The sequence below is a fragment of the Streptomyces sp. NPDC007863 genome (assembly GCF_040633895.1).
Classification (GTDB): domain Bacteria; phylum Actinomycetota; class Actinomycetes; order Streptomycetales; family Streptomycetaceae; genus Streptomyces.
In genome coordinates, this window is the sequence record NZ_JBEYEI010000002.1 from 222,019 (window position 1) to 277,078 (window position 55,060).

At 73.7% G+C, this 55,060-nt stretch carries 54 protein-coding genes, 1 pseudogene and 1 riboswitch (2 of these 56 running past the window's edge); of the genes and pseudogenes, 28 read left to right on the plus strand and 27 right to left on the minus strand.

Annotated features, from left to right (window positions below; all coding sequences use genetic code 11):
- Positions 1 to 662: the 3' end of an aminotransferase class V-fold PLP-dependent enzyme gene (locus ABZ621_RS03620; protein WP_360600285.1), read on the plus strand. Its footprint begins 775 nt before the window's first position; 662 of the gene's 1,437 nt are visible here — the last part of the coding sequence; its start codon lies off the left edge, out of view; it ends in the stop codon at positions 660 to 662.
- Positions 663 to 675: 13 nt separating this feature from the next.
- On the opposite strand, the pseudogene ABZ621_RS03625 reads toward ABZ621_RS03620, so the two are convergent.
- The 7 genes and pseudogenes from ABZ621_RS03625 to ABZ621_RS03655 all read right to left on the minus strand — a co-directional run.
- Positions 676 to 1,824, minus strand: a pseudogene (locus ABZ621_RS03625) (glycerate kinase); the annotation flags it as partial.
- Positions 1,821 to 3,251 carry an SLC13 family permease gene (locus tag ABZ621_RS03630; protein WP_360600287.1) on the minus strand — a complete coding sequence of 477 codons (1,431 nt, stop codon included), beginning with the start codon at positions 3,249 to 3,251 and terminating at the stop codon, positions 1,821 to 1,823. The gene ABZ621_RS03630 and the pseudogene ABZ621_RS03625, both read right to left, overlap by 4 nt.
- An 80-nt stretch (positions 3,252 to 3,331) precedes the next feature.
- Positions 3,332 to 3,991, minus strand: a complete 660-nt coding sequence (locus ABZ621_RS03635) for a response regulator transcription factor (protein ID WP_360600289.1) — start codon at positions 3,989 to 3,991, stop codon at positions 3,332 to 3,334.
- 2 nt (positions 3,992 to 3,993) lie between these two features.
- The gene (locus ABZ621_RS03640; protein ID WP_360600809.1) at positions 3,994 to 5,346 is read right to left on the minus strand and encodes an ATP-binding protein; all 1,353 of its coding nucleotides are present in this window, start codon (positions 5,344 to 5,346) and stop codon (positions 3,994 to 3,996) included.
- Positions 5,347 to 5,405: 59 nt separating this feature from the next.
- Positions 5,406 to 5,702: a small hydrophilic protein gene (locus ABZ621_RS03645; protein WP_360600291.1), complete on the minus strand. Its 297-nt coding sequence runs from the start codon at positions 5,700 to 5,702 to the stop codon at positions 5,406 to 5,408.
- Between the two features lie 80 nt (positions 5,703 to 5,782).
- Positions 5,783 to 6,064: an Lrp/AsnC ligand binding domain-containing protein gene (locus tag ABZ621_RS03650; protein ID WP_030758121.1), complete on the minus strand. Its 282-nt coding sequence runs from the start codon at positions 6,062 to 6,064 to the stop codon at positions 5,783 to 5,785.
- Complete coding sequence (locus ABZ621_RS03655; RefSeq protein ID WP_360600293.1) at positions 6,061 to 6,795, minus strand: rhomboid family intramembrane serine protease; 735 nt, start codon at positions 6,793 to 6,795, stop codon at positions 6,061 to 6,063. The genes ABZ621_RS03650 and ABZ621_RS03655 overlap by 4 nt, the downstream gene beginning before the upstream one ends.
- Before the next feature lie 160 nt (positions 6,796 to 6,955).
- On the opposite strand from ABZ621_RS03655, the gene ABZ621_RS03660 reads away from it, so the two are divergent.
- The 5 genes from ABZ621_RS03660 to ABZ621_RS03680 all read left to right on the plus strand — a co-directional run bounded on the left by ABZ621_RS03660 (position 6,956) and on the right by ABZ621_RS03680 (position 12,408).
- The gene (locus tag ABZ621_RS03660) at positions 6,956 to 7,198 is read left to right on the plus strand and encodes a hypothetical protein (protein ID WP_360600295.1); all 243 of its coding nucleotides are present in this window, start codon (positions 6,956 to 6,958) and stop codon (positions 7,196 to 7,198) included.
- A 34-nt stretch (positions 7,199 to 7,232) separates the two neighbouring features.
- A complete protein-coding gene (locus tag ABZ621_RS03665) occupies positions 7,233 to 8,597 on the plus strand; it encodes an NYN domain-containing protein (protein ID WP_360600297.1) in 1,365 nt (454 codons plus the stop codon).
- A 265-nt stretch (positions 8,598 to 8,862) separates the two neighbouring features.
- A complete protein-coding gene (locus ABZ621_RS03670) occupies positions 8,863 to 9,909 on the plus strand; it encodes an NlpC/P60 family protein (RefSeq protein WP_360600299.1) in 1,047 nt (348 codons plus the stop codon).
- A 188-nt stretch (positions 9,910 to 10,097) separates the two neighbouring features.
- Complete coding sequence (locus ABZ621_RS03675) at positions 10,098 to 11,123, plus strand: NlpC/P60 family protein (protein ID WP_360600301.1); 1,026 nt, start codon at positions 10,098 to 10,100, stop codon at positions 11,121 to 11,123.
- 61 nt (positions 11,124 to 11,184) lie between these two features.
- Positions 11,185 to 12,408 (plus strand): hypothetical protein, encoded by a 1,224-nt coding sequence (locus ABZ621_RS03680; protein ID WP_360600303.1) that lies wholly within the window; start codon positions 11,185 to 11,187, stop codon positions 12,406 to 12,408.
- Here the strand turns inward: ABZ621_RS03680 and ABZ621_RS03685 are convergent.
- Positions 12,396 to 12,935, minus strand: coding sequence for a PadR family transcriptional regulator (locus ABZ621_RS03685; RefSeq protein WP_360600305.1), 540 nt, complete (start codon positions 12,933 to 12,935; stop codon positions 12,396 to 12,398). The genes ABZ621_RS03680 and ABZ621_RS03685 overlap by 13 nt on opposite strands.
- Positions 12,936 to 13,033: 98 nt before the next feature.
- Here ABZ621_RS03685 and ABZ621_RS03690 point away from each other — a divergent pair, with 98 nt between their 5' ends.
- Positions 13,034 to 14,371 carry an MATE family efflux transporter gene (locus ABZ621_RS03690; protein ID WP_360600307.1) on the plus strand — a complete coding sequence of 446 codons (1,338 nt, stop codon included), beginning with the start codon at positions 13,034 to 13,036 and terminating at the stop codon, positions 14,369 to 14,371.
- On the opposite strand, the gene ABZ621_RS03695 is transcribed toward ABZ621_RS03690, so the two are convergent.
- A complete protein-coding gene (locus ABZ621_RS03695; protein ID WP_360600309.1) occupies positions 14,332 to 15,609 on the minus strand; it encodes a glycosyltransferase family 87 protein in 1,278 nt (425 codons plus the stop codon). The two genes, ABZ621_RS03690 and ABZ621_RS03695, sit on opposite strands and share 40 nt — an antisense overlap.
- Before the next feature lie 96 nt (positions 15,610 to 15,705).
- On the opposite strand from ABZ621_RS03695, the gene ABZ621_RS03700 reads away from it, so the two are divergent.
- Positions 15,706 to 16,848, plus strand: a complete 1,143-nt coding sequence (locus ABZ621_RS03700) for a glycosyltransferase family 4 protein (RefSeq protein WP_360600311.1) — start codon at positions 15,706 to 15,708, stop codon at positions 16,846 to 16,848.
- A gap of 48 nt (positions 16,849 to 16,896) precedes the next feature.
- On the opposite strand, the gene ABZ621_RS03705 is transcribed toward ABZ621_RS03700, so the two are convergent.
- Complete coding sequence (locus ABZ621_RS03705; protein ID WP_360600313.1) at positions 16,897 to 18,696, minus strand: AMP-dependent synthetase/ligase; 1,800 nt, start codon at positions 18,694 to 18,696, stop codon at positions 16,897 to 16,899.
- A 259-nt stretch (positions 18,697 to 18,955) separates the two neighbouring features.
- On the opposite strand from ABZ621_RS03705, the gene ABZ621_RS03710 reads away from it, so the two are divergent.
- From ABZ621_RS03710 to ABZ621_RS03735, 6 genes are all read left to right on the plus strand, one after another.
- On the plus strand, positions 18,956 to 19,723 hold the full coding sequence (locus ABZ621_RS03710; RefSeq protein ID WP_360600315.1) for a metallophosphoesterase: 768 nt from the start codon (positions 18,956 to 18,958) through the stop codon (positions 19,721 to 19,723).
- Positions 19,724 to 19,814: 91 nt separating this feature from the next.
- Positions 19,815 to 20,255, plus strand: a complete 441-nt coding sequence (locus ABZ621_RS03715; protein WP_360600317.1) for an SRPBCC family protein — start codon at positions 19,815 to 19,817, stop codon at positions 20,253 to 20,255.
- 107 nt (positions 20,256 to 20,362) lie between these two features.
- A complete protein-coding gene (locus ABZ621_RS03720) occupies positions 20,363 to 21,511 on the plus strand; it encodes an ArsA-related P-loop ATPase (RefSeq protein WP_360600318.1) in 1,149 nt (382 codons plus the stop codon).
- Between the two features lie 55 nt (positions 21,512 to 21,566).
- Entirely contained in the window at positions 21,567 to 22,052 is a 486-nt protein-coding gene (locus tag ABZ621_RS03725; protein ID WP_360600320.1) for a DUF5304 domain-containing protein, read from the plus strand.
- A gap of 66 nt (positions 22,053 to 22,118) precedes the next feature.
- On the plus strand, positions 22,119 to 23,060 hold the full coding sequence (locus tag ABZ621_RS03730; protein WP_169085630.1) for an ROK family glucokinase: 942 nt from the start codon (positions 22,119 to 22,121) through the stop codon (positions 23,058 to 23,060).
- A gap of 75 nt (positions 23,061 to 23,135) precedes the next feature.
- Entirely contained in the window at positions 23,136 to 23,891 is a 756-nt protein-coding gene (locus tag ABZ621_RS03735) for an endonuclease/exonuclease/phosphatase family protein (protein WP_360600323.1), read from the plus strand.
- Between the two features lie 175 nt (positions 23,892 to 24,066).
- On the opposite strand, the gene ABZ621_RS03740 is transcribed toward ABZ621_RS03735, so the two are convergent.
- The gene (locus ABZ621_RS03740; protein WP_360600325.1) at positions 24,067 to 24,744 is read right to left on the minus strand and encodes a hypothetical protein; all 678 of its coding nucleotides are present in this window, start codon (positions 24,742 to 24,744) and stop codon (positions 24,067 to 24,069) included.
- The gene (locus ABZ621_RS03745; RefSeq protein ID WP_360600327.1) at positions 24,737 to 25,519 is read right to left on the minus strand and encodes an alpha/beta fold hydrolase; all 783 of its coding nucleotides are present in this window, start codon (positions 25,517 to 25,519) and stop codon (positions 24,737 to 24,739) included. The genes ABZ621_RS03740 and ABZ621_RS03745 overlap by 8 nt, the downstream gene beginning before the upstream one ends.
- Positions 25,520 to 25,710: 191 nt before the next feature.
- On the opposite strand from ABZ621_RS03745, the gene ABZ621_RS03750 reads away from it, so the two are divergent.
- The 4 genes from ABZ621_RS03750 (at position 25,711) to ABZ621_RS03765 (ending at position 29,482) form a co-directional block, all read left to right on the plus strand.
- A complete protein-coding gene (locus ABZ621_RS03750) occupies positions 25,711 to 26,442 on the plus strand; it encodes a lysophospholipid acyltransferase family protein (protein ID WP_360600329.1) in 732 nt (243 codons plus the stop codon).
- A 37-nt stretch (positions 26,443 to 26,479) separates the two neighbouring features.
- On the plus strand, positions 26,480 to 27,709 hold the full coding sequence (locus tag ABZ621_RS03755) for a DUF5931 domain-containing protein (protein WP_360600331.1): 1,230 nt from the start codon (positions 26,480 to 26,482) through the stop codon (positions 27,707 to 27,709).
- Positions 27,710 to 27,753: 44 nt separating this feature from the next.
- On the plus strand, positions 27,754 to 28,401 hold the full coding sequence (locus tag ABZ621_RS03760) for a response regulator transcription factor (protein WP_360600811.1): 648 nt from the start codon (positions 27,754 to 27,756) through the stop codon (positions 28,399 to 28,401).
- A gap of 79 nt (positions 28,402 to 28,480) precedes the next feature.
- Entirely contained in the window at positions 28,481 to 29,482 is a 1,002-nt protein-coding gene (locus ABZ621_RS03765; RefSeq protein WP_360600333.1) for a 2-hydroxyacid dehydrogenase, read from the plus strand.
- Here the strand turns inward: ABZ621_RS03765 and ABZ621_RS03770 are convergent.
- From ABZ621_RS03770 to ABZ621_RS03780, 3 genes are all read right to left on the minus strand, one after another.
- Positions 29,479 to 31,353 carry an anthranilate synthase family protein gene (locus tag ABZ621_RS03770; RefSeq protein WP_360600335.1) on the minus strand — a complete coding sequence of 625 codons (1,875 nt, stop codon included), beginning with the start codon at positions 31,351 to 31,353 and terminating at the stop codon, positions 29,479 to 29,481. The two genes, ABZ621_RS03765 and ABZ621_RS03770, sit on opposite strands and share 4 nt — an antisense overlap.
- 103 nt (positions 31,354 to 31,456) lie before the next feature.
- Positions 31,457 to 31,513, minus strand: a complete 57-nt coding sequence (locus ABZ621_RS03775; protein ID WP_360600813.1) for a trp operon leader peptide — start codon at positions 31,511 to 31,513, stop codon at positions 31,457 to 31,459.
- Positions 31,514 to 31,605: 92 nt separating this feature from the next.
- Positions 31,606 to 34,434 carry an N-acetylmuramoyl-L-alanine amidase gene (locus ABZ621_RS03780; RefSeq protein ID WP_360600337.1) on the minus strand — a complete coding sequence of 943 codons (2,829 nt, stop codon included), beginning with the start codon at positions 34,432 to 34,434 and terminating at the stop codon, positions 31,606 to 31,608.
- 180 nt (positions 34,435 to 34,614) lie between these two features.
- Here ABZ621_RS03780 and ABZ621_RS03785 point away from each other — a divergent pair, with 180 nt between their 5' ends.
- Both ABZ621_RS03785 and ABZ621_RS03790 read left to right on the plus strand, forming a co-directional pair.
- Entirely contained in the window at positions 34,615 to 35,961 is a 1,347-nt protein-coding gene (locus ABZ621_RS03785; RefSeq protein WP_360600815.1) for a class II 3-deoxy-7-phosphoheptulonate synthase, read from the plus strand.
- 122 nt (positions 35,962 to 36,083) lie between these two features.
- Positions 36,084 to 36,329, plus strand: coding sequence for a (2Fe-2S)-binding protein (locus ABZ621_RS03790; protein WP_360600339.1), 246 nt, complete (start codon positions 36,084 to 36,086; stop codon positions 36,327 to 36,329).
- Here the strand turns inward: ABZ621_RS03790 and bfr are convergent.
- Positions 36,326 to 36,802: a bacterioferritin gene (gene bfr / locus ABZ621_RS03795; RefSeq protein WP_030493020.1), complete on the minus strand. Its 477-nt coding sequence runs from the start codon at positions 36,800 to 36,802 to the stop codon at positions 36,326 to 36,328. The genes ABZ621_RS03790 and bfr overlap by 4 nt on opposite strands.
- Before the next feature lie 181 nt (positions 36,803 to 36,983).
- Between bfr and ABZ621_RS03800 the strand changes: the two genes are divergently transcribed.
- Positions 36,984 to 37,628, plus strand: a complete 645-nt coding sequence (locus ABZ621_RS03800) for a sulfite oxidase-like oxidoreductase (RefSeq protein WP_360600341.1) — start codon at positions 36,984 to 36,986, stop codon at positions 37,626 to 37,628.
- A 28-nt stretch (positions 37,629 to 37,656) separates the two neighbouring features.
- Here ABZ621_RS03800 and ABZ621_RS03805 read toward each other — a convergent pair whose 3' ends face one another.
- The 6 genes from ABZ621_RS03805 to thiO form a co-directional block, all read right to left on the minus strand.
- Entirely contained in the window at positions 37,657 to 38,184 is a 528-nt protein-coding gene (locus ABZ621_RS03805; protein ID WP_360600343.1) for a DUF4396 domain-containing protein, read from the minus strand.
- A 93-nt stretch (positions 38,185 to 38,277) separates the two neighbouring features.
- Positions 38,278 to 39,129: a deoxyribonuclease IV gene (locus ABZ621_RS03810; protein ID WP_360600345.1), complete on the minus strand. Its 852-nt coding sequence runs from the start codon at positions 39,127 to 39,129 to the stop codon at positions 38,278 to 38,280.
- 7 nt (positions 39,130 to 39,136) lie between these two features.
- Positions 39,137 to 41,059: a Stk1 family PASTA domain-containing Ser/Thr kinase gene (gene pknB / locus ABZ621_RS03815; RefSeq protein ID WP_360600347.1), complete on the minus strand. Its 1,923-nt coding sequence runs from the start codon at positions 41,057 to 41,059 to the stop codon at positions 39,137 to 39,139.
- A gap of 101 nt (positions 41,060 to 41,160) precedes the next feature.
- Positions 41,161 to 41,955: a thiazole synthase gene (locus ABZ621_RS03820; protein WP_360600349.1), complete on the minus strand. Its 795-nt coding sequence runs from the start codon at positions 41,953 to 41,955 to the stop codon at positions 41,161 to 41,163.
- Between the two features lie 5 nt (positions 41,956 to 41,960).
- On the minus strand, positions 41,961 to 42,161 hold the full coding sequence (gene thiS / locus ABZ621_RS03825; protein WP_360600351.1) for a sulfur carrier protein ThiS: 201 nt from the start codon (positions 42,159 to 42,161) through the stop codon (positions 41,961 to 41,963).
- On the minus strand, positions 42,158 to 43,348 hold the full coding sequence (thiO, locus tag ABZ621_RS03830; protein ID WP_360600353.1) for a glycine oxidase ThiO: 1,191 nt from the start codon (positions 43,346 to 43,348) through the stop codon (positions 42,158 to 42,160). The genes thiS and thiO overlap by 4 nt, the downstream gene beginning before the upstream one ends.
- Positions 43,346 to 43,459: riboswitch (TPP riboswitch) on the minus strand. Its footprint overlaps the gene before it by 3 nt.
- Before the next feature lie 82 nt (positions 43,460 to 43,541).
- On the opposite strand from thiO, the gene ABZ621_RS03835 reads away from it, so the two are divergent.
- The 5 genes from ABZ621_RS03835 (at position 43,542) to ABZ621_RS03855 (ending at position 47,930) form a co-directional block, all read left to right on the plus strand.
- Entirely contained in the window at positions 43,542 to 44,765 is a 1,224-nt protein-coding gene (locus ABZ621_RS03835) for an FAD-dependent oxidoreductase (RefSeq protein ID WP_360600355.1), read from the plus strand.
- Positions 44,766 to 44,834: 69 nt separating this feature from the next.
- Positions 44,835 to 45,200: an Rv2175c family DNA-binding protein gene (locus ABZ621_RS03840; protein WP_189945140.1), complete on the plus strand. Its 366-nt coding sequence runs from the start codon at positions 44,835 to 44,837 to the stop codon at positions 45,198 to 45,200.
- 151 nt (positions 45,201 to 45,351) lie between these two features.
- Positions 45,352 to 46,005 carry a thiamine phosphate synthase gene (gene thiE, locus ABZ621_RS03845; RefSeq protein ID WP_360600358.1) on the plus strand — a complete coding sequence of 218 codons (654 nt, stop codon included), beginning with the start codon at positions 45,352 to 45,354 and terminating at the stop codon, positions 46,003 to 46,005.
- A gap of 131 nt (positions 46,006 to 46,136) precedes the next feature.
- Positions 46,137 to 47,051 (plus strand): methylenetetrahydrofolate reductase [NAD(P)H], encoded by a 915-nt coding sequence (metF, locus tag ABZ621_RS03850; RefSeq protein ID WP_360600360.1) that lies wholly within the window; start codon positions 46,137 to 46,139, stop codon positions 47,049 to 47,051.
- A 54-nt stretch (positions 47,052 to 47,105) separates the two neighbouring features.
- Entirely contained in the window at positions 47,106 to 47,930 is an 825-nt protein-coding gene (locus tag ABZ621_RS03855; protein WP_360600362.1) for a hypothetical protein, read from the plus strand.
- Positions 47,931 to 47,955: 25 nt separating this feature from the next.
- Here the strand turns inward: ABZ621_RS03855 and ABZ621_RS03860 are convergent, their stop codons facing one another.
- The 5 genes from ABZ621_RS03860 to ABZ621_RS03880 form a co-directional block, all read right to left on the minus strand.
- Entirely contained in the window at positions 47,956 to 49,389 is a 1,434-nt protein-coding gene (locus tag ABZ621_RS03860; protein WP_360600364.1) for an NAD(P)/FAD-dependent oxidoreductase, read from the minus strand.
- A 10-nt stretch (positions 49,390 to 49,399) separates the two neighbouring features.
- Complete coding sequence (locus ABZ621_RS03865; protein ID WP_360600366.1) at positions 49,400 to 50,038, minus strand: DUF4126 domain-containing protein; 639 nt, start codon at positions 50,036 to 50,038, stop codon at positions 49,400 to 49,402.
- Positions 50,039 to 50,465: 427 nt separating this feature from the next.
- Positions 50,466 to 51,077 (minus strand): TetR/AcrR family transcriptional regulator, encoded by a 612-nt coding sequence (locus ABZ621_RS03870; RefSeq protein ID WP_360600368.1) that lies wholly within the window; start codon positions 51,075 to 51,077, stop codon positions 50,466 to 50,468.
- A gap of 29 nt (positions 51,078 to 51,106) precedes the next feature.
- Positions 51,107 to 53,251 carry a YhgE/Pip domain-containing protein gene (locus ABZ621_RS03875; protein WP_360600370.1) on the minus strand — a complete coding sequence of 715 codons (2,145 nt, stop codon included), beginning with the start codon at positions 53,249 to 53,251 and terminating at the stop codon, positions 51,107 to 51,109.
- Positions 53,223 to 54,101 (minus strand): ATP-binding cassette domain-containing protein, encoded by an 879-nt coding sequence (locus ABZ621_RS03880; protein WP_360600372.1) that lies wholly within the window; start codon positions 54,099 to 54,101, stop codon positions 53,223 to 53,225. The genes ABZ621_RS03875 and ABZ621_RS03880 overlap by 29 nt, the downstream gene beginning before the upstream one ends.
- Positions 54,102 to 54,264: 163 nt before the next feature.
- Here ABZ621_RS03880 and ABZ621_RS03885 point away from each other — a divergent pair, with 163 nt between their 5' ends.
- Positions 54,265 to 54,738 carry an SAV_6107 family HEPN domain-containing protein gene (locus tag ABZ621_RS03885; protein WP_169085679.1) on the plus strand — a complete coding sequence of 158 codons (474 nt, stop codon included), beginning with the start codon at positions 54,265 to 54,267 and terminating at the stop codon, positions 54,736 to 54,738.
- A 66-nt stretch (positions 54,739 to 54,804) separates the two neighbouring features.
- Positions 54,805 to 55,060, plus strand: partial view of a methyltransferase gene (locus ABZ621_RS03890; RefSeq protein WP_360600374.1) — the start only. It continues 533 nt past the right edge of the window; the window shows 256 of its 789 coding nt (coding positions 1-256); the start codon lies at positions 54,805 to 54,807; its stop codon lies beyond the right edge, outside the window.

Below are 55,060 nucleotides of genomic sequence, written 5' to 3' on the forward strand. Positions count from 1 at the left end.
CCGGCGTCCTCGCGGGCCGCGCCGACTGGCTCCAGGCCGCCGAGCCGTACCTGGCCGGCGGCGGCGCCTCCCGCACGGTGGCCCGCCGGGCCGACGGCGGCGTGGACGTCGAGTGGCACACCACCGCCGCCCGCCACGAGGCCGGCTCCCCGAACGTCATCGGCGTCTACTCCATCGCCTCCGCCTGCAAGGCGCTCACCGAGGCCGGCTTCGACACCCTCGTCGCCCGCGAGCAGCACCTCATCGACACCGTCCGCGCCGGGCTCGCCGAGGTCCCCGAGGTCCGCGTCCTCTCCCTCTTCGGCGACGACGCGCCGCGCGTCGGCGTCATCTCCTTCGTGGTCGAGGGCTGGAACAGCTCCCACTTCGCCGCCGCCCTCTCCGCCGAGTACGGCATCGGCGTCCGCGACGGCCTGTTCTGCGCCCACCCGCTGGTGCGCACCCTCCTCGGCTCCGACCCGCAGGACCCGGGCGAGTGCGGCGCCCCCGAGCCGGCCGCGCCGGGGGAGCGTTCCCTCAACGCCATCCGGGTCAGCTTCGGCGCCGGCACGCCGGACGAGCACGTCGAGCGTTTCGTCGGCGCCGTGAAGGAGCTCGTCCGCGACGGCGCCCAGTGGAAGTACCGCACGGAGGACGGCCGCTGCGTGCCCGACCGCGGCTGACCCGGCCGGCTCAGGCCGCCAGCCGGGTGCCCAACAGGACCATGCGCAGGGCGCGTTCGGCCGCGTCCGCCAGGAACTCGGCCCCCCGGTCCAGGGCTTCGGTCAGGGCCACCGGGGCCGGCAGGATCGAGCCGTACGCGTCGACCCCCGCCGCCCGCACCTCGTGGGCGCCCTGGCCGAGCGTCCCGGCCAGGGCGAGCACCGGCACCCCGTGGGCCCTGGCCCGGCGCGCCACCTCGGCCGGGACCTTGCCCCGCACGGTCTGACCGTCCAGGGCGCCCTCCGCGGTGATCACCAGGTCGGCGCGGGCCAGCCGGGCGTCCAGGTCGACGTGGTCGAGCAGCACCTCGAAGCGGGGGAGCAGCCGGGCGCCGAGCGCGGCGAGTCCCGCGCCGAGCCCGCCGGAGGCCCCGGACCCCGGAGCCGTACCGATCCCGGCGGGCGCGCCCAGGTCCCGCACGAGCAGGGCGGCCCAGTGGTCCAGGGCCGCGGCCAGCTCCTCGACGCGCTCCGGGCCGGCGCCCTTCTGCGGGCCGAAGACCCGGGCCACGCCCCGCTCGCCGCGGAGCACGTTGTACGGATTGCAGGCCACGAGCAGCTCGGCGGCCGCGAGCCGCGGATCGAGCCCGGCCGGGTCGATCCGGTTGAGCCGTGCCAACGCGGCACCCCCCAGGGGGAGTTCGACTCCCTCGGCGTCCAGGAGCCGGGCGCCGAGGGCCTGGAGCGCACCCGCTCCGCCGTCCGAGGTGCCGGAGTCGCCGCAGCCGACCAGGATGCGGCGGACCCCGGCGTCGAGCGCGGCCCGGATCAGTTCCCCCACCCCGTAGGTGGTGGTGGCGCCCGGGTCGCGCCGGTCGGCCGGCACCAGGGAGAGGCCCGCGACGGCCGCCATCTCGACCACCGCGGAGGAGTCGTCGAGGAGCGCGAAGTGGGTCCTCACCGGGTGGCCGAGGGGGCCCGTCGCGACCCGCGGCAGCAGCCTGCCCCCGGTCGCGGCGGCCAGCGCCCGGGCCGTCCCCTCCCCGCCGTCGACCAGCGGGATCAGGTCGACGACGGCGTCCGGGCGGACCCGGCGCAGCCCTTCGGCGATGGCCTCGGCGGCCTCGGGCGCGGACAGGGACTCCTTGAAACCGCTGGGGGCGACGGCGATGTGCAGGCTCACGGCTGGGACTCCAGGAGGACGGGCACGCCGAGCGGCGGCCAGACGACGAGGGCGAAGAACAGCACCAGGGCGGCGCTGAGCGGGGCGAGTACGGCGGAGAGCCGCAGCAGGTCACGGGGGGTGAAGGTGGGGACGCCGTCCGGTGGTTCGGCGAAGAGGGCGACGGGTTTCGCCGAGGCGGGCAGCGTCTGGCAGAAGCCGGCGGCGGCGGTGGAGGCGAGCGCGGCGGCCACCGGGTTGACCCCGGCGCCCACCGCCGCGGCCACCACCAGCGGCACCAGGACCGAGGAGCGGGCCGAGCGGGACTGGAGCACCAGGTGGGCGGCGGTGCTCACGGCGACGACGGCGGCGAGGAAGACCCACGGGGCCAGCCCGGCCGGCATCCCGCCGACCAGCCACCCGGCCGCGCCGGAGTCGACGAGGGCGACGCCCATCGCGGTGGTCGCCGCCATGAAGAGCAGCATCGGCCAGGGCACCGCCTTCAGCCCGTCCTTCATCCGGACGGTGCCGAGCGCGGGGGTGGAGGCGACGACCGCGCCGATCAGCGCGACCACGGCCGGCGAGACCCCGTGCAGCGGCTCGGCGCACCACAGCACCACCACCGTGCAGAGCAGCAGCAGGCAGCGCTGCTCGGGCGCGGTGAGCGGTCCCGACACCGGGGTGGGGGAGTGCTCCTGGAGGGCGGCGACGGTGATCCGTACGGGCTCCCGCCGGTCCTCGCGGCGGGTGGTGGTGAGCAGCACCGCCTCCGCCGCCAGATGGGAGGCGGTGACGGCGAGCGGCAGGCCGAGGACCAGCCAGCGGGCGAAGCCGATGCCCTCGCCGGTCTGTTCCAGGAGGACCCCGACGGTGATGAGGTGGGCGCCCGCGCCGATCAGGGTGGCGACGGCCGACAGCAGGATGACGGTGGGGAAGAGCAGGGCCAGCATGACCACGAGCCGGCGCCGGCCGGCCAGCGCCTTGGCGAGGGCGAGGAAGACCGGCAGGGCGAGGGCGGCGCGCCCGGAGGTGGCCGGGACCGCGAAGGAGGTGACGACCAGCGCGGCGGTGGTGAGGTGGACCAGCCCGCGTACGGAGCCGGCGCCGGTGACGAGGAAGGCGGCCGCGCGGCCGGCGAGCCCGGTCCTGGTCACCGCGGCCGCGAGGACGAAGGCGCAGATCAGCAGCCAGACGGTGGCGTCGCCGAGGGTGGCGAAGAGGGTGTCGGCGCTGATCACCCCGGTGACGGTGAGGGCGAGCCCGGCACCGAGCGCGACATAGGTGTCGTCGACGGGGGCGGCGATCCAGGCGCAGGTGGCGAGGGCGAAGACGGCCAGGGTCAGCCGGGCCCCGCCGTCCAGGCCGGGTGCCGTGCCGGGGACGGCGAGCACCGCGCAGACACCGAGCGCGAGGCAGAGCCAGACCGTCTGGCGGAGGGAGAGGTTCACGGGAACCACCCTCCGGGCGGCCGGTGAGCCGGGGATGAGCCCTCCATGAAGGAAGGTTCACGCACCCCGGACCGGGCGCGTCAGGGCATCCGGTAGCCCATGCCCCGTACCGTCTCCAGGCGTTCGGCGCCCAGCTTCTTCCGCAGCGCCCGCACGTAGACGTCCACGATGTTGGAGCCGGGGTCGAAGTCGTACCCCCAGACGTGGGAGAGGATCTGTTCCCGTGAGAGCACCTGCCCCGGGTGGCGCAGGAACAGCTCCAGGAGGACGAACTCACGGGCGGTCAGGTCCACCGTCCGCTCCCCGGCGCGGGCCCGCCGGGTGCGCAGGTCCAGGCCGAGGTCGCCGCTGCGGAGCACGGTGACCTCGGGGGCGCGGGCGGCGGTGCGCAGCCGCAGCCGGATCCGGGCGAGCAGCTCCTCGAAGCGGAAGGGCTTGGTCATCCAGTCGTCGGCGCCGCCCTCCAGGCCGGCCACGGTGTCCCGGACGGAGTCGCGGGCCGTCAGGACGAGGACGGGCAGGGTCACCCGGGCCTCGCGCAGCTCCCGCAGGACGGTGAAGCCGTCCCGGCCGGGCAGTCCGATGTCCAGGACCATCAGGTCGAAGCCGCCGGTGAGCGCCCGGGCGAGCGCGGTGTCGCCGTCGGCGGCGACGGAGGTGGTGAAGCCGTTGGCGCGGAGGCCCTTCTCGACGAAGGAGGCGATGCGCTCCTCGTCCTCGGCGATCAGCACGCGATTCATGGTCACTCCTCGAAGACAAGTACGAAAGTGGCCCCGCCGCCCTCGGTGGGGCGGAGCTCGACCCGCCCGCCCCGGTGCCCCTCGGCGATGGCCCGGACGATGGCGAGGCCGAGCCCGGCACCGCTGGTGCGGGCCCCGCGGCGGGCGGTGCCCCGGCGGAAGCGCTCGAAGATCACGGCGGCGTCCCGCTCCTGGACGCCGGGGCCGCGGTCGGCGACGTACAGCTCGATCCGGCCGGCGGCGGCCCGCGAGCCGATCGCGATCCGCCCGCCCGGCACGGTGTGCTGGACGGCGTTCTGGGCGAGCTGCACCATCGCCTGGGTGATCCGCTGGGCGTCGAGCGTGGCCTCCCGGTCGGCCACCGCGTCGAGCACCCAGTCGCGTTCGCCGAGCGCCCGCGCCTTCACGAAGACGTCGGCGGTGAGCTCGCCGAGCTGCACCGGCGCGGTCCGCACGAAGTCGGGCCGTTCGGCCTTGGCGAGCAGCAGCAGGTCCTCGACGATCCGGCTCATCCGGTCCAGCTCGTCGGTGACGATCCGGACCGTCTCCGCCCGCTCGGCCGGATCGTCCCCCATCAGCTCCAGATGGCCGCGGACGATGGTGATGGGGGTGCGCAGCTCGTGCCCGGCGTCGTCGACGAACTGCCGCTGGCCCGCGAAGGCCCGCTCCAGCCGGTCGAGCATCGCGTTGAAGGTCTCGGCGAGCGCGGCGACGTCGTCCTTGCCCCGCACCGGGATCCGCTGGGTGAGGTCCCGTTCGGTCAGTTCGGCGGCGGTCGTCCGCACCAGCCGTACGGGGGCGAGGATGCGGCCCGCCACCACCCAGCCGATGCCGGTGGTCAGCAGCAGCGCCACCCCGGATATGGCGAGCAGGATGCGGAACGCCTCGTCGGCGATGGCCTGCTCCCGGTCGGCGTGGAAGGCGACGACGAAGGCGGACGGCGGACCGCCGGTCTCGATCGGCACCTTCGCCCACCGCACCTCGCCCCGGCCGCGGTCGATCCGGCCCCAGGGCTCCGGGGCGGCGGCGATGGCGTCCAGCGCGGGCCGGTCGCGGTGGAGCGGCAGCGCGCTCGGCAGGTCACGGGACTGCCGGACGACCTGGGGGCCGGGCCCGCCGGTGCCGACCAGACCGAGCAGCTCCTCGTCCGGGTCGGAGTACTGGCGCTGGAGGAAGACCCGCAGCAGCGCCTCGGGGTCGGTGAAGCGCCGTCCGGTGTCCGGGTCGACGCCCTGGGCCACGAAGTTGGCGAACTCCCCGGTCTCCTGGGTGAGCAGCTGGTTGATGCGGTGGTCGGCGTCGCGCAGCAGCAGGGTGCGGGTCACCACGGCGACCGCGGCCAGCGCGACCGCCATGACGAGCAGCAGCCAGAGCAGGATGCGGACCCGGGCGGAGAGACGGTGTTCGGTGCGCTTCACTCGTGATCGTCGTCATCGTCGTCGCCGCCCGTGGCGGAGGGCCCGGGCACGACGGAGTCGGAGGGCGGCGGGTTCGACGGGGCCGCGGGGGCGGTGGGCGCGGCCGGCGCGCTCACGGCGGGTGCCGGCGCGCCGGGTGTCGGCGCGGTCGCCGTCGGCGGGGTGGAGAGGTGGACGGCGGGCGGGACGCGCGGCGCCTCCGGCGCGTCGGTCAGCGCGTAGCTGGTCGCGGCGATCCCGAGCGGGACGGCGACGACGGCGACGAGTCCGGCCATGCGGTGGGTGAAGGACATGCCGCCAGGGTCGGGCGCGCGGGCGCGGCCCGGGATGAAGCCCGGATGAGGATTCCTTCACCCGGGCGTCGGGTCCCGGCTCAGGACTCCAGGCCGATGGCGAAGGCCGCCTCCAGGTCGTGCTGCGAGTACGTCCGGAAGGCGACGTGGGTGTCGGTGCCCTCGACGCCCGGGATCTTGCTGATCCGGCCGGGGATGACCTCGGCCAGGTCGTCGTGGCGCGGCACCCGGACCATCGCGATGAGGTCGTACGTACCGGTCACCGAGAAGACCTCGCTGACGTTGTCGAGCGCGGCGATCGACTCCGCGATCTCGGGGATGCGGTCCACGCTGGTCTTGATGAGGACGATCGCGGTGATCACGGCTGGCTGTCTCCCTCGGTCGCCGCTGCTGGGGTTTTCACTCTATCCCCACCCCGGAACCTCACCCAGGCGTAGAGGAAGCCGACCGAGAAGCCCACGACGTGGGCCAGATAGGCGACCCCGGGGCCCGCGCCCGCGGCCCGCGCGGCCAGCCACTGGAGCGTGAACCAGAAGACGAGCACCGCCCAGGCCGGGAAGCGCAGCGGCAGGAAGAAGAGGAAGGGGAAGAGGCTCGTCACCCGGGAGCGGGGGAAGAGGAAGAGGAAGGCCCCGAGCACCGCCGAGATCGCGCCGGAGGCCCCGACCAGGGTCTGCTCGCTGTCGGCGTGCGCCACCGCGTAGCCGAGCAGGGCGAGGTAGCCGGTGCCCAGGTAGAAGAGGGCGAACTCGACGTGCCCCATCCGCTCCTCGGCCATCGCCCCGAAGACCCACAGGAAGAGCATGTTGCCGAGCAGGTGGAGCCAGCCGCCGTGCACGAAGAGGGCGGTGAAAGGCGTGAGCAGGGAGCCCGGCTCGCCCCGGGTCAGTTCGGCCGGCACCACCCCCCACCGCAGGAAGTACGCGCTCTGCGCCGCCAGCACCTCGTCCCCGGTTCCGTACGACGGGTTCAGGCCGGAGACCGGGCTGACAATGAAGAGGAGACAGCAGGCGGCGATCAGGCCGTAGGTCACCGTGGGTCCGGTCCGGACGCCCCGATAGGCGCCCAGGGCCGTGGCTCGCCAGTCGATCATGGACAGATCATGGCCCAAGAGGGACGAAGTGGACAGAGTGCCTCGCCGGGCCGGGCGCCGTCCGGTGAGGCCGTAGGGTTACGGGATCGAGCACCGCAGTCCGACGGCGCACCGCGGCTCCCGTACCTGGTACCACCACGACAGGAAGAAGGACGGCACCATGACGACGGTTCCCCTGCCGACCGAGGAGACCCGCTGGCGCTGCACCCTGTGCGGCAACCTGACCCGCTTCGACGTGACGCGCTCGTCCAAGGTCGTCGAGTACGTCCATCTGGACCTCGCCGGGGAGCCCAAGGTCGAGGAGCGCGAGGTGCTCAGTGAGACCATCGAGTCGGTCCGCTGCCGGTGGTGCAACGCGGTGGACCAGATCGAACTGGTGGACAAGCCGGGCGTCGAGTCCTGACGGACGGCGCCGACGACAGTAGGGGTGACGGATCGTGGAGCAGTCCGCGCACGGTGGCGAACCGGCCGGCGCGGCAGGTGACGCTGCCGAGACGCTCGACCATCCCCTGCCGGAGGGGGTACGGCGGCGGGTGATCGCGCTGGTCGCCGACGCCTTCGGCGGCCTCACCGTCGCCGAGCTGCCCGCCCCCCTCCGTCAGTACGCCCGCTTCACCGCCAGCCGGCGCGCCAAGTTCGCCGGCAACGCGATGGCCGCGGCCCTGGAGGGCGATCCGCTCTTCCGCCAGCGCATCGGCGAACGGTTCAAGCAGGCCCAGCCCGAGCTGGCCGAGGCCGTGGAGGGCGGCACCCCGCCCGCCGCCGCCGATCCCGTCGACGTGGCCGCGGCGGCGTACGTGCTCCGCCCGCCCGGCTGGGTCAAGCTGGTGGCCGCCGCCGGCGAGGAGGTCCAGCGCGCCGACGCCGAGCGGGCCGACGAGGCCGGCCGGCGCGAACTGGAGCGGCTCCGCGAGGAGCTGGCCGCCGCCCGCGAGCGGACCCGGGACGAGACCGAACAGCTGCGCCACGACCTGGAGTCCGCCCGCAAGGAAGCCGAATCGCTTCACCGCAAGCTGCGCAGCGCCCAGAGCGACGTCAAGCGCGGCGAGGCGGCGCTGCGGCGCGCCCAGGGCGAGATCGAGGCGGCCCGCTCCGAGTCGGCCGCACAGGTCTCCGCCGCCGAGAGCGAGTCGCGGCGGCTCAAGGCCCGGCTCGGCGAGGTCGAGGCGGCCCTGGAGGCGAGCCGCCGGGCCGCCCGCGAGGGACGCTCTGTGGAGGACATGCGGCTGCGGCTGCTGCTCGACACCGTCCTCGACGCGGCCCAGGGGCTCCGGCGCGAACTGGCCCTGCCGCCGGTGTCGGTGCACCCGGCGGACACCGTGGACGCGGTGGAGCCGGGGCGGATGTCCCCGAAGGACATCGCGGCCCGCGCCCTGTCGGAGACCGATCCGGCCCTGCTCGACCAGCTGTTGGAGCTGCCGCAGACCCATCTCGTCGTCGACGGCTACAACGTCACCAAGACCGGCTACCCGACGATGCCGCTGGAGAAGCAGCGCCTGCGGCTGCTCGGCGGGCTCTCCGCCCTCGCGGCCCGCTCGGGCGCCGAGGTCACCTGTGTCTTCGACGGGGCCGAGCTGGCCGCGCCGGTGCTCCTCGCGCCGCCGCGCGGGGTGCGGGTGCTGTTCTCCAAGCCCGGGGTCACGGCCGACGAGTTGATCCGCCAGCTGGTGCGGGCGGAACCGCCGGGCCGGCCCGTCGTGGTGGTCTCCACCGACCGCGAGGTCGCGGACGGCGTCGCGAAGGCCGGTGCGCGGCCGGTGGCGTCGGCTCTGCTCCTCAAGCGGCTTTCGCGCCTCTCGTAACGACTCGCCCGGCTCGCAACTCTTGGGCCCTATGCCCGATTTCTGGACGGCAATCCGTCAAATGCCCGTCACAGGCGGTGTGATGCGCGTAAATAAAGTGGTGCGTGAGCGAGTTTTTTGCCAGCGGGATTTGAACTGATCACAACTTGGTCACTAGGGTCGGGGCTCGAACCTTCGCGCGGTTGATCACCCATCAGGGCGGTCCGTGGAGGAACCGCCTGCCCCTGACCGGCCGGGCGGCTCGAGGAAGAAGGAGCTCGCCTTCGTGGCGTCCCACCGTCGACCCAAGCAGCCGAGCCGCACCCGTGTGACCGTGCTCACCGCGACCGCGGCCGCCGCCGTCGCGTTCTCCGCCCAGACCGGAGCCCAGGCGGCCCCCAAGCCGAAGATCGACGAGGTCAAGTCGAAGGTCGACAAGCTCTACCACGAGGCCGAGGAGGCCACGGAGCAGCACAGCCTGGCCGAGGAGCGCCGCGGCAAGCTGCAGAAGGAGATCGGCCAGATCCAGGACCGGGTGGCCCGTGGTCAGCAGGAGCTGAACACCCTCCGGGACCAGATCGGTTCGGTCGCCAGCGCCCAGTACCGCTCCGGCGGCATCGACCCGGCGATCCAGCTCTTCCTCTCCTCGAACCCGGACGACTACCTGGACAAGGCCTCCGCCATCGGCCGGGTGACCGACCAGCAGGCCGACGTCCTCGCCTCCATCCAGGACAAGCAGCGCACCCTCGCCCAGCAGCGCGCCGAGGCCACCGCCAAGCTCGGCGACCTCGAGGACGTCCGCAAGACGCTCGCCGAGAAGAAGAAGAAGATCCAGGGCAAGCTCGCCGACGCCCGCACGCTCCTCAACACCCTCACCGCCGAGGAGCGCGCCCGCATCCAGCAGCAGGAGCGCGCCGAGGCCGAGCGCGCCTCCCGCGCCGCCGCCCCCCGCCTCGACCTCGGCAACGAGGCCCCGGCCAGCGGCCTCGGCGCCGCCGCCCTCTCCGCCGCCGCCACCCAGCTCGGCAAGCCGTACGTCTCCGGCGCCGAGGGCCCCAACGCGTACGACTGCTCCGGGCTGACGCAGTGGGCCTACCGCCAGGCCGGCGCCGGTCTCACCCGCACCACGTACACCCAGCAGAACGACGGCGTGAAGATCGGCCGCAGCCAGCTCAAGCCCGGCGACCTGGTCTTCTTCAACGGCCTGTCGCACGTCGGCCTGTACGCGGGCAACAACACGATCCTGCACGCCCCCAAGCCGGGCGCCGTGGTCCGCTACGAGTCCATGAACTACATGGGCACCTTCCAGTTCGGTGTCCGCATCGGCGGCTGACCCGCCCGGCCGTGCCGCCCGAACGGGTGGTTCGCCGCACGCTCCGCTGACCTGACGCCCCGCCGGTGACCTTGTGATCTCCGGCGGGGCGTCATTTTGTGTGCCCGGCGCCTTCGTTGGACAGGGCGGGGGGACCGGCTACTGTCTGCCGCGCCAGTCCGCACGAGCCGAACGAAAGAGCGCGAGCCGTGGCCTCCCACCGCCGACCCGCCCGGGTCACCGTCCTGACCGCCGCCGCCGCGGCCACCGCGGCGGCCTCCCTCGGCGCCGTCCCCGCGAGCGCCGACCCGGGTGCCGGCACCGAGGCCACCCGCGCCAGGGTCGACCGGCTCTACGAGGAGGCCGAGCGCGCCACCGAGGGCTACAACCGGGCCGACGAGAAGGCCGACGCGCTGCGCCGCAAGGTCGGGCAGGCCCAGGACAGCCTCGCCCGCGGCCAGGAGCGCATCAACCGGATGCGGGGCGCGCTCGGCGCGCTCGCCGGCGCCCAGTACCGCTCCGGCGGCCTCGACCCCACCCTCGACCTGCTGCTCTCCTCCGACCCGGACAGCTACCTCGACCGGGCCTCCGTCCTCGACCGGGTCACCGCCCGGCAGACCGCCGCCCTCACCGAGCTCCGGCAGGAGCGCCACCGCCTGGACCAGGAGCGTGCCGAGGGCCGGGCCGCCCTCGCCGAGCTGGAGCGCAGCCGCGCCGAGGTGGCCCGCCACAAGCGGTCCGTGGAGCGCAAGCTCGCCGAGGCCCGCCGGATCCTCGCCTCCCTGACCGCCGCCGAGCGCGCCGACTACGAGCGGGCCTCCCGCTCCGGCGGGCGGGCCGGCGGCCCCGGCGAGGAGCTGCCGCCGCCGGCCGACCTCGGCCCGGCCGACTCCCGGGCCGCCGCCGCGGTGCTCGCCGCCCGCAGCGCCGTCGGCAAGCCGTACGTCTGGGGCGCGACCGGCCCGACCGCCTTCGACTGCTCGGGGCTGATGGTCTGGTCGTACCGGCAGGCCGGGATCAGCCTGCCGCGCACCTCGGCCGCCCAGCGGCACGCGGGCCGGCAGGTGCCGCTCTCGCAGGCGCAGCCCGGCGACCTCGTCACGTACCGGGGCGACGCCAGCCACGTCGCCATCTACGCCGGGAACGGGCAGGTCATCCACGCCCCCTACCCGGGCGCCCGGGTCCGCTACGACCCGGTGAACATGATGTCGAACGTGACGGTGACCCGGCCCTGAGGCCGCCTGCCGCCCGGCTCCGGGAGGCGTGACCCCGTCACCCTTCCGTACCATCTGATGCGTGGTGGAACAGGGGTGCGGAGCGCGACGGCCGGGAGCGGCGCTGCTCGCCCTCCTCCTCGCCCTCGCCGCGCTCGTCGGCTGCTCCACCGCCGCCCGCCCCGCCGACCCGGCCCTCCGCGAGGTGCGGGCCCTGCTCGACCGGCACGCCGAGGCCCTCCTCGACCGGGACGAGACCGCCTGGCTGGCGGCCGTCGCCCCCTCGTACAGCGCCGCCGCCCGCACCGAGTTCCGCAGGCTCGCCGCCGTCCCGCTCGCCGACTGGTCCTACCGCGTCACCGGCGTCGACCGGACCGGCGAGGGCCGGCTCACCGCCCGCGTCGAGCGCGGCCACCGCGTCGCGGGATACGACCCCGGGCCGCTCGCCGCCGACCGGCTCGTCGACCTCGCCGAGCGGGACGGGCGCTGGTACGTGACCGGGGAGCGGCCGGCCGAGGGCGCCCCGGTGCGGCTCTGGGAGCAGGGCGAGGTCACCGCGGTGCGCGGCGCCCGCTCCCTCGTCCTCGGCGTCGGCCAGGACCGGCGGCGGCTCGCCGAGATCGCCCGGCTCGCCGACCGGGCGGTGCCCGCCGCCGACGCGGTCTGGAGCCCCGGCTGGGCCCGCCGGGTCCTCGTCCTCGTCCCCGCCTCGCTCGACGACATGGGCGGGCTGCTCGCGGTGGACGGCTCGCAGTACCGGGGGATAGCGGCCGTCACCACCGGCGAGACCGGGCGCCGGCCGGACGCGCCCGCGGAGCGGGTGATCGTCAACCCGGAGGCGTACGCGGTGCTCGGCGACTTCGGCCGGCAGCTGATCCTCACCCACGAGACCGTCCACGTCGCCACCCGCGCCCACACCTCGCCGGCCACCCCGGTCTGGCTCTCCGAGGGCTTCGCCGACTGGGCCGCCTACCGGGGCACCGGCCGCACCCCCGCCGAGGCCGCCCCCGAGCTGCGCCGGGCGGTGCGGGCCGGGCATCCGCCCGCCGCGCTCCCCGAGGACGCCGACTTCGGCTTCGGGGGCGACGGCGAGGCCCTGGCCCGCGCCTACGAGAGCGGCTGGCTCGCCTGCGCGATGATCGCCGACCGCTGGGGCGAGGACCGCCTCACCGCCTTCTACCGGGAGGTGGGCGCCCACCCGGGGCGGGAGGGAGCGGTGGAGAACGCCCTGCAGAAGGTCCTGGAGACGACGCCGGAACGATTCACCGCTCAGTGGCGGGAGTATCTGCGCGATCAGCTCGGCTGAGCGCGCGCGTCGAGTTCGGCGAGGGCCTCGGCGAGCCAGGCCTTCTCCTCGGTGCCGGTCGCGCGGGCGACGCGGAGCATGCCGCGGCGGAAGAGGTCGGGCTCCGCCTCGACGGTGGCCGGGGCGCCGTCCTCGTAGAAGAAGCTGGCCGGGGTCAGCAGGAAGGCCTGCCGGCGGCGCAGGACGGCGGCCTGCTCGGCCGGGTCGGGCAGCAGGCCGAGGAAGGTCAGCAGGGTGAAGAAGCGCTGGCCGTCGGTGATCTCGACGTCCTTGGGGGAGCGCAGCCGGGCCAGCAGGGCGGCGCGGCCCCCGGGGGTGAGCGAGAGGGTGCGGCGGGGCGCGGCGCTGGTGCCGGGCTCGGTGCGGCTCTCCACCAGGCCCTTGTCGACCAGCCGGTTGATCGCCGGGTAGAGGGCGCCGTCGCTGACCGGGCGGACGTGGCCGCTCAGCGCCCGGATGCGCTCCTTCAGCTCGTACCCGTGCAGCGGCCGCCCGTACAGGAAGCCCAGGATCGACAGCTCCAGCACCGGTCGTCCTCCCCTCGTGCTTGTCGTCTCCGGTCCCCGCATGCTACCTCTTTTCGAGGTGCCTCTAATCGAGGTACATCGATTAGAGGGGGTAGGGCGTGGGGACACAGCGGAGCCACCGCCGGACACTCGTCCGGCTCGGCGGACCGGTCTATCTGGAGCTGCTCGCCGGGGTCGCCGCCGGGATCGTCAACATGGTCTGGGTCGCCCGGCTCGGCGGGGACGCGGTCGCCGCCGTCGCCCTCGCCACCAACGTCGAGAACCTGCTCCTCGGCGTCGTCCTCGCGGCCGGCTCCGGCACCACCGTGCTCGTCGCCCGGGCCCGCGGCGCCGCCGACCCCGGGGCCGTCCGCGCCGCCGTCCGCGGCGGGGCCGTCCTGTGCGCGCTGCTCGTCCCGCCCGTCGCCGTCGGCGGCTTCCTCCTCCGCGAGCCGCTCGCCGCGCTGCTCCTGGGCGGAGACCGGGGCGGCGCGTACGGCCTCACCGTCGCCTACCTCGCCGTCTCGCTCCCCGGCACCGCCGTCTTCTACGCCGGGCACGTCCTCGACGGCGTCCTCAAGGGCGCCGGAGACACCCGCACCCCGATGCGGCTCGCCTTCCTCGCCAACGGTCTGATCCTGGTCCTCGACCCGCTGCTCATCCACGCGCACGGGGTGGCGGGCGCCGCCCTCGCCACCGTCATCGGCCGCACGGCCGCCCTCGCCGTCGGAGCGGTCGTCCTCCGCCGCAATCCGCTGCTCAGGGCCGCGCGGGCCACCGCGCCCGCGGGGACCACCGGAGCCGCCGTGCGCCGCACCGCGGCCACCGGGCTGCCGATGGCCGCCGACTTCACCGTGCGGATGGCCGGCGCGCTCGCCCTCGTCGCCGTCGTCGCCCGGCTCGGCGTCTCCGAGACCGCCGCCTACGGCATCGCCGGCAAGGGCATGTACGTCGCCACCATGGCCTTCTACGCCGTGCGCCAGGCCGCCGCCATCCACACCGCCCACCTGCTCGGCACCGGGACCGGCGGGCGCGCGGGCGTCGCCCGGACCGCGGCCCTGCTCGGGGCGGCGCTCGGGACGGGCTTCGCCGCGCTCCTGTGGGCCGGCGCCGACGGGGTGATGCGGCTCTTCGGGGCCGGGCCCGAGGTCGCCCCGGCGGGCGCGCTCTTCCTGCGCTGCCTCGCCGGCTACCTGCCGCTCCTGGGCGCGTACATCGCCGCCGCCGGGGCCTTCGAGGGCGCGGGAGCGAGCCCGTACCTGGCCAGGATCACCGTCGCCGGCGTCCTGCTCCAGCTGCCGCTCGCCGTGGCCCTGTCAGGCCTCGGGCTCCCCGGCGTCTGCCTGGCCATGACGCTCGCCATGGCCGCCCAGTGCGGCGCGCTGGCGGTGCTGCACCGCCGTACCGCGAGAACCGCTCAGGCCGAGCCGGTCAGGACCTTCTCGCGCTCCGGCTGACCCTCCGGGACCGGGATGACCGTGCCGGCCTCGGTGACCGTGTGCTTCCACAGGATCCGGCAGGCCATCAGGGTCGCCGCGATCAGCAGGCCGTTGCGCAGGAACAGCACGCCGATGCCCAGCCAGTCGCTCTGGGTCACGTGCGAGAACCAGACCGGGAACTCGAACTGCGTCACCGCCGTCGCCCACAGGATCAGGTACGCCGGCGTCCGCATCCGGCTGGAGCGGTACACCAGGCAGACCGCCGCCAGGCCGACCAGCCAGATCATGTACTGGGGGGAGATCACCCGGCTCGTCGCGGTGAAGAGCAGCACCGCGACGAAGGCCGCGTCCGCGACCGTCGAGGAGGTGAAGCGGCGCGCCTTGAAGCGCCACAGCAGCAGCCAGCCGAAGGCCGCCACCGTCAGCGCCATCGCGCCCTTCGACACCCAGGACACGTACGGGCCGAGGAACTCGATCGAGCCGTAGTTCATCCGCGCCTCGCCGTCCCAGCCGAAGTGCCGGGCCACGTGGAAGACCATCGCGCCCAGCGACTCGACCTCCGTGCCCCGCTCGCTCTGGAAGGAGAGGAAGGCGAGCCCGCCCGGCATCCACACCATGCACAGCGCGAGGACGCCCAGCGCCGCGCCGGCCGCGACCGGCCAGGCGCGCCAGGTCGCCCGGCCCTTCGGGGTGCCCGCGAGGATCAGCGCCGGCCACACCTTGAGGACCGCGCCGAAACCGGCGAGCGCGCCCAGCACCCGCGGACTGCGGATCGCGGCGAGCAGCCCCGCCACGGCCACGGCGGTGACCATGATGTCGTAGCGGGCGTACGCCGTCGGGCCCATCAGCGGCACCGCCGCCAGCCACAGCCACGCGCCCCGCATCGACCGGCCGGGCCGCTTGCCCGTGTACACGAGCAGCGCGAAGACGGCGGCGTCGCAGAGGAAGGCCAGCACGAAGAAGGCGGCCGAGTAGTTCAGGAACGGCAGCAGGGCGGGGGAGAGGATCGCGAGGGCCGCCGCCGGTGGGTACTGCCAGGTGACGTCGTCCTGCGGGTAGGTGCCGGTCTTCAGGACCTCGTACCAGCTCTGGTAGATCTGCTCCACGTCGCTGGTGACGTCGGGGCCGGGCACCACCACGATCTTGAAGACGCAGATCAGCAGGATGATCCTGGTCAGCGCCCACAGCCCCAGCGGAAGACGCAGTTCCCGCAGTCGCCCAGCCGTGCGCGAGCCGATCTCCACTGCGCCCGTCATACCTGTCCTGTTCCTGTCCTGTCGGTCCGCTCTCGCGGAGAGGGGTGGTGCCGGGCGTGGGGTGCGGTCGCGAGCCATCACGTACTGTCTGTCACGATGCACAAGACCCTGATCGTAACCAACGACTTCCCGCCGCGTCCCGGCGGAATCCAGGCGTTCCTGCACAACATGGCGTTGCGACTGGACCCCGACCGGCTCGTGGTCTACGCCTCCACCTGGAAGCGCGGCCGCGAAGGTGCGGAGGCCACCGCTCTGTTCGACGCGGAACAGCCTTTCACGGTTGTCCGGGACCGCACCACCATGCTGTTGCCCACACCACGTGTGACCGCCCGGGCGACCGCGCTGCTGCGCGAGCACGGCTGCGAGTCGGTCTGGTTCGGCGCCGCCGCCCCGCTCGGCCTGATGGCGCCCGCGCTGCGCCGGGCCGGCGCGAAGCGGCTGGTCGCCACCACCCACGGGCACGAGGCCGGCTGGGCCCAGCTGCCCGCCGCCCGGCAGCTGCTGCGCCGGATCGGCGAGGGCACGGACACGATCACCTACCTCGGCGAGTACACCCGGTCCCGCATCGCGTCCGCCCTCACCCCGGCCGCCGCGGCCCGCATGGTGCAGTTGCCGCCCGGCGTCGACGAGAAGACCTTCCACCCCGGCTCCGGCGGCGACGAGGTCCGGGCCCGCCTCGGCCTCACCGACCGCCCCGTCGTGGTCTGCGTCTCCCGGCTGGTCCCGCGCAAGGGCCAGGACACCCTGATCCGCGCCCTGCCCCGGATCCTGCGGCAGGTGCCCGACGCCGTCCTGCTGATCGTCGGCGGCGGCCCGTACGAGAAGGAGCTGCGCCGGCTCGCCGCCGAGACCGGCGTCGCCGGCTCCGTCCGCTTCACCGGCGCCGTGCCCTGGTCGGAGCTGCCCGCCCACTACGGCGCCGGCGACGTCTTCGCGATGCCGTGCCGCACCCGCCGCGGCGGCCTCGACGTCGAGGGGCTCGGCATCGTCTACCTGGAGGCCTCCGCGACCGGGCTGCCGGTCGTCGCCGGCGACTCCGGCGGCGCCCCCGACGCCGTCCTCGACGGCGAGACCGGCTGGGTCGTGCGCGGCGAATCCGCCGAGGACACCGCCGACCGCGTCACCACCCTCCTGCTCGACCCGGAGCTCCGCGCCCGCATGGGCGAGCGGGGCCGTGCCTGGGTGGAGGAGAAGTGGCGCTGGGACCTGCTCGCGGAACGGCTCAGGGAACTGCTGTGAGACAGGGGGAAGGGCCCGGCGCCGAAGCGCCGGGCCCTTCCCCCTGTCTCACTTGGTGTAGAGCGCCTCGATCTCGTCCGCGAAGTCCTTCGCGACCACGTTCCGCTTCAGCTTCAGCGACGGGGTGATGTGGCCCGCCTCCTCGGTGAACTGGGCGGCCAGGACGCGGAACTTGCGGACCGACTCCGCCTTGGAGACCGCGGCGTTGCCGTCGTCGACCGCCCGCTGGACCTCGGCGAGCAGGTCGGGGTCGTCGCGGAGGACTGCGGCGGTGACGCCGGCCGGCTTGCCGTGCTCGCTCGCCCAGCGGCCCAGGAACTCCTCGTCGAGGGTGACCAGGGCGCCGACGAACGGGCGGCCGTCGCCGACCACCATGCACTCCGCGACCAGGGCGTGGGCGCGGATTCGGTCCTCGATGACCGCCGGGGCGACGTTCTTGCCGCCCGCCGTCACCAGGATCTCCTTCTTGCGGCCGGTGATCGCGAGGTAACCGTCCTCGTCGAGGGTGCCGATGTCACCGGTGTGGAACCAGCCGTCGGCCAGCGCCTCGGCGGTCGCCGCCTCGTTGTTCCAGTACTCCGTGAAGATGTGCTCGCCGTGCAGCAGCACCTCGCCGTCGTCCGCGATCCGCACCACCGAGCCCGGCAGCGGCTGGCCGACCGTGCCGATCTTCGGGCGGTCCCACGGGTTGAAGGCGGTGGCCGCGCACGACTCCGTCAGGCCGTAGCCCTCCAGGACGGTGAAGCCGATGCCGCGGAAGAAGTGGCCGAGCCGCTCGCCGAGCGGCGCGCCGCCGGAGATCGCGTACTCGCCCCGGCCGCCGAGCACCGCCCGCAGCTTCGAGAAGACCAGCTTGTCGAAGAGCTTGTGCTTGAGCCGCAGGCCCAGGGACGGGCCCTGCGGGGTGGCGAGCGCGCGGCTGTAGGCGATGGCCGTGTGCGCGGCCTTGTCGAAGATCTTGCCCTTGCCGTCGGCCTGCGCCTTGGCCCGCGCCGAGTTGTACACCTTCTCGAAGACGCGCGGCACGCCCAGGATCAGCGTCGGGCGGAAGGAGGCCAGCTCGTCCGTGAGGGTCTTGATGTCCGGGAGACAGCCGAGACGGATCGGGGCCATCACCGAGGCCACCTCGATCAGCCGGCCGAAGACGTGCGCGGCCGGCAGGAAGAGCATCACCGAGGACTCGCCGGTGCGGAAGAGCGGCTTCAGGCGCTCCACCACGTTGCCGCACTCGGCGAAGAACGCCCGGTGGGTCAGCACGCAGCCCTTGGGGCGGCCCGTGGTCCCCGAGGTGTAGACGATCGTCGCCGGGTCGTCCGCGTTCGCCGCGGACATCCGGGCGTCCAGGTCCTCGTCCGAGACCTCCGCGCCGGAGGCGGTCAGCCGCTCGACCGCGCCGTCCTCGATCTGCCACAGGCCCGTCAGCGCCGGCAGCCCGCCGCGTACGGACTCCACCGACGCCTGGTGCGCGGCGGACTCCACGATCGCCAGCGAGGCGCCCGAGTCGCCGAGGATCCACTGGATCTGCTCCGGCGAGCTGGTCTCGTACACCGGCACGGTCACCGCGCCCGCGCTCCAGATCGCGAAGTCGAGCAGCACCCACTCGTAGCGGGTGCGGGAGAGCAGCGCGACGCGGTCGCCCACGCCGACCCCGGCGGCGATGAGGCCCTTGGCGGCCCCGCGGACCTCGGCGAGGAACTCCTTGGCGGTCACGTCCGTCCACCCGCCGTCAGGGGCCTTGCGGGCCATCACGGCGACGTCTGGGTGCTGGGAGGCGTTGCGGCGGATGAGATCCGTCAGGTTGCCGTCCGAAGGGACCTCGTACAGGGCCGGAAGGCTGAACTCGCGCAAGACTGCTGCTCCTCATCGGGCTCCGGTGCCACGGCTCTGTGTGCTTGCACCGGTGCGGTCCATGATCGGGCAGGTGCTCGGTGGGGGCGAGCACGACTGTGGACTGCCCGGACGTTACCCACGAGTACGTGGTTCCCGATAGGGGGTTCCGGCCAGATGTTCTCTGCGTCACACCAGCATGACGGCCCTCCGGGCACAGTAATCCACAGCTTTCCGGACTCCCAAGTAACCGCAGGTCCGACGCCCTAAGGTGGACCCCATGCGAGTCCACGTGGTCAGCGACGTGCACGGCAACACCGACGCCCTCGCCCGGGCGGGGGACGGCGCCGACGCCCTCATATGCCTCGGCGATCTGGTCCTCTTCCTCGACTACGCCGACCACAGCCGCGGCATCTTCCCTGACCTCTTCGGCGAGGCCAACGCCGACCGTCTCGTCGAGCTGCGCACCGCCCGTCGCTTCGACGAGGCCCGCGACCTGGGCCGCAGCCTCTGGGCCGGGCTCGACGTCGACCGCGACACCGCCATCGAGGCCGCCGTCCGCCGCCAGTACGCCGAACTCTTCGCCGCCTTCCCCACCCCCACGTACGCCACCTACGGCAACGTCGACATCCCCACCCTCTGGCCCGAGTACGCCCGCCCCGGCACCACCGTCCTCGACGGCCGGCGCGTCGAGCTCGGCGGCCTCGTCTTCGGCTTCGTCGGCGGCGGCCTGCGCACCCCGATGCGCACCCCGTACGAGATCTCCGACGAGGAGTACGCCGCCAAGGTCGAGGCCCTCGGCGAGGTCGACGTCCTCTGCTCCCACATCCCGCCGGAGGTCCCCGACCTCACCTACGACACCGTCGCCCGCCGCTTCGAGCGCGGCAGCCGCGCCCTCCTCGACGCCATCCGCCGCACCCGGCCCCGCTACGCCCTCTTCGGCCACGTCCACCAGCCGCTCGCCCGCCGCATGCGGATCGGCGCCACCGAGTGCGTGAACGTCGGGCACTTCGCTGCGATTGGCCGCCCCTTCGCCCTGGAGTGGTGACGGGGCCGGCACGGGGGCGCGATAGCCTTCCCCCGGCACGTGTCCGTGCCCCTTGACTTCCGCCGGACCGCACAGTGGAGGAGCCACCGCGATGGCCGAACACACCAGCTCGAGCATCACCATCGGGGCGGCGCCGGCCGACGTCATGGGTGTGATCGCCGACTTCGCCCGCTACCCCGACTGGACCGGTGAGGTCACCCAGGCCGAGGTCCTCTCCACCGACGAGGCCGGCCGCGCCGAGAAGGTCCGGCTCGTGCTCGACGCCGGCGCGATCAAGGACGACCACACCCTCGCGTACACCTGGACCGGCTCCCACGAGGTCAGCTGGACCCTGGTCAAGTCCCAGATGCTCCGCTCCCTCGACGGCTCCTACCGCCTCACCCCGCTCGCCGGCGACCGCACCGAGGTCACCTACCAGCTGACCGTCGACGTCAAGATCCCCATGCTCGGCATGATCAAGCGCAAGGCCGAGAAGGTCATCATCGACCGCGCCCTCGCCGGCCTGAAGAAGCGCGTCGAGTCCAAGGCCTGAGCCGCGCCGGGCCCGAGGTCCGAGCCGCGCCGGGTCAGGAGCCCGGGTGCCGGGCTCCTGACCGTCCGGCGCCGGAGCCCGGGCCCCGGCGCGGTAGCGTCACCCGTATGCGGATCATCCTCGTCACCGGAACCGGCGGCGCCGGGCGGAGCACGGTCGCCGTGGCGACCGCGCTCGCCGAGGCCCACGCCGGCCGCCGGGTGCTGCTCGTCCCCGGTGACACGGACCCCGGGCCGGTCGTGGACGGCGTGGGTCCCGGGACGCTCACCGTGCTGCAGACCGACCCCGCCGGGGACTTCCGGCGGGAGTTCCTCGCCCTCCAGGCGCGCTCCGGGACCGTGCTCGACCTCCTCGGGGCGGCGCCGTTCGAGGACGCCGAGCTGACCGAACTGCCCGGCAGCCGCCAGTTCGCCCTGCTGCGGGCGCTGCGCGAGGCGGCCGCCGGCGACCACGACGTCGCCGTCGTCGACCTGCCGCCGCTGCGCGAGGCGCTGACCGTGCTCGCCCTCCCCGAACAGCTGCGCCGCTACCTCCGCCGGCTGCTGCCGCCCGAGCGCCAGGCCGCCCGCGCGCTGCGCCCGATGCTCGCCCAGCTCGCCGGCGTGCCCATGCCCGCCCAGTGGCTGTACGAGACCACCGCCCGCTGGGAGCGGGAACTCGCCGCCGTCCAGGCCGTCGTCGAAGCCCCCGGCACCACCGTCCGGCTCGTCCTCGAACCCGGACCGGCCGCCACCGCCACCCTCCGCGAGGCCCGCCTCGGCCTCGCCCTGCACGGCCTCGTCCTCGACGCCGTGATCGCCAACCGGCTCCTCCCCGCCGCCTCCGAGGACCCCTGGCTCGCCGCCCTCACCGCCGAGCAGCACCGCCGGCTCGCCGCCCTCCGCGCCGACGCCGGCGAGCTCCTGCACGAGCTGCCGCACCTCGGCCGCGAGCCGCGCGGCCCCGAGGACCTCGCCCTGCTCGCCGCCGTACGCCCCGGCCCGCCCCCCGTCCCCGCGCCCGCCCCGGCCGTCGAGGACCGGCGCGACCGGGACGGCGTCCTCGTCTGGCACCTGCCGCTGCCCGGCGCCGTCAAGCAGGACCTCTCCCTCGTCCGCAGGGGCGACGAACTGCTCCTCGGCGCGGGCCCCTTCCGCCGCACCCTGCCCCTCCCCGCCGCCCTGCGCCGCTGCACCGTCACCGGCGCGGGGCTCGTCGACGGGGACCTCGCGATCCGCTTCGCCCCCGACCCCGGACTGTGGCCCGAGCCCTCCTGACCGCCGCCCCCGGGCGTGTACCGTCGAAGGAAGGGAAGCGACGGAGGAGTACGCCATGAGCAGCGATCCGGACGCCTGGGCCGACGCGTGTGCCGAGGACCTGGAGGCGGAGAAGGCCCGCCGCCGCGCGCGGCACGGGGAGGAACCCGGCTCGCCCGCCGAGGAGTTCCGCAAGCTCTTCGAGGCCGTCGCCGAGAAGCTCACCGGCGGGCTCGGCGCCGCCGCCCCGCTCTTCGGCGGCCAGGCCGCGGGCGCCGCCGCCCAGGCGGCCGAGACCGTCAAGGGCCTCGTCAACCAGGCGAAGGCCGCCGTCGAGCCGGTCATCGAGCGCAATCCGCAGGTCTTCGACCACCTCGCCGCCGCCGGCAGCGAGCTCCTCGCCGCCTACCGCTCGGCCGTCGAGGGCCACGAGACCCGCTGGACCCGCGGCCCCGGCCTCGACGAGGACGACCCCCGCCGCACGCCCGGCGGCGAGGACCGGGACGACCACGAGGACGGCGGCGACGGCCCGGCCACCGGCCGCCCCATCGACCTGGACTGATCAGTACGGCGCCTCCCCTCGGGTACGGTGGGCCCTAGCGGGGCTCGACCGAAAACTGAGGGACACATGGGACTCACCATCGGCGTCGACATCGGCGGCACGAAGATCGCGGCCGGCGTGGTCGACGAGGAGGGCAGCATCCTCGACACGCACACGGTGCCCACCCCGCCGACCTCCGAAGGCATCGTCGACGCCATCTGCGCCGCCGTCTCCGAGGCGGGCAAGGGCCACCCGATCGAGGCCGTCGGCATCGGCGCGGCCGGTTACGTCGACGACAAGCGGGCCACCGTCCTCTTCGCCCCGAACATCGACTGGCGGCACGAGCCGCTGAAGGACAAGGTCGAACAGCGCGTCGGCCTCCCCGTCGTGGTGGAGAACGACGCCAACGCCGCGGCCTGGGGCGAGTACCGCTTCGGCGCAGGCCAGGGCCACGAGGACGTCATCTGCATCACCCTCGGCACCGGCCTCGGCGGCGGCATCATCATCGGCAACAAGCTGCGCCGCGGACGCTTCGGCGTCGCCGCCGAGTTCGGCCACATCCGGGTCGTCCCGGACGGCCTGCTCTGCGGCTGCGGCAGCCAGGGCTGCTGGGAGCAGTACGCCTCCGGCCGCGCCCTCGTCCGGTACGCCCGGCAGCGCGCCGCCGCGACCCCCGAGAACGCGAAGGTCCTGCTCTCGCTCGGCGACGGCACCCCCGAGGGCATCCAGGGCAAGCACGTCAGCGAGGCCGCCCGCGCCGGCGACCTCGTGGCCGTCGACTCCTTCCGCGAGCTGGCCCGCTGGGCCGGCGCCGGTCTCGCCGACCTCGCCTCGCTCTTCGACCCGTCCGCGTTCATCGTCGGCGGCGGCGTCTCCGACGAGGGCGAGCTCGTGCTCGACCCGATCCGGAAGTCCTTCCGGCGCTGGCTGATCGGCGGCAGCTACCGCCCGCACGCGCAGGTCCTCGCCGCGCAGCTGGGCAACAAGGCCGGTCTCGTCGGCGCCGCGGACCTGGCCCGACAGGGCTGAGCCCGCCGCGTTCCCACGGGTCGATGCCCGTCGCGCCCTCTGGGGCGGGGCGGGCATCCGGCCTATGTTGGGGCCATGGCCCTCGACGCGACCGGCGCGCTGCCGGCCTCCCGTACCGAGCCGGACGGCTCCGCCGTGGTCCGGATCCTCAGCTACAACATCCGCTCGATGCGCGACGACGAGGACGCCCTCGCCCGGGTGATCCGGGCCTGCGCGCCCGACGTCGTCCTCGTCCAGGAGGCGCCGCGCTTCTTCCGCTGGCGCAAGCACGCGGCCCGGCTCGCCGCCAAGAGCGAACTGGTCGTCCTCTCCGGCGGGGCGACCGCCGCGGGACCGCTGCTGCTCTGTTCGCTGCGCGCCACCGTGGAGCGCACCGAGGACGTGCTGCTGCCGCTCACCCCCGGCCTGCACCGGCGCGGCCTCGCCACCGCCGTCGTCCGCTTCGGGGCCGCCCGGCTCGGCCTCGTCAGCTGCCACCTGAGCCTGCGGAAGGACGAGCGGTACGCCCAGGCCGGCCTGGTCCTCGACCGGGTCGCCGCGCTGGGCACCCCGTACACGATCGTCGCGGGCGACCTCAACGAGCGCCCCGGCGGCCCCGCCCACGCCCGGCTCACCGCGACGCTCCGGGACGGCTGGACGAGTGCCCCGCGGGGCACCGGACACACCCACCCCGCCGGGAACCCGCACCAGCGCATCGACGCGATCCTGGCGACCCCCGCCGTCGAGTTCCTCGGCTGCGGAGTCCCCACCGACCTGCCCCCCACCGACCTGACCACCGCCACCGACCACCTCCCGGTGCTGGCGGCGGTCAGGCTCCGGGCGGAGGGCTGACCGGGGCCCCGGCACGCGCCCGGCGGACGGAGTCCGCCGCAGCCGGCCGAAGCCCGGGAGGCGCCCCGGCGCCGAGCGGTGCGAGGGCCGCGTCGGGAGGAACAGCCCACCTCCCGGTGCCGGCGGCGGTCAGGCTCCGGGCGGAGGGCCGGCGGCCGGGGCGGTCACGGGGAGGTCAGACCACCGCGCCGCGGCCCGGGTCGTCGTAGCCGTCCCCGTCCTCGTCGTCGCCCTTCATCCGGGCCACCAGGGTCACGAAGCCGCCCAGGAAGCCGCCGACGCACAGGGTGGTGAGCCACCAGGTCATGTCCCAGCGGAAGAGGACCGCGAGGAGCATCAGGACCGGGCCGCCGACCACGGCGAGCCAGGCGAACTTGGTGGTGGTGTCGGCCTCGGGGAGCGGCGGGGGCTCCGGCGGCACGAAGTGGCCCTCGTCCGAGCTCCCGGGGCCCGCCTCGGGCGGCTCGGCCGGGCTGTAGTCGCGCGGCCCGCCGCTCGGGCGCACCCCGGGCGCGAAGGTGACCGAGCTGCCGAGGGCCGGCTTCCCGGCGCCGGGGCCGTCCCCGGCACCGTCCCCTTCGTCCTCGGGCTCCGGCGCGGGCGGCTCCCGCCGCGTCTTGTCCGGCTTCGGCACGTCCGCGCCCGAGGCCGAGGGCGAGGGCGAGGCCTCGCGGGCCTCGCGGGCGTCGAGCTCCTCCGGCTCAGGGAGCCGCAGGTTCTCGATCGGCCGGAAGGGCCGGGTCCCGGGCGGGTCCACGGGCTCCTCGCCGTACCCCGCGACGATCGCGGCCCACGCCGCTTCCTCGTCGATGGGCTGCGGCTCCCGCTCGCCACCGTCCTGCTGGTCAGCCACCGCTCCTGCTCCCCTTCCCGCCCACGAGTCCCGGGGCGAGACGCTCGACGAACGCCAGACTCTCCTCGAAGATCCTCTCCGCGTCATGGTCCAACGTCGCGACGTGGTAACTCTGTTCCAGCAGGATCTCCGTCACGTCGGCGGAGGAGACCCGGCCGAGGATCCGGGCCGAGTCGGCCGGCGGGACCACGTGGTCCCGCGGGCTGTGCAGCAGCAGGAGCGGCTGCGTGACCTGCGGCAGCTCGCCGTCGACCTGCCGGAAGAACCGCCGCAGCGAGTGCGCCGCGTGCAGCGGCACCCGGGTGTAGCCGATCTCGGTCACGCCCTCCTTCGCGATGTCGCTGGCGATGCCCTTCGTCGTGGGCACGAGGTGCCGCACCACCGGCAGGGCGTGCGCGGCGAGGCCGTGCACCTTGTTGCCCGGGTTGACGAGCACGATGCCGCGCACCGCGTCGCCGTGCTTCGCCGCGAGCCGCAGGGTCAGCGCCCCGCCCATGGAGAGACCGAAGACGAAGACGGTGGAGCAGCGGGCGGTCAGCTCGCGCAGCGCCCGGTCCACCTCCGCGTACCAGTCGTGCCAGGTGGTGAGCTGCATGTCCTGCCAGCGCGTGCCGTGCCCGGGCAGCAGCGGCACGGACACCGTCAGGCCGCGGTCCGCGAGGTACTCGGCCCACGGGCGCATCGACTGCGGGGAACCGGTGAATCCGTGACAGAGAAGGACGCCGACCTCTCCGCCCTCATGGCGGTACGGCTCGGCTCCGGGAAGGACCGGCACCGGGGTCTCCTGTTCGGTCTGCGGCTCCGGTGCGCCGGGGCGCCGGAACCGGTGCGGAGATGGGGGAAGGGACCTTCACGGTACGCGACCGGACCGACACCGACCAGGGCCGCAGCCGGGGCGGCCGGTCGGTACGGGATAAAGTCGTCACGACGGCACACGGAAGGCATGGCGAGTTGATCTACGGCGCAATGAAGTTCTCCATTGGAGGCTCCCTGAAGCTGGCCTTCCGGCCCTGGGTGGAGGGCTTGGAGAACATTCCCGCCGAGGGCCCCGCGATCCTCGCCAGCAACCACCTGTCCTTCTCGGACTCGTTCTTCCTGCCGGCCGTCCTGGACCGGAAGGTCACCTTCATCGCGAAGGCGGAGTACTTCACCACGCCCGGTGTGAAGGGCCGGCTGACGGCCGCCTTCTTCAAGGGCGTCGGCCAGCTCCCGGTGGACCGCTCGGGCGCCCGTGGCGCCGGCGAGGCCGCCATCAGGGCCGGCATCGAGGTCATCGAGGGCGGCGGCCTCTTCGGCATCTACCCCGAGGGCACCCGCTCGCCCGACGGCCGGCTCTACCGCGGCAAGCCCGGCGGCCTGGCCCGGGTGGCGCTGGCCACCGGCGCCCCGGTGATCCCGGTCGCCATGATCGACACCGAGAAGATCCAGCCGCCCGGCAAGGTCGTCCCGAAGCTGATGCGCCCCGGGATCAGGATCGGCAAGCCGCTGGACTTCTCCCGCTACCACGGCATGGACGGCGACCGCTTCATCCTGCGCTCGGTGACCGACGAGGTCATGTACGAGATCATGAAGCTCTCCGGGCAGGAGTACGTCGACATCTACGCGACCGCCGCCAAGCGGCAGCTCGCGGAGGCCGAGAAGGCCGCCAAGGAGGCCGTGAAGGCGGAGATCGCCGCACGGGAAGAGTCCGGCGCCTGACCCTCCCGTCAGGGAGCGCCGGCGGGGGGTGGGGGAGATGGCCAAGCGCGAGCGTGTCGTGCGCATGTCGGTGGAGCAGCCGCTGTGGCGTGCGCTGACCGGCTACCGGGTCCTGACGATGGTCTACGCGGTGCTGATCTTCGTCACCGGCCGGGACCGCTACGAGCGGCCCTGGATCGCCGTCGCCTACCTCGCGGTGCTCTGCGTCTGGACCCTCGCCACCCTTCCCAAGGTGGCGAACGCGGCCAGCTGCACCAAGCGCTTCCTCGTCGCCGACCTCACCGTCGCCCTCACCGGCATCCTCCTCACCCCGCTCGCCGACGCCCACGCCCAGTCCATGGACGGCCCCACGCTGCCGACCATATGGACGGCCGGCTCGGTCCTCGCCTACGCCATCAAGGGCGGCTGGCGCTGGGCGGGCCTCGCCTCCTCCCTGGTCGCCGTCGCCAACATCATCGAACGGGCCCACCCCAGCCGGGACACCGTCCACAACGTGATCCTGGTCTGGGTGGCCTCCATCGCCATCGGATACGTCGTCGAGGTCGCCCGCGCCTCCGAGCGCACCCTCGCCCGCGCCCTGGAGATCGAGGCCGCCACCCGGGAGCGGGAGCGGCTCGCCCGCGACATCCACGACAGCGTCCTCCAGGTCCTCGCGATGGTGCAGCGGCGCGGCACCGCCCTCGGCGGCGAGGCCGCCGAGCTGGGCCGGATGGCCGGCGAGCAGGAGGTCGCCCTGCGGACCCTGGTGGCCGGCGGTCTCACCCGTACCAGCCACGTCTCCGAGGACGAGTCCGAGGGGGCGGTCGTCCGGGTCGTCGAGGTCGACGACGAGCCCGCCGACGACACCCCGGTCGACCTGCGCACCCTGCTCGCCCCGCGGGCCGGCGCCCGGGTCACCCTCTCCGACCCCGGGGTGCCCGTGCCGCTGCCCGCCGGGGCCGCCCGCGAACTGGCCGCCGCCGTCGGCGCCGCCCTGGACAATGTCCGGGTGCACGCGGGCGCGGACGCGCGCGCGTGGATCCTGGTCGAGGACTGGGACGACGAGGTCATCGTCACCGTCAGGGACGACGGCCCGGGCATCCCGGAGGGCCGGCTCGCCCAGGCGGAGGGCGAGGGCCGGATGGGCGTCGCGCTCTCCATCCGGGGGCGTCTGCGCGATCTGGGGGGCACGGCCGAGCTGATCTCGGTCCCCGGCCAGGGCACCGAAGTCGAACTGAAGGTCCCGCGACCCGCGCGGGGCGCACGGGGGAAGGCAGGAGAGCAGTGAACGAGGCGCAGAGCCCGGCGGAGCAGGACCGGACCATCAAGGTGATGGTCGTCGACGACCACCCCATGTGGCGGGACGCGGTCGCCCGCGACCTGGCCGAGGCGGGCTTCGACGTGGTCGCCACCGCCGGCGACGGCGAGCAGGCCGTCCGCCGCGCCCCGGCGGTCGCCCCCGACGTCCTCGTCCTGGACCTGAACCTGCCGGCCAAGCCGGGCGTCCAGGTCTGCAAGGAGCTGGTCGGCTCGCTGCCCGGCCTGCGGGTCCTGGTCCTCTCGGCGAGCGGCGAGCACGCCGACGTCCTGGAGGCCGTGAAGTCCGGCGCCACCGGCTACCTGCTGAAGTCGGCGGGCGCCGAGGAGCTGATCGACGCGGTCCGCCGCACCGCCGTCGGCGACCCCGTCTTCACCCCGGGCCTCGCCGGTCTGGTCCTCGGCGAGTACCGCCGCCTCGCCTCCGAGCCCGCGCCCGCCGCGGGCGCCGGGGAGCCCGAGGCGCCGCGCCTCACCGACCGCGAGACCGAGGTCCTCCGGCTCGTCGCCAAGGGCCTCAGCTACAAGCAGATCGCCGAGCGGCTCGTCATCTCGCACCGCACCGTGCAGAACCACGTCCAGAACACCCTCGGCAAGCTCCAGCTGCACAACCGCGTCGAGCTGGTCCGGTACGCGATCGAGCGCGGCCTCGACGAGGGCTGACCGGCCGAGTGGCCGAGCGGGGCGCCGACAGCGGCCGTATATTCGGGCGCATATGCGGCCTTTCGGCGAGAGGACTGTCGTGGAGATCCTGGCATTCGGCGTGCAGGCGGACGAGAAGCCGATGATCGAGAAGGCGTTCGCGGGCCACCACGACGTCCGCTGCCTCGACGTCTTCCTCACCGAGGACACCGCCCCCATCGCGGCCGGCTACGAGGTCATCTCCACCAGCGTCAACGCGATCCTCGACCACCGGGTCCTGCAGACCCTGGCGGCCGGCGGGACCCAGATGATCGCCCAGCGCTCCACCGGCTTCAACAACATCGACCTGGAGGTCGCCGAGCGCCTCGGCCTCACCGTCGCCCGGGTCTCGTTCTACTCGCCGTACTCCGTCGCCGAGTTCGCCTGGACCCTGGCCATGGCCGTCAACCGGCGGATCGTCCGCGCCTCCAACCGCACCCGCGACTTCGACTTCCGCCTCGACGGGCTGATGGGCCGCGACATGCGGGGCCGTACCGCCGGCGTCCTCGGCACCGGCAAGATCGGCGAGGCCTTCGCCCGGATCGCCCACGGCTTCGGCATGCGGCTCCTCGGCTGGGACGTCGCGGAGAACCCCGCCTGCGCCGACCTCGGCATGGAGTACGTCGAGAAGGACCGGCTCCTCGCCGAGGCCGACCTCGTCAGCCTCCACGTGCCGCTGCTGCCCGCCACCCACCACCTCATCGACGCCGCCGCCCTCAAGGCCATGAAGGACGACGCGATCCTGGTCAACTCCAGCCGGGGCGGCCTCGTCGACACCGACGCCCTCGTCACCGAGCTCCGCGCCGGCCGCTTCGCCGGCGTCGGCCTCGACGTCTACGAGGCCGAGGCCGGCCTCTTCTTCCTCGACAAGTCCCTCGCGGGCGTCGAGGACGACACCCTCGCCCGCCTCGTCACCTTCCCGAACGTGGTGGTGACGAGCCACCAGGCGTACTACACCGTCGACGCGGTCGGCCAGATCATCGACACCACGGTCCGGAACGTCCTCGACTACACCCAGGGCAGGCGCGGCGAGAACGTCCTGGTCCCGCGGGCCGCCTCCTAGACCAGCACCCCGGCGAGCAGCGAGGCCGTCACCGAGGCCCCCTCCAGCGTCAGCACCGACTCCGGGTGGAACTGCACGCCCGCGAAGCCGGGGCCGCGCAGCGCGTGCACCTCGTCCGTCGCCGCGTCCCGGCTCACCTCGATCCGGTGCAGCGCCAGCTCCGTCGCCTCCCGCTCGTCGCAGCGCGCCGTGAAGCTGTTGTAGAAGCCGACCGTCCGCTCCTGCCCGAAGAGGCCGATCCGCACCTGCGCGCCCTGGAACGGGGTCCGCTTGCGCACGATGTCCAGGCCCAGCTCCGCCGCGATCAGCTCGTGCCCCAGGCACACGCCGAGGAGGCCGTGCCGGTGGCCGCGCAGCAGCTCGGAGGTGAGCCCGCGCAGGAACCGCATCTTCGGGTCGGCCGCGTCCGTCGGATCGCCCGGGCCGGGCCCGAGCACCACCGGACCCTCGTGCGCGAGCGCCAGCTCCCGCAGCCCCGGCTCGTCGTACCGCAGCACCGACACCTCCAGGCCCGAGGAGCGCAGCAGATGCGCCAGCATCGCGGTGAAGGTGTCCTCCGCGTCGACCACCAGCGCGTGCCCCGTCAGCTCCGCCGACCGGGTCTGCATCCGCAGCCAGAACGGCGCCAGGTCCGCCCGCCGGGCGTCGAGCGCGGCGCGCACCCGCGGATCGTCCGCCAGCCGCGGCCGCGACGCGGAGTCCTCCGCCGGGCGCCCCTCCCGCACCCCGAGCGCCGCCAGGACCGCCGCCGCCTTCGCGTGGGTCTCCGCGACCTCGCCCGCCGGGTCCGAGTGCCGCACCAGGGTCGCCCCCACCGGCACCCGGAGCCGCCCGTCGGCCGCGATGTCGGCGGTGCGGATCAGGATGGGGGAGTCCAGGGTCTGCGCCCCGTTCGCGTCCGTGCCGAGGAGCGCGAGCGCCCCCGCGTAGTAGCCGCGCCCGCCGGCCTCGTGGCGCTCGATCACCCGGCAGGCGTTCTGCACCGGGGAGCCCGTCACGGTCGCCGCGAACATCGTCTCCCGCAGCACCTCCCGCACGTCGAGCGAGGACCGGCCGCGCAGCTCGTACTCGGTGTGCGCGAGATGGGCCATCTCCTTCAGCCGGGGCCCGATCACCACCCCGCCCATGTCCCCGACCGTGCACATCATCTTCAGCTCCTCGTCGACCACCATGGAGAGCTCCTCGGTCTCCTTGCGGTCGGCGAGGAAGCCGAGCAGCCCCTCGGCGGTCGGCGCGCCCCCGTCCGGGTAGCGGTACGTGCCGCTGATCGGGTTCATGACCACGGTCCCGCCCGCCATCCGCACGTGCACCTCGGGGCTGGCCCCGACCAGGCACCGCTCCCCGGTGTGCACGACGAAGGTCCAGTACGCGCCCCGCTCGCCCGCGAGCAGCCGCCGGAAGAGCGCCAGCGCGTCGGCCCGCCCGAAGCCCCCGATCTCCCCGGTGTACGTCCGCCGGATGACGAAGTTCGCGCCCTCGCCGCCGCCGATCTCCTCCTCGATCACCCGCCGCACGATCCCCGCGTACTCCTCGTCGGAGACGTCGAAGGCCCCGCCGGAGACCTCGACCCGGTGCGCGGGCAGCGCGTCGAGCACCCCGGCGAGCGGCAGTTCGTACGTCTCCTCGGCGACCAGCACCGACAGCGGCGTCCCGTCGTCCCGCACGTCGAAGCCGCGCTCCCGGATCTGCCGGAACGGCACCAGCGCGAGCGCGGGCCGCTCGCCCACCGGCAGGTCGGCGAGCCGCTCGGCCTCGTGGACGGCGCCGATCAGCACCTCGACGGTGTCGTGGTCACGGCCCGGGGTGCGGCGGCGCAGCAGCGCGAACGGCGGGGCGGAGTCGTCGAGGAGACGGGAGAGGTCGAAGTCCATGGCAGTGGGTTCCTTCCGGTCGGAGTACGGAGAGGAACGGCCTCGCGGGTACGAGAAAGGCCGCCCCTCGGGCGGCCTTCGCGTGGTCTTCGGATACGCGCAGTCAGTGGGCCGCCGGAGGGACGGTCCACCACCAGTTCTGGTTCGAAGGCGCGTACATGCGAGCACTGTAACCCAGGCGGACACGGGAACGGGGCCCGTCCCACGCCTCGGAAGGCGTGGCACGGGCCCCGTCCGCGGGGCTCGACCGGATCAGACGATCAGGTTGTACGCCTGCCAGCCACCGCCGACCTGCGCCTTGGGGGCGTAGGGGTTGGGGTAGCCGCCGGTGTTCTTGTAGAAGAACAGCATGCCGGAGGCGTCACGGGCGATCAGGTCGGCCTTGCCGTCCTTGTCCAGGTCGCCGGGGCCGACCATCAGGTTGTACGCCTGCCAGCCGCCGCCGACCTGGGCGCGGGTGGCGTACGGGTTCGGGGAGCCACCCGTGTTCTTGTACAGCCACAGGACGCCGGTCTTGTCGCGGGCGATCAGCTCGGGCCTGCCGTCGCCGGTCATGTCGCCGGTGCTGATCAGCTCGTTGTAGACCTGCCAGCCGCCGCCGACCTTGACGCGGGTCGCGAACGGGTTCGGGGAGGCGCCCGTGTTCTTGTACAGCCACAGCACGCCGGAGGCGTCGCGGGCGATCAGGTCGGGCCTGCCGTCGGCGTTCATGTCGCCCACGCCGAGGAGCTTGTTGTAGACCTGCCAGCCGGCGCCGACCCGGAGCCGCGCCTTGAAGGGCGTGTTCGGGTTGCCGGAGCCCTGGTAGTACCAGAGCACGCCGTCCTTGTCCCGGGCCACCGCGTCCCCGGTCCCGTCGGCCCGCAGGAACGACATCGGCGTGATGACGTCGTACGCCTGCCACCCGGGGCCGACCCGGTACTTGGTCAGGAACGGCGCGGTCGCGCTGCCGGAGCCCTGGTACTGCCAGAGGACGCCGGAGGAGTCACGGGCGACGATGTTGTGGCGGTTCGTCGTGCTGACGGGGGCGGCGGCGTCGACCACCTGGACGTCCTTGGACTGCACCCACGCGATGCGGTGGTTGTAGTGGATCGGGATGAACCTGGTCGTCCCGTGGACGCGGGTGCCGTCCTGGTTGTAGGCGCTGTAGTAGTAGTCGCCTGCGACCTCGGCGCCTGCGGCGACGTACGCCTGGCCCGCCGGGATCGTGTACTTGGTCAGCGGGTCCTCGTTCTTGAAACGGCCATAGATGTCGTCCTGGATGGGGACGCCCGTGCCCGCGTAGTCCTCACGCGCGGGGTAGGCGCGACCGTAGACCTTGACCGCCGTCGTACCGACCGGCTTCACCACCGTCTTGGCCGTGCTCACCAGGGACGTGTACTGGCCGCCGGGGTTGTAGAACCAGGCCTTTTGACCGCCGTACCAGATGGCGGTCCAGTTGCCCGAGGTCCCGGCGACGACGTACTGGCCACCCGCGACGACCTTGTTGCCCCAGTTATCGCCGTAGCTGTACAGGTAGTTCGCCGGCAGGTACGGGTCGGAGATCGGGGTCGCCGTGGACGGCGACGCGTACAGGTACCCGAAGTTGGCCGGCTGCGCGGGCGCGGTCTGGGTCGTGCCGTTCTCGTCGCGGTAGTTCAGCTTCGGCTGGTTGGCCGAGGTGAACGGCGGGACCACCCGGACCGTCTGACCGGCCTGGAGCACACCGCCCGCGCCCCCCGCGCCGACCGGCGCGCCGAGCTTGGTCATGAAGTGGTTCCAGTCCCAGAACGGACCCGGATCCCAGTGCACGCCCCCGGCGAGGGGATCGGCCACGCCTGGCACCTCGTCGTGACCGATGATGTGCTCACGCGTCAGCGGCACCTTGTACTTGGTCGCCAGGTACTTCACCAGCTCCGCGGTGGTGTCGTACTGCGACTGCTTGTACCAGTTGCTGCCGCCCTTGATGGCGTAGCCCTCGTGCTCGACGCCGATCGAGTGCATGTTGACGGTCTTGTTGCCGGCGTGGAACGCCTCGTTCTTGGTCTCGACCATCTGCGTGACCTTGCCGGTCGCGTCCACGATGTAGTGGGCGCTGGCCCACCGCTCCGGGTCCTTGAACGTGCTCACGGCACCCGCGAGGGTTCCCTCGACGTCGTGGATCACGATCTGGCGGACGTCGAAGGCGCCGTCACCGTACGGGACGCGGGTCGCGATGTTGTAGTTGCCCTTGTCCTCGACGTACGCGGCCGAGTCGTAGGTGCAGACCAGGCCGGCCGGGCACTCGGGCGTGGTCGCCGTCGTCGCGGCGAACGCCGCGGCCAGCGGCACGTTCGAGGGCTTGACCGGCTTGACCGCCGGGTCGGCGGGAAGGACGACCTGCTCCCCGTCGGTGGTGAGCTCCGTCTCGCCCGTCTTGATCGACTCGAAGACGCGCTTCGCGAACTGGTCCGCGCCCTTGCGGTCGGAGGACTGGCTGTAGCGGGCCACGGCGGGGTACCAGTCGCCCGGCTCCTCCGACAGCTCGGCGCCCGCCTGCTTCTGGTACTCGGCGAGCAGCGCCGCGCCGGCCCGGATGGAGGCGTTGGGGTCGTTCTGGACGGTCTCCGTCGAGCTGTCGATCAGCTCGGCGGCCTTGTCCAGGGTGTGCAGCTTCGGGTTGTCGGTGTCGACGTCCTGCTTGGGCAGCGGCGCCAGCAGCTTCTTCTTGTCGATCTTCTTGTCGAGCGAGGGGTCGCCGGTGCCGTTGACGAGGTGCTCGATGTGTTCGTCCGAGTCCTCCAGGTCCTCGGGGTCGACCTTCGTCAGGCCCATGACGTTGTAGTCACCGGTGACGCTCGGCTGCCCGTCGTGCGACTCCCACCGCGTCTGGCGGTACGACACCGCCATCAGCACGCTCTGCGGTACGTCGAACTCCTCCGCCGCCGCGGCGAACTGCTCCTGGAGGGAGGGGGTGCCGCCGGGCTTCGCGTCGTCGGTCGCGCCGAGGAGGCTCGGCGAGGCGACCGCGAGGGTGCCGATCGTGGCGGTCGCGACGACCGCGGCCGCCGCTCCGTACAAGAGCCGTTTCTTCTTGCGATCCCTGCGGTGCCTCTGGGTCACGCCCACCCCTGTGTGTCAGCTATGTACTTGGCGAGCAGGTTTGCTCGTTTGCTAAACGCGGGTGAGGGTAACACCACTCGATGGCGTGAAGATCGCGTCCGGACATCATGGACGCGCGTCTCAGCCACTGGGCAGGGGACAGGACAGGACGAAGAACCCCGTACTGTGGTCCGTGTGACCGTGAACGCTGAATCCCACGCCGTCGCCAAGGCGACCTGGCGAGACCTGCCCGCGGCGCAGCAGCCCGAGTACCCCGATGCCGAGGCTCTGCGCGATGTGATCGCGGACCTCGAGTCGTATCCTCCGCTCGTCTTCGCCGGCGAGTGCGACCAGCTGCGCGCCCGGATGGGAGCCGTCGCCCGTGGCGAGGCGTTCCTCCTCCAGGGCGGCGACTGCGCAGAGGCGTTCGACGCGGTGTCGGCCGACCACATCCGGGCCAAGCTGAAGACCCTGCTCCAGATGAGCGCCGTCCTGACGTACGCGGCCTCCGTGCCCGTCGTGAAGGTGGGCCGCATCGCCGGGCAGTACTCCAAGCCCCGCTCCAAGGGCACCGAGACCCGCGACGGCGTGACGCTCCCCACCTACCGGGGCGACTCCGTCAACGGCTTCGACTTCAACGAGCAGGCCCGCGTCCCGGACCCCGAGCGCCTCAAGCGGATGTACAACGCCTCCGCCTCCACGCTCAACCTGGTCCGCGCCTTCACCACCGGCGGCTACGCCGACCTGCGCCAGGTCCACGCCTGGAACCAGGACTTCGTGAAGTCGTCCCCCTCCGGCCAGCGCTACGAGCAGCTGGCGCGCGAGATCGACAACGCGCTGAACTTCATGAAGGCCTGCGGCACCGACCCGGCCGAGTTCAAGGCGGTGGAGTTCTACTCCTCGCACGAGGCGCTGCTCCTCGACTACGAGGGCGCCCTCACGCGTACCGACTCCCGCACCGGCAAGCTGTACGACACCTCCGGCCACATGGTCTGGATCGGTGAGCGCACCCGCCAGCTGGACCACGCCCACATCGAGTTCGCCTCGCAGATCGCGAACCCGATCGGCATCAAGCTGGGCCCGACGACCTCCCCGGAGGAGGCGCTGACGTACATCGAGCGCCTCGACCCGGACCGCGAGCCGGGCCGCCTGACCTTCATCGTCCGCATGGGCGCCGACAAGGTCCGGGACAAGCTCCCCGAGCTGGTCGAGAAGGTCACCGCCTCGGGCGCCACCGTCGCCTGGGTGACCGACCCGATGCACGGCAACACCTTCGAGGCGGCCTCGGGCCACAAGACCCGCCGCTTCGACGACGTGCTCGACGAGGTCAAGGGCTTCTTCGAGGTCCACAAGGCGCTGGGCACCCACCCGGGCGGCATCCACGTCGAGCTCACCGGTGACGACGTCACCGAGTGCGTGGGCGGCGGCGACGAGATCTTCGTCGACGACCTGCACCAGCGCTACGAGACGGCCTGCGACCCGCGCCTCAACCGGAGCCAGTCGCTCGACCTCGCGTTCCTCGTGGCCGAGATGTACCGCGATCAGTAAGTAGCTTCACACGACGATGGGGCGCGGATCCTTGTGATCCGCGCCCCATCGTCGTCACCAGGGCTTTTGGGCTCCCCGCTCGCCGGGTAAGGTTAGGTTAGCCTAATCGATCTCGGCGGGAGGTGATCCGCGTGTACGTCTGCTCATGCTTCGGTGTCACGGAGAAGCAGGTCAAGGAGCACGCGGAGGCCGGCGCCTGCACGCCCCGCCAGATCGCCTCCGCCTGCAAGGCGGGCACGGACTGCGGTTCGTGCGTCCGGCGCATCCAGGCCATCCTCGGGCGGGGGAACTGCCCGCGCCGTGAGCTCCTCGACCAGGGCCGGCCGGCCCTCGCGCCGGAGACCTCCGACCTGTCCGAGGCCGCCTAGCTCGGCTGCTCGATGAGCGTCGAGAGGTAGAGCGCCTCGCCCAGCGACTCGATCAGCTCCAGCTGGGTGTCCAGGTAGTCGATGTGGTGCTCCTCGTCCGCGAGGATCTCCTCGAAGAGGTTGGCCGAGGTGATGTCGCCCTTGGCGCGCATGACCTCGATGCCCCGCTTGAGGCGGTCGATCGCCTCCACCTCGACCTGGCGGTCCGCCTGGAACATCTCGGTGACGGTCTGGCCGACGCGCACGTGGAAGAGCCGCTGGTAGTTGGGCAGGCCGTCGAGCATCAGGATGCGCTCGGTCAGCTTGTCCGCGTGCTTCATCTCGTCGATGGACTCTTCGCGGGTGTACTTCGCGAGCTTCGTCCAGCCCTTGTTGTCCTGGATGCGGTAGTGCAGCCAGTACTGGTTGATCGCCGTGAGCTCGCCGGTGAGCTGCTCGTTCAGAAATTCCAGGACCTCGGGGTCGCCCTGCATCGCTCCAGGTTCCTTCCATCACGGAATGTGTCCGACCCCTCACAGGGCAGGATGGCCGCATCCTCGCACTCCGAATGGGGGTCGTCCAGTAAGTGCAGGCTTAGTAGGAGTTGCCCGAATGGACGCGTCCGGGTGGGTGGCTGGTCATGACCACCCCTCGCCGTCTGTCACCATGGAGGACATGGTTCAGCCGGAGAGCGGGGTACACCGGGACGTGGGGATGCCGGAGATGTCGCCCGAGCTTCCGCCGGGGCAGAGGCTCCAGCGCGGCTGGCCGGTCACCCATTACGGGCCCGTGCCCAAGTTCAAGCCGGAGCGCTGGGAGTTCCGCGTCTTCGGCGCGACCGCCGACGGCGACAAGCGCTGCTGGAACCACGAGGAGTTCTCGGCCCTGCCGTTCTCCACGGTCGTCGCCGATCTGCACTGCGTCACCAAGTTCAGCATGCTCGGTGCCGAGTGGGGCGGGGTCGCCGCCCGTACGGTCCTGGACCTCGCACCCCCCGCGCCGCACGTCACCCATGTGATGGTCTGGGCCGAGTACGGCTACAGCGCCAACATGCGACTCGCCGACTTCGCCGCCGAGGGCACCATCTTCGCCACCCACAAGGACGGCGAGCTGCTCACCGCCGAGCACGGCTTCCCGCTGCGGCTCGTCGTGCCGCACCTGTACGCGTGGAAGGGCCCCAAGTGGGTCCGGGGCGTGGAGTACATGACGGCCGACCGCCGGGGCTTCTGGGAGGAGCGCGGCTACCACAACATCGGCGACCCGTGGACCGAGCAGCGCTACTCGTACCAGGAGGAGCCGGGCGACGGCCCGGAGCTGTAGCGGCCCCGGGCCGTCGCGTCCGGCTCCGTCAGTGGTGGTACCGGTGGACCACCGCGTGGCCCTTGCCGCGTCCGATCAGCCACTTGTTCACCGGCGTGGTGACCAGGAAGGCGACGAGGAAGGCGAAGGCGAGCGCGCCCCAGAAGAGGGCGTCGTCCAGGTGGGCGTCCATGGCGCCCGGGACCAGCAGCAGCACGCCGTTGTCGACGATCTCCATCACGAGGATGGAGAGGGTGTCGGCGGCGAGCGCGACCTTGAAGGCGGACGCGAAGTCCAGGCCGGCGGCGAGGACGCCGCGCAGCGTGAGCGCGTAGCCGAAGAAGAACGCGAGGGCGATCGCGAGGACCATGGTCGGCGCGTTGCCCCAGCCGAGCGCGGTGCCGATGATCATGCCGAGGACCTCGCCGATGGCGCAGCCGGTGAGGCAGTGGAGGGTGGCCTTCGCCGCCATGCCCCAGGACGCCGTCCCCCCGCCGCCGTGACCGGCGTGGTGGTCGTGGTCGTGGTCGGCGTGAGGGCCGTGACCGGCGTGGTGGTCGTGCGTTTCGTGCTCCATGGGGGTCCCCCCACCTCGGGTAGCGGCTCCTGCTTCCTCGGGAACCGTATACCCCCTCGGGGTATTACTCAATCGAAAACGATCAGAAGTCGATCATCCTCGGAGCTTCTTCAGCAGCTCGATGTCGGCGACGTGACCTTCCCTGCCGCCCGGGGTCTCGATGATCAGCGGCACGCCGTCGGTGGCCGGATGGCGCAGCAGCTGCCGGAACGCCTCCTCGCCGATGTGGCCGACGCCGATGTTGGCGTGCCGGTCCTTGTGCGCGCCGACGACGTCCTTGGAGTCGTTGGCGTGGATCAGCCGGAGCCGGCCCTCGCCGACCGTGGCGACCAGCTCGTCCAGGGTGTCCACGGCCCCGCCCGGCGCGGTCAGGTCGTGGCCGGCCGCGAAGATGTGGCAGGTGTCGAGACAGATCCCCAGCCGGGGGTGGTGGTCCAGGGCGTCGAAGTACGGGCCGAAGTCCTCCGCCTTGGAGCAGAGCGAGAAGCCCTGGCCGGCCGTGGACTCCAGGAGGAGGTACGGGTCGTCCTCGTGGGTCAGCTCGTCGAGCAGCGGCAGCATCCGCTCCCGTACCTGCGCCAGCGCCTCCGCCCGCGGGCGGCCTCCGGTCGCCGAGCCGGTGTGCACGACCACGCCCTTCGCGCCGATCTCCCGGCCGCGCCGCAGCGAGTGCCGCAGCGACTCCACGGACTTCTCGACGGTGGCCTCGGTGTGGGAACCGAAGTTGATCAGATAGGGGGCGTGGACCCAGGCCGAGATCGACTCCTCGGCGCACTCCTCCCGGAACCGCTCGTCCTGGGCCGGGTTTCCGGCCGGGGTGGCCCAGCCGCGCGGGTTGGCGACGAAGACCTGGACGGTCTCGGCGCCCAGCTCGCGGGCGTAGCCGAGACCGGTCGTGGCGAGACCGCCGGCCACGGGGACGTGGCCGCCGACGGGGTTGCGCATGGTTCTCTCAGATTCCCTTGATCGTGATGGCGACGGTGGAGCCCTCCGGGGCGGTCAGCCCGCCCTCGACGGACTGGCCCGTGACCTCGTCGCCGAGGAAGGGGAAGCTCTTCTCCACCTTCACCTCGAAGCCCGCCGTCTCCAGCTTCTCGCGGGCCTCGTCGGTCGACAGGCCGACGACGTCCGGCACCTCGACCGGGCGCGGGCCCTTGGAGACGGTCAGGGTGACCGCGTCGCCCTTCGCGGCCCGGCTGCCCTCGGCGAGGGACTGGGCGGCGACCGATCCGGCGTCCTCGGGGGAGTGGACCCGCTCCGGCGCGACGGAGACCTTGAGGCCGGCCTCCTGGAGGGCGGCGGTGGCGTCGGCGACGGTCTCGCCGGTCACGTCCGGGACGTCGACCGGGGCGCCCTTGCTGACCACCAGCGCCACGGCCGAGTCCGGGGCCCGCTCGGTGCCCGGCTCCGGGTCGGAGGCGATCACCGCGCCCTGGGCGACGGTCGTGCTGAAGGCGGAGGTGACCACGCCGGGCGCGAGGCCCTGCTCGGTGAGGATCCGCCTGGCCTCGTCGAGCGGCTTGTTCTTGAGGTTGGGGACCTTCACGATCTCCGGGCCCCGGGAGAGGGTGAGCGTGACGGTGGCGTGGCTGCGGACCCGCTCGCCGGGCGCCGGGTCGACGGCCATCACGGTGCCGCGCTCGTACACGTCGCTGAAGGCGCGCTTCGTCGTGCCCAGCTCCAGGCCGGCGTCGGCGAGCCGCTCGCCCGCCGCCCGCTCGGTCTGGCCGAGGACGGCGGGGACGCGGGTGAACTGGCCGGCGTTGATGTACCAGACGCCACCGCCGAGACCCAGGGCGAGCAGCACGCCGAGGACGATCAGGAGGGGGCCGCGCGGCGCCGTGCGACGGTTCGCGCGGCGGGGTCCGGCCGCCGGGGGCTCGGGCGTGGCGAGGCGGCTGGTGTGCTGCACGGCGTGCGGGTCGGTGGCCTCCGGCGCGGGCACCGGGCGGGCGATCACGCTGGTGCGGTCCTCGCCGGTGTCCCGCTGCTCGGTCCTGGCCCGCGGCGGCAGCGCGTCCAGCTGCTCGTCGGTGAGCGCGGCCCGCGCCTCCCGGAGCAGGGCGAGCAGCGCCACGGCGTCGTGCGGCCGCACCTCGGGGTTGCGGGCGGTCGCGGCGGCGACCAGCTCGTCGAGTCCGAGGGGCAGTCCGGGGACGGCGGCGGACGGGGCCGGCACGTCGGTGTTCAGGTGCTGGTACAGGACCTGGGCGGGGGTGTCGCCGGAGTGCGGCTTGCCGCCCGTCAGCATCTCGTACAGGACGACGCCGCAGGCGTACACGTCGGCCCGGGTGTCGGCGGTGCCGTGCTCGATCTGCTCGGGGGCGAGGTACGAGACGGTGCCGAGGACCGCGCCGGTGGTGGCGGTCGCCGAGCCGACCGAGCGGACGAGCCCGAAGTCGGCGACCTTGACCCGGCCGTCGTCCCCTATCAGGACGTTCTCCGGCTTCATGTCCCGGTGCACGAACCCGGCCCGGTGCGCGGCGCCCAGCGCGGCGAGGACCGGCTCCAGGATGTCCAGGGCGGCGCGGGGCTGGAGGGCGCCGCGCTCGCGGAGCACGTCCCGGAGGGTGCAGCCGGAGACGTACTCCATCGCCAGGTAGACGTACGCGCCCTCGGCGCCCTGGTCGAAGACGGCGACCACGTTCGGGTGCGCGAGGCGGGCGACGGACTTCGCCTCGCGGATGAACCGCTCGACGAAGGCCGCGTCGGCGGCCAGGGAGGGGTGCATCACCTTGAGCGCGAGGACGCGGTCGAGGCGGGTGTCGACGGCCCGGTAGACCGTGGCCATCCCGCCGACGGCGATGCGCGCGTCGACGCGGTAGCGGCCGTCGAGCAGCCGCCCGACGAGGGGGTCCTGAAGGGTCGTGTCCACGGCGTCGAGTCTACGAGCCGGTACGGACCCGCCCCGCCCCCCGGCCCCGACCGCAGCACGCTTGTGACGTACCCCGCTCGGGGCCGGCTCCGGGGGCGGGCTCAGAAGGCGGGGCGCTCCGGGTCCAGCCGGGCCAGGCCCTCCGTCGGCGAGGAGGCCTCCGCGAAGTGGCGGCGGGGGATGCGGCCCGCGCGGTGCGCGAGGCGGCCCGCCTCGACCGCGTGGCGCATCGCCGAGGCCATCAGGACCGGCTCCTGGGCCCGGGTCACGGCCGAGGCGAGCATCACCGCCGCGCACCCCAGCTCCATCGCGAGCGCCGCGTCCGAGGCGGTGCCCGCGCCCGCGTCGAGGATCACCGGCACCCCGGCGCGCTCCACGATCAGCTCGAAGTTGTGCGGGTTGCGGATGCCGAGGCCGGAGCCGATGGGGGAGCCGAGCGGCATGATCGCCGCGCAGCCCACGTCCTCCAGCTTCCGGGCCAGGACCGGGTCGTCGTTGGTGTAGGGGAGGACGGTGAAGCCGTCGTCCACCAGGGTCTCGGCGGCGTCGAGGAGCTCCACCCCGTCGGGGAGGAGGGTCCGCTCGTCGGCGACCACCTCCAGCTTGATCCAGTCCGTGCCGAGGGCCTCCCGGGCCAGCCGGGCCGTGAGGACCGCCTCGCCGGCCGTGTAGCAGCCCGCCGTGTTCGGCAGGACGCGGATGCCGAGCCGGTCGAGGACGGAGAGGACCGAGCCCTGCACGGTGGGGTCGAGGCGGCGCATGGCGACCGTGGTGAGTTCGGTGCCGCTCGCCACCAGGGAGCGTTCGAGGACGTCCAGGCTGGGGGCGCCGCCGGTGCCCATGATGAGCCGGGAGGAGAACTCCGTACCGCCGAGGGCGAACACGTCGTCGGACATCGCGCTCAGCCCCCCTGCACCGCGGTGAGGACCTCGACCCGGTCGCCGTCGGCGAGCAGCGTCGCCCCCCACTCGCCGCGCGGCACCACCGTCTCGTTGACGGCGGCGGCGACCCCGGACGGGGCGGTGGTGAGGCCGGTGACCAGGGCCTCCAGGGAGACGGGGGCGGCGAGCACGCGGGGCTCGCCGTTCACGGACACGTTCATGCGGGCTGCTCCTGACGTGCGGAGAGGGCGGTGGGGAAGCGGCGGGGGGAGAAGGGGCGCGCCTCGTCGGGCAGGACGCCGGTGGTGAGCACCTCCGCCATGACGTCGCCGGTGACGGGGGTGAGGAGGATCCCGTTGCGGTAGTGGCCGGTGGCCAGGTCGAGGCCGGGCAGGGCGGTCGGGCCGAGCATCGGGGCGTTGTCGGGGGAGCCGGGGCGCAGTCCGGCGAGGGTCTCGGTGAGCGGCAGCTCGGTGAGGCCGGGGACCAGCTCGTGGGCGTCGCGGAGGAGCTCGTACACCCCGCCGGCGGTCACCGTGGTGTCCCAGCCCAGCTCCTCGCTGGTGGCGCCGACGACCAGCTCGCCGTTCTCGCGCGGCACCAGGTAGACGTGGCTGCCGCGGACCACCGCCCGCACGGTGCGGGAGAGGAAGGGGGCGTACGGGGCGGGGATCCGCAGCCGCAGGACCTGGCCCTTCACCGGGCGGACCGGCGGCAGCACCGACGGCGGCACGCCCGCGAGCCGGCCGCTGAGGCTGCCGGCGGCGAGGACGGTCCGGCCTGCGGAGAGCGCCGTGCCGTCGCGCAGGACGGCTCCGGTCGCCCGGTCGCCCGCCACCGTGAGCCGCTCGGCGAGCGCCCGGTGGAAGACCACCCCGGCCCGCTCGCAGGCGGTGAGCAGCGCGGCGGCCAGCCGGCGCGGGTCGACCTGGTGGTCGCCGTCGACCCGGAGTCCGCCGCGCACCCCGGGCGCCAGCATGGGTTCGAGGCGGCGGCACTCGCGGCCGCTGAGCCACTCGGAGTCGAGTCCGCAGCGGGTCTGGAGGGCGTGCAGTTCGCGCAGGTGGGCGCGGTCGTCGGCGTCGAGCGCGACGGCCAGGGTGCCGCAGGCGCGGTAGCCGACGTCGAGGCCGGTGGCCTCCTCCAGCTCGGCCGTGAAGGCCGGGTAGCGCGCGGCGGAGGCGAGGTTGAGCCCGAGGAGGGTCTCCTCGCCGTAGTGCAGTTCGGTGACGGCGGCGAGCATGCCGGCCGCGACCCGCGCGGCGCCGCCGCCCGGTTCGGGGTCGGCCACCGCTACGGTCAGTCCGCGCTGGGCCGCCCGCCAGGCCGTGACGAGGCCGATGACGCCCCCGCCGATCACGAGGACGTCGGTGACCTGATGGTCTTCTGTTCCTTCGGAAGAACGCATGGGCGTTCCCGCCCCTCCCTTCGCCGGCATGACCCGGATCAGGTTCGTACGGTCGGAGGCCGGTCAGCCTCCCTCTCAGCCCGGTGCGTCCGGGCTCCCGCGAGTGGTGTGTGCCCGCCACCCTAGCCCCCGTCGGCGGAGCTCCACAGGGGGCCTCCTATCTGACGGTTCGTCAGATGCGTATGGTGGGCGGGTGAGCGAGCAGAAGCAGACCCAGCGGCACGTGGTGATCGTCGGCGCGGGCATGGCGGGCGTACAGACCGCCGTCGCCCTGCGCGAGCAGGGCTTCGAGGGCCCCGTCACCCTCATCGGCGCCGAACCCCACCAGCCCTACGACCGGCCCCCGCTCTCCAAGGCGGTCCTCCTCGGAAAGGCCGAGCACTCCGCCTTCGACGTCGACTTCGAGTCACTCGGCGTCGACCTCCGCCTCGGCCTCGACGTCACCGGACTGCGCCCCGCCGACCGCGAACTCGACACCGAGGCGGGCCCCGTCCCGTACGACGCCCTCGTCCTCGCCACCGGCGCCCACCCCCTCACCCTCCCCGGCACCGAGGGCGTCCCCGGCGTCCACCTGCTGCGCACCCTCGACGACGCCGTCCGCCTCGGCCCCGTCCTGGCCGGCGGCGGCTCCGTCGTCGTGGTCGGCGCCGGCTGGATCGGCGCCGAGTTCGCCACCGCCGCCCGCGAGGCCGGCTGCGCCGTCACCGTCGTCGAGGCCGCCCCCCTCCCGCTCGCCGGCGCCCTGCCCGACGAGGTCACCACCGCCATGGCCGGCTGGTACGCCGAGAGCGGCGCCGAACTCCTCACCCACGCGCGCGTGGCCACCGTCCGCCCCGGCGCCGTCGTCCTCGCCGACGGCCGCGAACTCCCCGCCGACGCCGTCGTCGTCGGCATCGGCGCCCGCCCCGCCACCGACTGGCTCGCGGGCTCCGGCATCGCCCTCGACCCCAGCGGCGCCGTCACCGCCGACGAGCGGCTGCGCACCTCCCTGCCCGACGTGTACGCGGTCGGCGACTGCGCCTCCTTCCCCTCCGCCCGCTACGGGGAGCGCCTCCTCGTCCACCACTGGGACAACGCCCTCCAGGGCCCCCGCACGGTCGCCGCCGACCTCACCGGAGCCGACGGCGCCGCCCCGGCGCCGTACGACCCCGTCCCGTACTTCTGGTCCGAGCAGTTCGGCCGCTTCGTCCAGTACGCCGGCCACCACACCGGCGCCGACACCCTCGTGCGGCGCGGGGACGCGTCCGGCGCCTCCTGGGCGGTGCTCTGGCTGCGCGACGGAGTGCCGGTCGCGCTCCTCGCCGTCGGCCGCCCCCGCGACCTCGCCCAGGGCCGCAAGCTCATCGAGGCCGGCACCCCCGTCGACCCCGAGCGGGCCGCCGACCCGGCCGTGCCGCTCAAGTCCGCCGTCCGCTGACAACCCGGACGGCGGCGGCCGGGGCGGGCCCGACTACCGACTGTCGGTCCCGGATGGCAGGCTTGTCCCGTGACCGAGATTGACGCAAACATCGATGCTCTCGTCCCCGCCTGGCTCTACCTCCCCGACATCGCGGAGATGCTCGACGTCGAGGTGACGCGGGTGCGGCAGCTGGTGAAGGAGGGCCAGCTGATCGCCGTGCGCCGCGGAGAGAACAACGCGCTCCAGGTGCCCGCCGCCTTCATCCAGGGAGACAAGGTCGTCAAGGGCCTCGCCGGCACCCTGACGCTCCTGCGGGACGACGGCTTCTCCGACGAGGAGATGCTGGAGTGGCTCTTCACCGAGGACCCGAGCCTGCCCGGCACCCCCGCGCAGGCCCTCGGCGAGAATCGCGGTACGGAGGTGAAGCGCCGCGCCCAGGCGCTCGCCGTCTGACCCACCGAAACCCGGGACGCCCGAGTCCGTGACTCCGGGGGTCCGAGACACCCCGGAGCCCGGGACACCGGCTTCCGGACACCGAACCACCACCGCCGGTGCCGCGGCCCCCGCGCCGCGGCACCGGCACCACCCGACGGGGGGAACCACCATGCCCACGCCTCGTGAGCGGCTCGCCGACGCCCGGCTCTACCTGTGCACCGACGCCCGGAAGCGCCAGGGCGACCTGCCCGCCTTCCTCGACGCCGTGCTCTCCTCCGGCGTCGACATCGTGCAGCTCCGCGACAAGGGCATGGAGGCCGGCGAGGAGCTGGAGCACCTCGCCGTCCTCGCCGAGGCCTGCCGCCGCCACGGCAAGCTCCTCGCCGTGAACGACCGGGCCGACGTCGCCCACGCCATCGGCTCCGACGTCCTCCACCTCGGCCAGGGCGACCTGCCCGTCCCCGCCGCCCGCGCCGTCCTCGGCGACCAGGTGCTCATCGGCCGCTCCTGCCACGCCGAGTCCGAGGCCGCCGCGGCCGCCGCCGAACCCGGCGTCGACTACTTCTGCACCGGCCCCTGCTGGCCCACCCCCACCAAGCCCGGGCGGTACGCCCCCGGCCTCGACCTGGTGCGGTACGCCGCGGGGCTCGCCCAGGACCGCCCCTGGTTCGCCATCGGCGGCATCGACGAGACCAACCTCGACCAGGTCCTCGACGCCGGAGCCCGCCGCATCGTCGTGGTCCGCGCGCTCACCGAGGCCGACGACCCGGCCGCGGCCGCCGCCTCCCTCGCCAAGCGCGTCCGGGAGCGGGCAGGCGCCTGACGCCGACGGCCCGCCCCCGCGGGATCCGCCCCGACGACCCGCCCCGGCGGGCCTCGTACCGCTGTCCGAAAAGGTGTCCACTCCTCGGACGCGGATACCGCGCCCCGCTGGACCCCGTCTAACCTGCCCGTATGGCCCTTGGAACCGCTTCCGTCCGTACGGACCGCGCCCGCACGGTCCGCGAGATCCTCGCCGCCGGGACGTCGTACTCCTTCGAGTTCTACGCGCCCCGGACGGCCAAGGGCGAGCAGGTCCTCTGGAACGCCATGCGCCGCGTCGAGGCCGTCGGCCCCAGCTTCGTCTCCGTGACCTACGGAGCCGGCGGCTCCACCCGCGGCGGCACCGTCAAGGCCACCCAGAAGATCGCCTCGGACACCACCCTCACCCCGGTCGCCCACCTCACCGCCGTCGACCACTCCGTCGCCGAGCTGCGCAACGTCCTCGGGCAGTACGCCGACGCCGGCATCCGCAACATGCTGGCGCTCCGCGGCGACCCGCCGGGCGACCCGCTGGGCGACTGGGTCGAGCACCCCGAGGGCGTCCGGTACGCCGCCGACCTGGTCCGGCTCATCAAGGAGTCCGGCGACTTCTGCGTCGGCGTCGCCGCCTTCCCCGAGATGCACCCCCGGTCCGCGGACTGGGACACCGACGTCCGCCACTTCGTCGACAAGTGCCGGGCCGGCGCCGACTACGCGGTCACCCAGATGTTCTTCGACCCCGAGAACTACCTGCGGCTGCGCGACAGCGTCGAGAAGGCCGGCTGCGAGACCCCGATCATCCCCGAGGTCATGCCCGTCGTGAACGTGAAGACGCTCGACCGGCTGCCCCAGCTCAGCAACGCCGCCTTCCCCCCGGATGTGAAAGAACGCATCCTCGCGGTCAAGGACGACCCCGCCGCTGTACGCTCCATCGGTATCGAGTTCGCGACGGAGTTCTGCGCGCGCCTGCTGGCCGAGGGTGTCCCCGGACTGCACTTCATCACGCTCAACAGCTCCACCGCGACGCTCGAGATCTACGAGAATCTCGGACTGCACCAGCAGTCCTGACCGGTCGTACCCGCCCCGACCCGCGGCGGAGGCCGTAGAGAGGGGCGGCGGGGCATGGGGTGGACGGTCCTCTACATCGCGTTCGGCCTGGTGGCGCTCTGGCTGCTCGGCGAGGTGCTCCTCCAGTACAAGGCACGGCTGCGCTGGCGGATCCTCGCCTTCTGCGGCTTCCTCGGCGTGGTCGCCGGCGTGCTCCTTCCCTCCGTGGCGGTGATCGTCGCCGGCGCGGTCGCCTTCGCCGTCGGCCAGACCTTCGTGACCCTCTCCTTCCGCCGCGGCTTCTCCACCGGCTGGGCGATCGGCGGCACCCCCGGCGCCAGCCGCCGCCGCAAGGCGGGCCCCGCCCCCGAGGCCGGCCCCACCCTGGAGGTCTCCGGCTTCTCCTACGACGACCCCGCCGCGGCCCACACCCCCGGCCCCGACGCCGAGGGACCGCTCCCGGCCGACGCCCCCGCCTACGTCCACGAACCGCAGCCCCTGCCCGAGGACACCGGCCAGTACGGCGTCTACGACCCGCAGCCGTCCGGCTACGCGCAGCAGCCCGGGTACGACACCACCGGCTACGCCTACGACACCTACGCCGCCGGCTACGAGCAGCAGCAGCCCGCCTACGACTACGGCACCGCCGGCGCCCCGCAGCAGTACGCCGCCTACTCCGACCCGTACATCGGCCCCGGCACCGACGGCCAGCAGTACACCCAGTACTACGGCGACCCCTACGCCCCCTCGTACGCCTACGACACGCCGCCCGGCGGCGTCTGGGTCCCGCAGCAGCGCGACACGGACCAGCCGCCGCCGCAGGCCTACGCGCCGGGGCAGTACGGCTACGAGCAGCAGCACCAGCAGCCGCAGGACGAGCAGTCCCCGTACCGCTACTGAGCCGACGGGGAGGGCTGGGGCCGGCTCACTGCGAGCCGCGGAACTCCGCGCCCTCCACGATCAGCCCGGCCACCAGCGCGCCCGACATGCCCGCGTGGGCGAGCCCGCCGCCCGGATGCGACCAGCCGCCCGCGAAGTACAGGCCGGGCACGGGGGAGACGTTGGCGGCGGGCAGCCACCGCCCCCGGGCGTCCGCCAGCGCCGGACCCGGCACCTCGGGCGTCCCCGTCGCCTCCCGTACGTCCTCCGGGGTGCGGACCTCCTGCCAGAGCAGCCGCTCCGCCAGGCCCGGCACGGCACGCCCCGCGGCCTCCACGAGCCGCCCCGCGAGCCCCGACCAGTCCTGTCCCTGCGCCAGGTCCACGCGCGCGGAGACCGTCACCGACTCGTGGTCCGCGTCGGGCCGCAGCACCGGGTCGTCCGGCCGCAGCACGGTCGCCGTCGGCCGGCTCCCGTCCCCGTGGACGACCGTCCGGTGCGCGGCGCCCTCCTCGCGGCCGCCGCGCAGCGCCAGCAGGACCGTCAGCCGGCCCGTGCCGTGCCCCTGGAACGCGGGCCACTCGTCGGCGCGCTCCCAGGGCACCACCTGCTCGCGGTAGAGCGCCGGCACCGGCGCGCCCGCGACCACGTGGTCCGCCGCCACGGTCTCGCCCGACTCCAGCCGGACCCCGGCCGCCCGGCCGCCCTCGGTCACCACCTCGTCCACGCGCGCGTCGAAGACGAACTCCACCCGCCGTTCCCGGCAGCGCTCGTACACCGCGTCCGCGAGCGCCCGGATCCCGCCCGCCACGTACCAGCTGCCGAAGCTCTGCTCCATGTACGGCAGCACGGCGGCGGACGCCGGGGCGTCGGCCGCCGGGAAGCCGTACGCCTCCGCGTACGAGTCCAGAAGCGCGATCAGCCGGGGGTCGCGCAGCTCCCGCTCGCCGACCTGGGCCAGCGTCCGCGTCGGACGGCGCAGCAGCCCCGCCTTCGGCGCCGGGTACGGCTCCCGGGCGAGCGCCTTCGGGTCGGCGGGCCGCGGCTCCTCCAGGAGCGGGCGACGGGTCCGGTCCCACGCCTCACGGGCCCGCACCAGGAAGTCCCCCCACCGCTCGCCCGCGCCCGCGCCGAGCGCCGCGTCCAGGGCGGCGACCGTGCCGGCCCGCGAGGCGTTCGGCAGGTCCACGCGCGTGCCGTCGGCGAAGACGTGCCGGGCGGCCGGATCCACCTGGCTCAGCCCGACGCACTCCTCCAGCGGCCTCTTCCCCGTCTTCACGAACAGGTCGCGGTAGACCGCCGGCAGGTGCAGCAGCCCGGGGCCGGTGTCGAAGGCGAAGCCCTCGCGCTCGAAGCGGCCCACCGCCCCGCCGTACGCCGACGTCCGCTCGTACACCGTCACCGTGTGTCCGGCGACCGCGAGCCTGGCCGCCGCCGCCATGGCGCCGAGACCCGCGCCGATCACCACAATCCGTCCCATGTCAGGGACCCTATCGGCCCCCGCCGACAGACCGGTCCGCAGGTGGACCGCCCTCCGCCGCCGCCAGCCTGCGCTCCTCGCGGCGCTGCGCCCGGCGGCGCAGGAACCGCCGGATCCTGGACGCCAGGAAGACCAGCAGCCAGATGCCGAGCGCCAGCAGCACGGCGGCGATCACCGCCGCCGCCACCGGATGGAATATCGCGAAGGTGATGACACCGGCGACCGCGAGATCCTCGCCCGTGCTGATCGCGATGTTGGAGAACGGCTCCGGCGAGGTGTTCACCGCCATCCGCGTCCCCGCCTTGACCAGATGGCTCATCAGCGCCGTCGACCCGCCGATCGCCCCCGCCGCCAGCTCCGGCAGCGAACCGCTCTCGCCGGCCAGCAGCGCGGCCACCACGGCACCCGCGACCGGCCGGATCACCGTGTGGACCGAGTCCCACACGTTGTCCATGTACGGCACCTTGTCCGCGACCGCCTCGATGAGGAACAGCACGCCGGCCGCGATCAGGACGTCCGTGCGCTGGAGCGCCTCGGGCACCTCGTCGGTGAGCCCGGTCGCGCCGAAGACACCGAGGAGCAGGACCACCGCGTAGGCGTTGATCCCGCTCGCCCAGCCGCTCGTGAAGACCAGGGGGAGTACGGACACGCTCGTGATCGTAACGAGGCCGCGCCCGTCCGTCACGGGCGTCGGCTGAGTATCCGTACCTAGGCGCCGAGATGAGTACCCGCGCGGATGGGGCGGGACCCGCCGGGAGGAGAGAGTGGAGCCCACGGAAGGGGCGCGGCTCCCGAACCGCCGACACGGGGCGGCGGAGCGGGGCCGCGCGCCTGCCGGCACGGGGGACGTGCACGGGGGTGTACGAAAGGAAGCGCCGGTCCGGCGTGGCTCGGGGGGATCGAGCCTCGCGCGGACCGGCGCTTTTCGTTGCGTGGATCCAATCTCCGGGATCCAACGTCCGGGTTTCAGGATCCTGGATCCGATATCCAATGTCCCGGATTTCGGATCCAACCTCCTGGATCCAACCTCCTGGATCCAACCTCCTGGATCTTGGATATCGGATCCAGGATCCGCTTCAGCAGCCTCCGCCCACGCGCCCGTGCAGCAGCAGGGACAGCGCCGCGTGGACGTCGTCCAGGGAGCGCTCGCTCTGGAAGGCCTTCCAGTCCAGGGCGGCGACGAGGACCATGCCGACCAGGGCAGCCGCCGTGAGCTGGACGTCGATCTCGTCGCTGAGTTCGCCCGCCTCGACGCCGTCGCGCAGGACGCCCTCGACGACGGCGACGGCCTCCTGGCGGACGACCAGGAGCGTGGAGTTCCAGGCGCGGTTGGTGCGCCAGAGCTCGGCCACGTACAGCTGGGTGAAGGCGGGGTAGCGGTCGATGAAGACGAGGCCGGCGCGGATCATCGCGTCCAGCGCGGCGACCCGGCTGCCGCCGCTCGCCGCCGTCTCCTCGGCCGCCGTCCGCAGGGAGGCGGTGAGGAGGGAGACGCCGTGGCGCAGCAGCTCCTCGAAGAGCTCGGTCTTGCTCTTGAAGTTGTAGTAGACCGTGCCCTTGGCCACCCCGGCCCGCTCGGCGATCTCGTCGACCGTCGTGGCCGAGAAGCCCTGCTCGGCGATGAGGGTGACGGCCGCCTCGTAGAGCTTGGCGCGGGTGGCCTGGCGGCGGGTGCTGCTGCTGTCCATGGGGTCGATTCTCACAGAGGCCGGGCCGGTCACAGCGACAGCTCGGGGTGGAGCCGGTCCAGTGTCCACACCTGCTTGCGGCGCGCGGTGACCGCGGTCAGGGCGAGCGCGCCCAGGGTGAAGGCGGCGAGGACGGCGACCGCCTCCCAGACCGGGGCGAGGCCGCCGCCGGAGATGAGCCGGCGCAGCGCCTCGACCACGTGGGTCATCGGCAGGAAGGGGTGGACGGCGTTGAAGAAGCCCGGGCTGGTCTGCACCGGGTAGGTGCCGCCCGCCGAGGTCAGCTGGACCATGAGGAGGGCCAGGACCAGGATCCTTCCGGCCGCGCCGAAGCGGGCGTTGAGCCACTGGATGATCGCGGCGAAGCAGCAGGTCACCAGGGCGAGGAAGCCGACCGTGCCGGCTGCCCTGGCCATCTCCAGGCCGAGGCCCCAGTGCAGGACGGAGAGCAGCGCGCCGACCTGGAGGACACCGATCGCCGCCACCGGGAACCAGCCGGCCAGCGCGATGCGCCAGGCGGAGGCGCCCGCGGCGAGGGCCCGCCGGTTCATCGGCTGGATGATCATGTACGCGACCATCGCGCCGACCCAGAGGGAGAGCGGGATGAAGTACGGGGCGAAGCCCGTGCCGTAGTTAGGCGCCTTGTGGAGCGACTGGGCGGCCAGCTGCACCGGGTCGGCCATGACCTCCGTGCGCCGGTCGCGCTCCTCCTTGTCGTAGTCCGGGATCTGGTCGACGCCGTCCTTGAGGCCGGTGGCGAGCGAGCCGGAGCCGTCGGCGAGCTTGAACAGGCCGCCGTCGAGGTCGCCGGCGCCCTTCTTGAGTTTGCCGACGCCGGTGTCCAGGCTGACCGAGCCCGCGCGGGCGCCGGTGACGCCGGTGTGCAGCTGCGCGGCGCCGTCGGCGACCTTTTTCGCGCCCTTGTTGAGCTCGTTGATCTTGCGGATGGCGCCCGCGACGTCCTCGTCCAGGTGCGGGGCGCGGGCGGCCAGCTCGTCCGCCTGCTTCTTCAGCTTCTTCAGCCGCTCGTCGAGCGTCTTCAGGTCGCCGTCGCTGCCCTTGGCCAGCCGGTGCACGTCGTCCGCGACGGTTGCGACGTCCCCGGCGTTGGTCGACGCCTCCTTCAGGGCGGCGCAGAACTCCTTGTTGTCGGGGAGGGCGAAGCCCTCGGGCAGGGTCACGCCCTCCGGCAGCTCGATCGGCGGGGTGGTGCCGGGCTTCGCGCAGGACTCGCGGTGCAGCCGGGACAGCGTGTCGTCGGCCTTGTGGGCGGCGGTGCGCAGCAGCGGGGCGCGGCGGACCAGGTCCTCCAGGTCGTTGCGGGCCGCGGTGGCCGAGTCGGAGACCAGCTTGGCGGTGTCGCGGATGGAGGTGCCGTTGTTCGCGAGGTACGGGCGGACCTTGTCGGCGGTGCCGTTCACCTTGTCGGCGAGCGCCTGGGTGCCGTCCGCGACCTTCCGCGTACCGGTCTGGACGTCCTTGGATCCCTTGTCCAGTTTCTTCAGGCCGGCGGCGAGGTCGCTGCTGCCGGTCTTGGCGTCGGTCAGGCCGTCGGTGAGGTCCTTGGATCCCTTCTTGGCCTTGTCCACGCCCTTCTTCAGGTCGGCGGCGCCCTTGGCGGCCTCGGCCGTGGCCTCGTGGATGTCGGAGAAGGAGATGAAGATCTTGTCGAGGAAGGTCCGCGAGGACTTGGTGGAGGCGGCGGTGCGCACCTCGGAGAAGACCGTCCGCGAGATCTGGCCGACGATGTAGTTGTTGGAGTCGTTCGTCCGGACCTTCAGGGCGCCGGTCTCGGGGGAGTCCCCGGAGCTCGACGCGATCCGCTCGCTGAAGTCGCCGGGCACGGTCAGGGACAGGTAGTACCGGCCGTCCTCGACGCCCTCGCGCGCCTCGGCGTCGCTCACCTGGTGCCACTCGAAGGTCCTGCTGTCGAGCAGCCCCTCGGTGATGTCCTCGCCCGCGGTGATCCGCTTGCCGTCGGCGGTGGCGCCGCGGTCCTCGTTGACCAGGGCGACGGGCAGCCGGTCGAGCCTGCTGTACGGGTCCCAGAACGAGTACAGGTACAGGGCGCCGTACAGCAGCGGCAGCAGCAGGACCGCGACGAGCGCGGCGCGCGGCAGCTTCCCCCTGCCGAAGCGCCTCAGCTCAAGCGCGGCCAGTTTCGGCGAGCGCATCGTCCGCCCCCTCCTCGATGGTGTCGTCGTCTTCGGCGGTGTCGTCGGCGCCGTCCTCGGCGGTCTTCCCGGCGGTGTCCTCGGCGCCGTCCCCGGCCGCGCTCTCCGCGTCCGGGTCCGCTACCGCGGGCGCCTCGACCGTGGTGATCCGCAGGGCGCCGGCCGGGGCCTCGCTGCAGACGGCGAGGACGGTGGTGCCGGCGTCGGCGACCGCGCGCAGCAGCGCCCAGGCCTCGGCCCGGTCGGCGTCCGACAGCTTCAGGTCCGTGTCGTCCACGCCGAGCAGCCGGGGCCGGCCGATCAGGGCCAGCGCGATGGACAGCCGCAGCGCCTCCAGGCGCTCCAGGTCCCGTACGGAGGTCCGGTCGCCCTTCGGCAGGGCGGCGAGGTCGAGCCCGGCGGCCGCGACGGCCTCGTCGATCCGGGCCCGGGTCTCGGCGGCCCGGGTGCCCGGGCGGCGCAGGAGGGCGCGGACCGAGCCGTCGAACCGGTGCTGGAGCAGCGCCCGCTCGCGCAGGTGCTCGGCCACGGTCAGGGACGGGTCGAGCTCGCTCACGCCGGGGACCTGTCCGAGCGCGGCGATCCGGCGTACGGCGGCCATCCGGCGCGGCAGCGGCAGCCCGCCGATCTCGGCGGTGCCCTCCTTGGTCTTCATCCGGCCGGTGAGCGCGAGCAGCAGACAGGTGCGGCCGGTGCCGGACGGGCCTTCGAGCGCCACCAGGGACCCGGCCCCGGCGCGGAAGGACACGTCCCGGAAGGCCCAGCCACGGGGGCCCTTGAGCCCGAGCCCCTCGACGACGAGGCCGGCCCCCTCCGGAGACGGTCGTGTGGTCAGGTCGTCGGATCCCATGGATCCACCCCCCGCTTCCCACTTTTGAACTGACTGGTCAGTCCAAAAGTTACCCGTGAGTTGCTCTGCTGGCAAAACCCCAGGTCAGGGTGATTGTCAGTGGGTGCCTTCACGATGGACACAGACGGCGACAAGGCCGTCACCCGACGACAGGAGGCTCGTCATGGCCAGTCCTTTCGCAGCAGCCGACGTCCACCCCGTGTCCCGCAGGACCGGAGCCCCGCCCGCCGCCCTCGACCTGCTCGCCAAGGCCCGCGCCGGGATCGACGAGGCCGCGGCCCTCGACCGCCCCCACGAGAGGTACGCCACCGCGCACCTCGCCGCCCTGCGCGCCGCGGCCGCCGTCCTCGCCGCCCGCGCCCGCCCCGTGCCCCGCACCCGCCGGCGCCAGGCCATAAGGAGCGCCTGGGAGCTGTTGCCGCAGCTCGCCCCCGAGCTCACCGAATGGAGCGCCCTCTTCGCCGCGGGCGCGCCGCGCCGCGCCCTCGCCGAGGCGGGCGTCGCCGCCGCCGCGAGCGCGCGCGAGGCCGACGACCTCGTCAGGGACGCCGCCCACTTCCTGCGCCTGGTCGAGCGGCTGCTCGTGCTCCAGCCGGTGCTGCCCCGGCAGCCCCCGGCGGACGGCGCCGCCGGTTGATCCGCGCGGCATCGCCGAGGCCATAGGGTGGGGAGGTCCGACCCCGTCACCGAGGAGTCAAGAGCCGTGCCGGACCCTTCCGCTGTCTTCGGCCGTGAGGCGTCGTCGCGCCCGTCGCGCGCCTCCCTGCGCACCGCCGTCGTCTGGGACGTCCTCAAGGACGCCCTCGACCGCCGGGTCGCCGGCACCGGGCGGGCCGTCCTGGACGTCCTGGACACCGGCGGCGGCTCCGGCAACTTCGCGGTGCCGGTGGCCCGCCTGGGCCACCGCGTCACCGTCGTCGACCCCAGCCCCAACGCGCTCTTCGCGCTGGAGCGCCGCG

Excerpts from the sequence above, each read along its gene's own strand:
- ABZ621_RS03770 (WP_360600335.1), bottom strand. The coding sequence starts at position 31,353 with ATGGACTTCGACCTCTCCCGTCTCCTCGACGACTCCGCCCCGCCGTTC.
- ABZ621_RS03810 (WP_360600345.1), bottom strand. The coding sequence starts at position 39,129 with ATGCGCAACCCCGTCGGCGGCCACGTCCCCGTGGCCGGCGGTCTCGCC.
- ABZ621_RS03875 (WP_360600370.1), bottom strand. The coding sequence starts at position 53,251 with ATGCGCTCGCCGAAACTGGCCGCGCTTGAGCTGAGGCGCTTCGGCAGG.
- ABZ621_RS03710 (WP_360600315.1), top strand. The coding sequence starts at position 18,956 with ATGCGAGTCCACGTGGTCAGCGACGTGCACGGCAACACCGACGCCCTC.
- ABZ621_RS03870 (WP_360600368.1), bottom strand. The coding sequence starts at position 51,077 with ATGGACAGCAGCAGCACCCGCCGCCAGGCCACCCGCGCCAAGCTCTAC.
- thiE (WP_360600358.1), top strand. The coding sequence starts at position 45,352 with ATGCCCACGCCTCGTGAGCGGCTCGCCGACGCCCGGCTCTACCTGTGC.
- ABZ621_RS03880 (WP_360600372.1), bottom strand. The coding sequence starts at position 54,101 with ATGGGATCCGACGACCTGACCACACGACCGTCTCCGGAGGGGGCCGGC.
- ABZ621_RS03635 (WP_360600289.1), bottom strand. The coding sequence starts at position 3,991 with ATGAATCGCGTGCTGATCGCCGAGGACGAGGAGCGCATCGCCTCCTTC.
- ABZ621_RS03720 (WP_360600318.1), top strand. The coding sequence starts at position 20,363 with ATGCGGATCATCCTCGTCACCGGAACCGGCGGCGCCGGGCGGAGCACG.
- ABZ621_RS03760 (WP_360600811.1), top strand. The coding sequence starts at position 27,754 with ATGGTCGTCGACGACCACCCCATGTGGCGGGACGCGGTCGCCCGCGAC.
- ABZ621_RS03820 (WP_360600349.1), bottom strand. The coding sequence starts at position 41,955 with ATGTCCGACGACGTGTTCGCCCTCGGCGGTACGGAGTTCTCCTCCCGG.
- metF (WP_360600360.1), top strand. The coding sequence starts at position 46,137 with ATGGCCCTTGGAACCGCTTCCGTCCGTACGGACCGCGCCCGCACGGTC.
- ABZ621_RS03660 (WP_360600295.1), top strand. The coding sequence starts at position 6,956 with ATGACGACGGTTCCCCTGCCGACCGAGGAGACCCGCTGGCGCTGCACC.
- ABZ621_RS03645 (WP_360600291.1), bottom strand. The coding sequence starts at position 5,702 with ATGTCCTTCACCCACCGCATGGCCGGACTCGTCGCCGTCGTCGCCGTC.
- ABZ621_RS03655 (WP_360600293.1), bottom strand. The coding sequence starts at position 6,795 with ATGATCGACTGGCGAGCCACGGCCCTGGGCGCCTATCGGGGCGTCCGG.
- ABZ621_RS03725 (WP_360600320.1), top strand. The coding sequence starts at position 21,567 with ATGAGCAGCGATCCGGACGCCTGGGCCGACGCGTGTGCCGAGGACCTG.
- ABZ621_RS03640 (WP_360600809.1), bottom strand. The coding sequence starts at position 5,346 with ATGGCGGTCGCGCTGGCCGCGGTCGCCGTGGTGACCCGCACCCTGCTG.
- ABZ621_RS03715 (WP_360600317.1), top strand. The coding sequence starts at position 19,815 with ATGGCCGAACACACCAGCTCGAGCATCACCATCGGGGCGGCGCCGGCC.
- ABZ621_RS03755 (WP_360600331.1), top strand. The coding sequence starts at position 26,480 with ATGGCCAAGCGCGAGCGTGTCGTGCGCATGTCGGTGGAGCAGCCGCTG.
- ABZ621_RS03735 (WP_360600323.1), top strand. The coding sequence starts at position 23,136 with ATGGCCCTCGACGCGACCGGCGCGCTGCCGGCCTCCCGTACCGAGCCG.
- ABZ621_RS03750 (WP_360600329.1), top strand. The coding sequence starts at position 25,711 with ATGAAGTTCTCCATTGGAGGCTCCCTGAAGCTGGCCTTCCGGCCCTGG.
- ABZ621_RS03700 (WP_360600311.1), top strand. The coding sequence starts at position 15,706 with ATGCACAAGACCCTGATCGTAACCAACGACTTCCCGCCGCGTCCCGGC.
- ABZ621_RS03805 (WP_360600343.1), bottom strand. The coding sequence starts at position 38,184 with ATGGAGCACGAAACGCACGACCACCACGCCGGTCACGGCCCTCACGCC.
- ABZ621_RS03730 (WP_169085630.1), top strand. The coding sequence starts at position 22,119 with ATGGGACTCACCATCGGCGTCGACATCGGCGGCACGAAGATCGCGGCC.
- ABZ621_RS03695 (WP_360600309.1), bottom strand. The coding sequence starts at position 15,609 with ATGACGGGCGCAGTGGAGATCGGCTCGCGCACGGCTGGGCGACTGCGG.
- ABZ621_RS03800 (WP_360600341.1), top strand. The coding sequence starts at position 36,984 with ATGGTTCAGCCGGAGAGCGGGGTACACCGGGACGTGGGGATGCCGGAG.
- ABZ621_RS03855 (WP_360600362.1), top strand. The coding sequence starts at position 47,106 with ATGGGGTGGACGGTCCTCTACATCGCGTTCGGCCTGGTGGCGCTCTGG.
- bfr (WP_030493020.1), bottom strand. The coding sequence starts at position 36,802 with ATGCAGGGCGACCCCGAGGTCCTGGAATTTCTGAACGAGCAGCTCACC.
- thiS (WP_360600351.1), bottom strand. The coding sequence starts at position 42,161 with ATGAACGTGTCCGTGAACGGCGAGCCCCGCGTGCTCGCCGCCCCCGTC.
- ABZ621_RS03885 (WP_169085679.1), top strand. The coding sequence starts at position 54,265 with ATGGCCAGTCCTTTCGCAGCAGCCGACGTCCACCCCGTGTCCCGCAGG.
- ABZ621_RS03860 (WP_360600364.1), bottom strand. The coding sequence starts at position 49,389 with ATGGGACGGATTGTGGTGATCGGCGCGGGTCTCGGCGCCATGGCGGCG.
- thiO (WP_360600353.1), bottom strand. The coding sequence starts at position 43,348 with ATGCGTTCTTCCGAAGGAACAGAAGACCATCAGGTCACCGACGTCCTC.